Origin of the sequence: Streptomyces sp. NPDC127595 (assembly GCF_042671685.1) — a bacterium.
Lineage (GTDB): Bacteria > Actinomycetota > Actinomycetes > Streptomycetales > Streptomycetaceae > Streptomyces.
Window position 1 is genome coordinate 331,392 of sequence record NZ_JBHXWK010000005.1, and the last position, 57,671, is coordinate 389,062.

Annotated in this window: 49 protein-coding genes and 1 pseudogene (1 of these 50 only partly in view); 25 read left to right on the forward strand and 25 right to left on the reverse strand. The window is 69.1% G+C overall.

Annotated elements, in window-relative coordinates; genetic code table 11:
• Positions 1–95: 95 nt before the first annotated feature.
• The 3 genes from ACFVKT_RS18460 to ACFVKT_RS18470 all read left to right on the forward strand — a co-directional run bounded on the left by ACFVKT_RS18460 (position 96) and on the right by ACFVKT_RS18470 (position 3,732).
• A complete protein-coding gene (locus tag ACFVKT_RS18460) occupies positions 96–1,052 on the forward strand; it encodes a PrsW family intramembrane metalloprotease (protein WP_385732651.1) in 957 nt (318 codons plus the stop codon).
• A 97-nt stretch (positions 1,053–1,149) separates the two neighbouring features.
• Positions 1,150–1,389: a heavy-metal-associated domain-containing protein gene (locus ACFVKT_RS18465; RefSeq protein ID WP_385732654.1), complete on the forward strand. Its 240-nt coding sequence runs from the start codon at positions 1,150–1,152 to the stop codon at positions 1,387–1,389.
• Between the two features lie 96 nt (positions 1,390–1,485).
• Positions 1,486–3,732, forward strand: a complete 2,247-nt coding sequence (locus ACFVKT_RS18470; RefSeq protein ID WP_385732656.1) for a heavy metal translocating P-type ATPase — start codon at positions 1,486–1,488, stop codon at positions 3,730–3,732.
• Between the two features lie 712 nt (positions 3,733–4,444).
• On the opposite strand, the gene ACFVKT_RS18475 is transcribed toward ACFVKT_RS18470, so the two are convergent.
• Both ACFVKT_RS18475 and ACFVKT_RS18480 read right to left on the reverse strand, forming a co-directional pair.
• Positions 4,445–5,734, reverse strand: coding sequence for a citrate synthase (locus ACFVKT_RS18475; RefSeq protein WP_385732658.1), 1,290 nt, complete (start codon positions 5,732–5,734; stop codon positions 4,445–4,447).
• 250 nt (positions 5,735–5,984) lie between these two features.
• Complete coding sequence (locus ACFVKT_RS18480; protein ID WP_385732660.1) at positions 5,985–8,207, reverse strand: ATP-dependent RecD-like DNA helicase; 2,223 nt, start codon at positions 8,205–8,207, stop codon at positions 5,985–5,987.
• A 168-nt stretch (positions 8,208–8,375) separates the two neighbouring features.
• On the opposite strand from ACFVKT_RS18480, the gene ACFVKT_RS18485 reads away from it, so the two are divergent.
• From ACFVKT_RS18485 to rbsD, 5 genes are all read left to right on the forward strand, one after another.
• Positions 8,376–9,416: a LacI family DNA-binding transcriptional regulator gene (locus ACFVKT_RS18485; RefSeq protein WP_385732662.1), complete on the forward strand. Its 1,041-nt coding sequence runs from the start codon at positions 8,376–8,378 to the stop codon at positions 9,414–9,416.
• 56 nt (positions 9,417–9,472) lie between these two features.
• The gene (locus tag ACFVKT_RS18490; RefSeq protein WP_385733172.1) at positions 9,473–10,966 is read left to right on the forward strand and encodes a sugar ABC transporter ATP-binding protein; all 1,494 of its coding nucleotides are present in this window, start codon (positions 9,473–9,475) and stop codon (positions 10,964–10,966) included.
• A complete protein-coding gene (locus ACFVKT_RS18495) occupies positions 10,956–12,902 on the forward strand; it encodes a substrate-binding domain-containing protein (protein WP_385732664.1) in 1,947 nt (648 codons plus the stop codon). Before ACFVKT_RS18490 ends, ACFVKT_RS18495 begins: the two co-directional genes overlap by 11 nt.
• A 63-nt stretch (positions 12,903–12,965) precedes the next feature.
• Entirely contained in the window at positions 12,966–13,961 is a 996-nt protein-coding gene (locus ACFVKT_RS18500) for a ribokinase (protein ID WP_385732666.1), read from the forward strand.
• A complete protein-coding gene (gene rbsD, locus ACFVKT_RS18505; RefSeq protein WP_385732668.1) occupies positions 13,958–14,347 on the forward strand; it encodes a D-ribose pyranase in 390 nt (129 codons plus the stop codon). Before ACFVKT_RS18500 ends, rbsD begins: the two co-directional genes overlap by 4 nt.
• Before the next feature lie 192 nt (positions 14,348–14,539).
• On the opposite strand, the gene ACFVKT_RS18510 is transcribed toward rbsD, so the two are convergent.
• The 4 genes from ACFVKT_RS18510 to ACFVKT_RS18525 form a co-directional block, all read right to left on the reverse strand.
• Positions 14,540–14,899 (reverse strand): DUF4369 domain-containing protein, encoded by a 360-nt coding sequence (locus tag ACFVKT_RS18510; protein ID WP_385732671.1) that lies wholly within the window; start codon positions 14,897–14,899, stop codon positions 14,540–14,542.
• Positions 14,900–15,406: 507 nt separating this feature from the next.
• On the reverse strand, positions 15,407–16,204 hold the full coding sequence (locus tag ACFVKT_RS18515) for a sugar phosphate isomerase/epimerase family protein (protein ID WP_385733174.1): 798 nt from the start codon (positions 16,202–16,204) through the stop codon (positions 15,407–15,409).
• Positions 16,205–16,230: 26 nt separating this feature from the next.
• Positions 16,231–17,385 carry a dihydrodipicolinate synthase family protein gene (locus tag ACFVKT_RS18520; RefSeq protein ID WP_385732673.1) on the reverse strand — a complete coding sequence of 385 codons (1,155 nt, stop codon included), beginning with the start codon at positions 17,383–17,385 and terminating at the stop codon, positions 16,231–16,233.
• On the reverse strand, positions 17,382–18,533 hold the full coding sequence (locus ACFVKT_RS18525) for a Gfo/Idh/MocA family protein (RefSeq protein ID WP_385732675.1): 1,152 nt from the start codon (positions 18,531–18,533) through the stop codon (positions 17,382–17,384). The genes ACFVKT_RS18520 and ACFVKT_RS18525 overlap by 4 nt, the downstream gene beginning before the upstream one ends.
• A gap of 245 nt (positions 18,534–18,778) precedes the next feature.
• Between ACFVKT_RS18525 and ACFVKT_RS18530 the strand changes: the two genes are divergently transcribed.
• Positions 18,779–19,828 carry a LacI family DNA-binding transcriptional regulator gene (locus ACFVKT_RS18530; RefSeq protein ID WP_385732677.1) on the forward strand — a complete coding sequence of 350 codons (1,050 nt, stop codon included), beginning with the start codon at positions 18,779–18,781 and terminating at the stop codon, positions 19,826–19,828.
• 40 nt (positions 19,829–19,868) lie between these two features.
• Here the strand turns inward: ACFVKT_RS18530 and pip are convergent, their stop codons facing one another.
• Complete coding sequence (pip, locus tag ACFVKT_RS18535; protein ID WP_385732680.1) at positions 19,869–20,828, reverse strand: prolyl aminopeptidase; 960 nt, start codon at positions 20,826–20,828, stop codon at positions 19,869–19,871.
• Between the two features lie 463 nt (positions 20,829–21,291).
• Here pip and ACFVKT_RS18540 point away from each other — a divergent pair, with 463 nt between their 5' ends.
• From ACFVKT_RS18540 to ACFVKT_RS18550, 3 genes are all read left to right on the forward strand, one after another.
• Positions 21,292–22,230: a GNAT family N-acetyltransferase gene (locus tag ACFVKT_RS18540; RefSeq protein WP_385732682.1), complete on the forward strand. Its 939-nt coding sequence runs from the start codon at positions 21,292–21,294 to the stop codon at positions 22,228–22,230.
• A 17-nt stretch (positions 22,231–22,247) separates the two neighbouring features.
• Complete coding sequence (locus ACFVKT_RS18545; protein WP_385732684.1) at positions 22,248–23,048, forward strand: sugar phosphate isomerase/epimerase family protein; 801 nt, start codon at positions 22,248–22,250, stop codon at positions 23,046–23,048.
• 96 nt (positions 23,049–23,144) lie between these two features.
• Entirely contained in the window at positions 23,145–23,882 is a 738-nt protein-coding gene (locus ACFVKT_RS18550) for a hypothetical protein (RefSeq protein ID WP_385732686.1), read from the forward strand.
• Between the two features lie 19 nt (positions 23,883–23,901).
• Here ACFVKT_RS18550 and ACFVKT_RS18555 read toward each other — a convergent pair whose 3' ends face one another.
• Positions 23,902–24,486, reverse strand: coding sequence for an RBBP9/YdeN family alpha/beta hydrolase (locus ACFVKT_RS18555; RefSeq protein ID WP_385732689.1), 585 nt, complete (start codon positions 24,484–24,486; stop codon positions 23,902–23,904).
• Positions 24,487–24,536: 50 nt separating this feature from the next.
• Here ACFVKT_RS18555 and ACFVKT_RS18560 point away from each other — a divergent pair, with 50 nt between their 5' ends.
• Positions 24,537–25,475: a LysR family transcriptional regulator gene (locus ACFVKT_RS18560; protein ID WP_385732691.1), complete on the forward strand. Its 939-nt coding sequence runs from the start codon at positions 24,537–24,539 to the stop codon at positions 25,473–25,475.
• A 138-nt stretch (positions 25,476–25,613) separates the two neighbouring features.
• On the opposite strand, the pseudogene ACFVKT_RS18565 reads toward ACFVKT_RS18560, so the two are convergent.
• The 3 genes and pseudogenes from ACFVKT_RS18565 to ACFVKT_RS18575 form a co-directional block, all read right to left on the reverse strand.
• A pseudogene (locus ACFVKT_RS18565) lies at positions 25,614–25,808 on the reverse strand (DUF6086 family protein); the annotation flags it as partial.
• A gap of 13 nt (positions 25,809–25,821) precedes the next feature.
• Complete coding sequence (locus ACFVKT_RS18570; protein WP_385732693.1) at positions 25,822–26,463, reverse strand: GNAT family N-acetyltransferase; 642 nt, start codon at positions 26,461–26,463, stop codon at positions 25,822–25,824.
• A 119-nt stretch (positions 26,464–26,582) separates the two neighbouring features.
• A complete protein-coding gene (locus tag ACFVKT_RS18575; RefSeq protein WP_385732695.1) occupies positions 26,583–27,104 on the reverse strand; it encodes an AAA family ATPase in 522 nt (173 codons plus the stop codon).
• Positions 27,105–27,160: 56 nt separating this feature from the next.
• Here ACFVKT_RS18575 and hemC point away from each other — a divergent pair, with 56 nt between their 5' ends.
• Entirely contained in the window at positions 27,161–28,096 is a 936-nt protein-coding gene (gene hemC, locus ACFVKT_RS18580) for a hydroxymethylbilane synthase (RefSeq protein WP_385732697.1), read from the forward strand.
• A 131-nt stretch (positions 28,097–28,227) separates the two neighbouring features.
• On the opposite strand, the gene ACFVKT_RS18585 is transcribed toward hemC, so the two are convergent.
• Complete coding sequence (locus ACFVKT_RS18585) at positions 28,228–28,611, reverse strand: SH3 domain-containing protein (RefSeq protein WP_385732699.1); 384 nt, start codon at positions 28,609–28,611, stop codon at positions 28,228–28,230.
• Between the two features lie 591 nt (positions 28,612–29,202).
• On the opposite strand from ACFVKT_RS18585, the gene ACFVKT_RS18590 reads away from it, so the two are divergent.
• Complete coding sequence (locus ACFVKT_RS18590) at positions 29,203–30,378, forward strand: glycoside hydrolase family 18 protein (RefSeq protein WP_385732701.1); 1,176 nt, start codon at positions 29,203–29,205, stop codon at positions 30,376–30,378.
• A gap of 163 nt (positions 30,379–30,541) precedes the next feature.
• On the opposite strand, the gene ACFVKT_RS18595 is transcribed toward ACFVKT_RS18590, so the two are convergent.
• Positions 30,542–31,468 carry an EamA family transporter gene (locus tag ACFVKT_RS18595; RefSeq protein WP_385732703.1) on the reverse strand — a complete coding sequence of 309 codons (927 nt, stop codon included), beginning with the start codon at positions 31,466–31,468 and terminating at the stop codon, positions 30,542–30,544.
• 150 nt (positions 31,469–31,618) lie between these two features.
• Between ACFVKT_RS18595 and ACFVKT_RS18600 the strand changes: the two genes are divergently transcribed.
• From ACFVKT_RS18600 to ACFVKT_RS18615, 4 genes are all read left to right on the forward strand, one after another.
• Positions 31,619–32,536 (forward strand): LysR family transcriptional regulator, encoded by a 918-nt coding sequence (locus ACFVKT_RS18600; protein WP_385732706.1) that lies wholly within the window; start codon positions 31,619–31,621, stop codon positions 32,534–32,536.
• 594 nt (positions 32,537–33,130) lie between these two features.
• Positions 33,131–34,960, forward strand: a complete 1,830-nt coding sequence (locus tag ACFVKT_RS18605) for a glycoside hydrolase family 3 protein (protein ID WP_385732708.1) — start codon at positions 33,131–33,133, stop codon at positions 34,958–34,960.
• A gap of 142 nt (positions 34,961–35,102) precedes the next feature.
• The gene (locus ACFVKT_RS18610; protein WP_385732710.1) at positions 35,103–35,618 is read left to right on the forward strand and encodes a DUF6174 domain-containing protein; all 516 of its coding nucleotides are present in this window, start codon (positions 35,103–35,105) and stop codon (positions 35,616–35,618) included.
• Positions 35,619–35,871: 253 nt separating this feature from the next.
• The gene (locus ACFVKT_RS18615; RefSeq protein WP_385733176.1) at positions 35,872–36,507 is read left to right on the forward strand and encodes a hypothetical protein; all 636 of its coding nucleotides are present in this window, start codon (positions 35,872–35,874) and stop codon (positions 36,505–36,507) included.
• A 66-nt stretch (positions 36,508–36,573) separates the two neighbouring features.
• Here ACFVKT_RS18615 and ACFVKT_RS18620 read toward each other — a convergent pair whose 3' ends face one another.
• The 5 genes from ACFVKT_RS18620 to ACFVKT_RS18640 all read right to left on the reverse strand — a co-directional run bounded on the left by ACFVKT_RS18620 (position 36,574) and on the right by ACFVKT_RS18640 (position 44,003).
• Positions 36,574–38,031, reverse strand: coding sequence for a S28 family serine protease (locus ACFVKT_RS18620; protein ID WP_385732712.1), 1,458 nt, complete (start codon positions 38,029–38,031; stop codon positions 36,574–36,576).
• Between the two features lie 164 nt (positions 38,032–38,195).
• Positions 38,196–38,585, reverse strand: coding sequence for a hypothetical protein (locus ACFVKT_RS18625; RefSeq protein ID WP_385733178.1), 390 nt, complete (start codon positions 38,583–38,585; stop codon positions 38,196–38,198).
• 98 nt (positions 38,586–38,683) lie between these two features.
• A complete protein-coding gene (locus ACFVKT_RS18630) occupies positions 38,684–42,415 on the reverse strand; it encodes an ABC transporter ATP-binding protein (RefSeq protein ID WP_385732713.1) in 3,732 nt (1,243 codons plus the stop codon).
• A gap of 85 nt (positions 42,416–42,500) precedes the next feature.
• Positions 42,501–43,541 (reverse strand): esterase-like activity of phytase family protein, encoded by a 1,041-nt coding sequence (locus ACFVKT_RS18635; protein ID WP_385732714.1) that lies wholly within the window; start codon positions 43,539–43,541, stop codon positions 42,501–42,503.
• Positions 43,542–43,622: 81 nt separating this feature from the next.
• Positions 43,623–44,003 carry a MerR family transcriptional regulator gene (locus ACFVKT_RS18640; RefSeq protein ID WP_385732716.1) on the reverse strand — a complete coding sequence of 127 codons (381 nt, stop codon included), beginning with the start codon at positions 44,001–44,003 and terminating at the stop codon, positions 43,623–43,625.
• A 185-nt stretch (positions 44,004–44,188) separates the two neighbouring features.
• On the opposite strand from ACFVKT_RS18640, the gene ACFVKT_RS18645 reads away from it, so the two are divergent.
• Positions 44,189–44,914: an SDR family oxidoreductase gene (locus ACFVKT_RS18645; RefSeq protein ID WP_385732718.1), complete on the forward strand. Its 726-nt coding sequence runs from the start codon at positions 44,189–44,191 to the stop codon at positions 44,912–44,914.
• 3 nt (positions 44,915–44,917) lie between these two features.
• Here ACFVKT_RS18645 and ACFVKT_RS18650 read toward each other — a convergent pair whose 3' ends face one another.
• Positions 44,918–45,769, reverse strand: coding sequence for a serine hydrolase (locus tag ACFVKT_RS18650; RefSeq protein WP_385732720.1), 852 nt, complete (start codon positions 45,767–45,769; stop codon positions 44,918–44,920).
• Between the two features lie 217 nt (positions 45,770–45,986).
• On the opposite strand from ACFVKT_RS18650, the gene ACFVKT_RS18655 reads away from it, so the two are divergent.
• Positions 45,987–46,322 carry a hypothetical protein gene (locus tag ACFVKT_RS18655; RefSeq protein ID WP_385732722.1) on the forward strand — a complete coding sequence of 112 codons (336 nt, stop codon included), beginning with the start codon at positions 45,987–45,989 and terminating at the stop codon, positions 46,320–46,322.
• The gene (locus tag ACFVKT_RS18660) at positions 46,310–46,633 is read left to right on the forward strand and encodes a hypothetical protein (protein WP_385732723.1); all 324 of its coding nucleotides are present in this window, start codon (positions 46,310–46,312) and stop codon (positions 46,631–46,633) included. The genes ACFVKT_RS18655 and ACFVKT_RS18660 overlap by 13 nt, the downstream gene beginning before the upstream one ends.
• Before the next feature lie 608 nt (positions 46,634–47,241).
• Here the strand turns inward: ACFVKT_RS18660 and ACFVKT_RS18665 are convergent.
• The 3 genes from ACFVKT_RS18665 to ACFVKT_RS18675 form a co-directional block, all read right to left on the reverse strand.
• On the reverse strand, positions 47,242–48,231 hold the full coding sequence (locus ACFVKT_RS18665) for a twin-arginine translocation signal domain-containing protein (protein ID WP_385732725.1): 990 nt from the start codon (positions 48,229–48,231) through the stop codon (positions 47,242–47,244).
• Between the two features lie 637 nt (positions 48,232–48,868).
• On the reverse strand, positions 48,869–49,684 hold the full coding sequence (locus tag ACFVKT_RS18670) for a hypothetical protein (RefSeq protein WP_385732727.1): 816 nt from the start codon (positions 49,682–49,684) through the stop codon (positions 48,869–48,871).
• Positions 49,685–50,199: 515 nt separating this feature from the next.
• A complete protein-coding gene (locus ACFVKT_RS18675) occupies positions 50,200–50,376 on the reverse strand; it encodes a hypothetical protein (RefSeq protein WP_385732729.1) in 177 nt (58 codons plus the stop codon).
• Between the two features lie 162 nt (positions 50,377–50,538).
• Here ACFVKT_RS18675 and ACFVKT_RS18680 point away from each other — a divergent pair, with 162 nt between their 5' ends.
• From ACFVKT_RS18680 to ACFVKT_RS18690, 3 genes are all read left to right on the forward strand, one after another.
• Positions 50,539–52,785: an ArnT family glycosyltransferase gene (locus tag ACFVKT_RS18680; protein WP_385732731.1), complete on the forward strand. Its 2,247-nt coding sequence runs from the start codon at positions 50,539–50,541 to the stop codon at positions 52,783–52,785.
• Positions 52,786–53,024: 239 nt separating this feature from the next.
• Positions 53,025–53,828, forward strand: coding sequence for an endonuclease I family protein (locus tag ACFVKT_RS18685; protein ID WP_385732733.1), 804 nt, complete (start codon positions 53,025–53,027; stop codon positions 53,826–53,828).
• A gap of 111 nt (positions 53,829–53,939) precedes the next feature.
• A complete protein-coding gene (locus tag ACFVKT_RS18690) occupies positions 53,940–54,455 on the forward strand; it encodes an ATP-binding protein (RefSeq protein ID WP_385732735.1) in 516 nt (171 codons plus the stop codon).
• 18 nt (positions 54,456–54,473) lie between these two features.
• Here the strand turns inward: ACFVKT_RS18690 and ACFVKT_RS18695 are convergent, their stop codons facing one another.
• The 3 genes from ACFVKT_RS18695 to ACFVKT_RS18705 form a co-directional block, all read right to left on the reverse strand.
• Positions 54,474–56,159, reverse strand: coding sequence for a thiamine pyrophosphate-binding protein (locus ACFVKT_RS18695; RefSeq protein WP_385732737.1), 1,686 nt, complete (start codon positions 56,157–56,159; stop codon positions 54,474–54,476).
• Positions 56,156–57,124: an agmatinase gene (speB, locus tag ACFVKT_RS18700; protein WP_385732740.1), complete on the reverse strand. Its 969-nt coding sequence runs from the start codon at positions 57,122–57,124 to the stop codon at positions 56,156–56,158. The genes ACFVKT_RS18695 and speB overlap by 4 nt, the downstream gene beginning before the upstream one ends.
• A gap of 102 nt (positions 57,125–57,226) precedes the next feature.
• Positions 57,227–57,671, reverse strand: partial view of a sodium:solute symporter gene (locus ACFVKT_RS18705; protein ID WP_385732742.1) — the 3' portion only. The gene runs 1,016 nt beyond the window's last position; the window shows 445 of its 1,461 coding nt (coding positions 1,017–1,461); its start codon lies beyond the right edge, outside the window; it ends in the stop codon at positions 57,227–57,229.

Consider the following 57,671-nt stretch of genomic DNA (forward strand, 5'->3'; position numbering starts at 1 on the left):
TTGTGGTGGGGGGCCCCGCCCGGGCCCGAGGGGGCGGGGGCGGTCGCCGACCACGGGGCGGCACCCCGCGCCTGCCCAAGCCCGAGGGATGAGCCGTGACCCAGAATCAGCCGCCCGGTGCACATCAGGCCCGCATTCCCGGGCCCCAGCAGCCCCCGCCCCCGTCGTCGTATCTCCCGATCCGTGCCGGACTCTGGAAGCGCTGTCTGTGGGGCGGGCTCGCGCTCTGGGTGCTGACCGCGATCGTCACGTACGCGACCAGGAACACCACCCTGCTGCCGACTCTGATCCTGCTCGGCAGCTTTCTGGTTCCTGTCACCTTCGTGCTCTGGGCGTACGAGCGGCACGGCCGTGATCTGGGGGTGAATCTGATCCTCGGGTGTTTCCTGACCGGCGGCACCCTCGGCGTGCTGGGCGCGTCGGTCATGGAGTACTACCTGCTGCACCCCTCCTTGTGGATGTACGTCGGCGTCGGGCTGATCGAGGAGGCGGTGAAGCTCGCGGCGCTGATGTTCATGCTGCGCCGGCACCCCCGGATCCACGGGCTGCGGTCCGGGCTCGTGCTCGGCGCGACCGTCGGGTTCGGTTTCGCGGCCCTGGAGAGCGCGGGGTACGCGTTCAACGCCGCCGTCTCGCTCAAGGGCGTCGACCTGCGCGCACTCCTGGAGACCGAGATCCTGCGCGGGGTGCTCGCCCCCTTCGGGCACGGCCTGTGGACGGCGATCGCGGGCGCGGTGCTGCTCGCCTACCGCCACCCGAACGGGCGCTTCCAGTTCAACCGGCCGGTGCTCGGCACCTACCTCGGCGTCTCGCTGCTGCACGCCCTGTGGGACTCGACGCACGGAATCGCGCTCTGGCTGGTGGCGCGGCTGACCGACACCGGCCTCGACAAGGCGCTGTTCGCGGAGGGTTACATCCCGGGGCCCACCGACGTGCAGAAGCATCTGTTCACGCTGTTCTCGATCGGCGCCATGGTGATCGTCTCGCTCGCCGGCATCGGCTGGGTGCGCTCGCTGGCCCGCCGGGACCCCACTTGGAGAAGTACCCCCTAGGGGTATAGCCTGCGTAGCAGGAGGAAACCCTGGAGCCACAGGACTCCTCCCCCGTCTACGTACGCACGCCCGACCTGCCTCAATGAGGAGTAACGCCATGACCGCGCAGACCGACACCCAGGGTTCCGTCACGACCGTCTACCAGGTGAGCGGAATGAGCTGCGGGCACTGTGAGGGTTCCGTTTCCGGAGAGCTCTCCGGGATCGCCGGCGTCAGCTCGGTCAAGGCCGTGGCCTCCACCGGCGAGGTCACCGTGGTCTCCGCCGCCGCCCTGGACGAGGACGTGGTGCGCGCCGCGGTCGACGAGGCGGGCTTCGAGCTCGTCGGCAAGGCCTGAGCGGACCTCCGCGTTTCACCTAGCTCTCCGCACCGGGCCGTACCGACCAGCTGATACTGGCTCCGTACGGCCCGGTTCTTTCCTTGGAGCCGGACCATGACCACCGCAGCACCCGAGACACCCATAACGGAGACCCCCGCGACCTCGGAGGTCGAGCTCGCCATCGGGGGCATGACCTGCGCCTCCTGCGCGGCCCGTGTCGAGAAGAAGCTCAACCGCATGGACGGCGTCACCGCCACCGTCAACTACGCGACGGAGAAGGCGAAGGTCTCGTACCCGGAGGGGGTGCGGGTCGCCGATCTGATCGCCACCGTGGTGAAGACCGGGTACACGGCCGAGGAGCCCGCGCCGCCGGAGCCCGCGGCGGACGCCGTCGGCGAGCGCGACCCCGAACTGGCCTCCCTGCGCGAGCGGCTCGTCGTCTCCGTCCTCCTCGCCGTCCCCGTCGTCCTTCTGTCGATGATCCCGGCGCTCCAGTTCGACAACTGGCAGTGGCTGGCGCTGACGCTCGCCGCGCCGGTCGTCGTGTGGGGCGGACTCCCGTTCCACCGGGCCGCGTTCACCAATGCGCGGCACGGCGCGGCCACCATGGACACCCTCATCTCGATCGGCACACTGGCCGCGTTCGGCTGGTCCCTGTGGGCGCTGTTCTTCGGGGACGCGGGCATGGAGGGCATGGAGGAGAGCTTCTCGTTCACCGTCTCGCGTACGGAGGGGACCTCGGCGATCTATCTCGAAGTCGCCGCCGGTGTCGTCGCGTTCATCCTGCTCGGCCGCTATCTGGAGGCCCGCTCCAAGCGCCAGGCGGGGGCTGCGCTGCGGGCGTTGATGGAACTGGGCGCGAAGGACGTGTCCGTGCTGCGGGACGGCCGTGAAGTACGTGTCCCGGTGGACCTGTTGGCCGTCGGGGACCGTTTCGTCGTACGGCCCGGCGAGAAGATCGCCACGGACGGCACCGTCGTCGAGGGCGTCTCGGCCGTCGACGCCTCCATGCTGACCGGCGAGTCGGTGCCGGTCGACGTGTCCGCCGGTGACGCGGTGACCGGCGCGACCGTGAACGCCGGGGGCCGGCTGGTCGTCGAGGCGAGCCGGGTCGGCGCGGACACCCAACTCGCGCGGATGGCGCGGCTCGTGGAGGACGCGCAGAACGGCAAGGCCGAGGTGCAGCGGCTCGCCGACCGGATCTCCGGGATCTTCGTTCCGACGGTGCTGCTGATCGCGCTCGGCACCTTCGGTGTCTGGCTGGCGGTCACGGGGGACACGGTCGCCGCATTCACCGCCGCCGTCGCGGTGCTGATCATCGCCTGCCCGTGCGCGCTGGGGCTCGCCACGCCGACCGCCCTGATGGTCGGCACGGGGCGCGGCGCGCAGCTCGGCATCCTCATCAAGGGGCCCGAGGTCCTGGAGTCCACGCGCCGCGTCGACACCGTCGTCCTGGACAAGACCGGGACGGTGACGACGGGACGGATGAAACTTCAAGAGGTCTACGTCGTCGACGGCACCGCCGAGAACGACGTTCTGCGGCTCGCAGGCGCCCTGGAGCACGCCTCCGAGCATCCGATTGCCCAGGCGGTCGCCGCAGGCGCTCAGGAGCGCGTTGGCGCGTTTTCGCCGCCGGAGCACTTCGTGAACGTTCCCGGGCGGGGTGTGCGCGGGCACGTGGAGGGCCACGAGGTCACGGTGGGCCGCTTCGAGGACGTCCTCCCCGCCGAGTTGGCCCGCGCCAAGTCCGCGGCCGAGGCGGAAGGACGTACGGCCGTCGTGGTCACCCGGGACGGTGCGGCGATCGGCGTGCTGACCGTCGCCGACGCGGTCAAGGAGACCAGCTCCGAGGCCGTCCGCGCACTGCGCGCCCTCGGGCTCACGCCGATGCTGCTGACCGGCGACAACCGGGCGGTCGCCGAGTCCGTGGCGCGTGCCGTCGGGATCGACGCAGGGGACGTGATCGCCGAGGTGCTGCCCGAGGACAAGGTCGACGTCGTCAGGCGGCTCCAGGGCGAGGGGCGCAGCGTCGCGATGGTGGGCGACGGGGTGAACGACGCGGCGGCCCTTGCCACCGCCGACCTGGGTCTGGCGATGGGCACCGGCACGGACGCGGCGATCGAGGCGAGCGATCTGACGCTCGTACGCGGGGATCTGCGGGTGGCGGCGGACGCGATCCGGCTGTCGCGGCGGACCCTCGGCATCATCAGGGGAAATCTCGTCTGGGCGTTCGGATACAACGTGGCGGCGCTGCCGCTGGCGGCGATGGGGCTGCTCAACCCCATGATCGCGGGGGCGGCGATGGCCTTCTCGTCGGTGTTCGTGGTGACGAACAGCCTCCGGCTCAAGGCATTCTCATGATGTTCGAGTGAGAGCCCCCCTAGAGTCCGGAGAGAGCCTCACATAAGCTCTTCACAAGGCTCGCGCATCTTCCTTACGCTGGGCCCCGATTCGCATATGGGTCTCTTGCCTATCTTCAGGACATAAGCAAGAGACGCAGGTCACAGTGATGTGAACGTAACCATCGAAGGGGTTCGTGAGTCTAAGTTGGCGATGTCAGAAGCGTCTTGGGGGGCGTGACTGACATCTGGGGATGTCTTGGGGGACGTTCCTGGAACTGCGTTGCCGGGGCACGTACACCGGGGAGCTTGAGCGGCCCTCCCGGAGGTACGCGTCCCGGCCAACCGCACCGACGTGACCGAAGTTTTGCTCGTTTTGCTCGCAACCAGCGCGCAATTAGTTCGTAGCAAGATCACAGCACGTAGCAAGATCACAGCGATTCAGGCGCTGTCCACAGACGCCCGGCCGGATCCCGTGGGGGGAATCCGCACCGGGACAAGGAAAGCGCCCTGACTGCCGGCCCGTGGGGGGACCGGTAGCAGGGCGCTTTCCGTATTTTTTGTGGCTCGGTTCGCCTCCGGGGCGCAGAAGCCTGTGTCGAGAGACCGATCGTGCTCGACCCTCCTTCGTCGGGCCTCCGCGCGTTCGGTCTCTCGACGCAGGCGCGCCCCTTCGGCTCACTCGCCGTAGGGCACTGTGAGTGACCTGGGACTGGCGAGCGACCTGGGCGTGGCTAGCGGCTCTCGACCGGGACGAAGTCGCGCAGGACCTCGCCCGTGTAGATCTGGCGGGGGCGGCCGATGCGGGAGCCGGGCTCCTTGATCATCTCGTGCCACTGGGCGATCCAGCCCGGCAGGCGGCCGAGGGCGAAGAGGACCGTGAACATCTCGGTCGGGAAGCCCATGGCGCGGTAGATCAGGCCGGTGTAGAAGTCCACGTTCGGGTAGAGGTTGCGCGAGACGAAGTAGTCGTCGGAGAGCGCGTGCTCCTCCAGCTTGAGGGCGATGTCCAGCAGCTCGTCGGACTTGCCGAGGGCCGAGAGGACATCGTGCGCGGCGGCCTTGATGATCTTCGCGCGCGGGTCGAAGGACTTGTACACCCGGTGGCCGAAGCCCATCAGGCGGACGCCGTCCTCCTTGTTCTTCACCTTGCGGATGAAGGCGTCGACATCGCCGCCGTTGGCCTGGATGCCTTCCAGCATCTCCAGGACCGACGCGTTGGCGCCGCCGTGCAGCGGGCCCCAGAGGGCGGAGATGCCGGCCGAGATCGAGGCGAACATGTTCGCCTGCGAGGAGCCGACCAGCCGGACCGTGGAGGTCGAACAGTTCTGCTCGTGGTCCGCGTGCAGGATGAGCAGCTTCTCCAGCGCGGAGACGACGACCGGGTCGAGCTCGTACTCCTGCGCCGGGACCGAGAACGTCATGCGGAGGAAGTTCTCGACGTACCCGAGGTCGTTGCGCGGGTAGACGAAGGGGTGGCCGATCGACTTCTTGTAGGCGTACGCCGCGATCGTCGGAAGCTTGGCGAGAAGGCGGATCGTCGAGAGGTGCCGCTGCTTCTCGTCGAAGGGGTTGTGGCTGTCCTGGTAGAACGTCGACAGGGCGCTGACCACCGACGACAGCATCGCCATCGGGTGGGCGTCGCGCGGGAAGCCCTGGAAGAAACGCTTGACGTCCTCGTGCAGCAGGGTGTGCTGCGTGATCTCGTTCCTGAAGGTGGAGAGCTCGTCCACGTTCGGCAGTTCGCCGTTGATCAGCAGCGAGGCCACCTCGAGGAAGGTCGAACGCTCGGCCAACTGCTCGATCGGGTAACCGCGGTACCGGAGGATGCCCTCCTCACCGTCGAGGTAGGTGATCGCGGATTTATATGCGGCGGTGTTCCCGTATCCGCTGTCCAGCGTCACCAGACCGGTCTGTGCGCGCAGCTTCCCGATGTCGAAGCCCTTGTCGCCGACGGTGCTGTCGATCACCGGGTAGGTGTACTCGCCATCGCCGTAACGCACTACTACAGAGTTGTCGCTCACGTCATCCCTCACCGACGTTGTCCCTCTTCTTCGAGGTGCCCTGACTGTCTCTACCATCCCCCATTTGGCCCTGGAGAGTGCACTCGGGGTCGACCATTGGGCCTATTGGCGGCACTGAGTGCCGCCAACCTACTCATCCTGCCCCCCTTCGCCCTGGATCCGGAAGTGCTGTGTGACCTTTGCGACTCGTTTGATCGATCATTTTTCCCGAGGGGGCGTACGGGCGGCTCACGGCAGGCTCCCCGGGGTGTCAGGCCTGCGCCAGACGGAAGTCCAGCGCCGTGCACCGCCGTCCGGCGGACACCGTGCGGACCGCCTGGCCTATCGCCTTGCGGGAGCCGACGAGGACGACCAGCTTCTTCGCGCGGGTGACTGCCGTGTAGAGGAGATTGCGCTGGAGCATCATCCACGCACCCGTGGTCACCGGGATCACCACCGCCGGGTACTCACTGCCCTGCGAGCGGTGGATGGTCACCGCGTACGCGTGGGCCAGCTCGTCGAGTTCGTCGAAGTCGTACGGAACCTCCTCGTCCTCGTCCGTCAGCACCGTCAGACGCTGCTCCTCCACGTCGAGGGAGGTGACGACGCCGACCGTGCCGTTGAAGACGCCGTTCTCACCCTTCTCGTAATTGTTGCGAATCTGGGTGACCTTGTCGCCGACGCGGAAGACCCGGCCGCCGAAGCGCTTTTCGGGGAGGTCGGGGCGGGCGGGTGTGATGGCCTGCTGGAGAAGGCCGTTCAGGGCGCCCGCTCCCGCCGGGCCCCGGTGCATCGGCGCGAGCACCTGCACATCGCGGCGCGGGTCGAGTCCGAACTTGGCCGGAATCCGCCGGGCCGCCACGTCCACCGTGAGCCGTCCGGCCTCCTCGGTGTCGTCCTCAACGAAGAGGAAGAAGTCGTTCATGTTCTCCGTGTGCGGGTGCCGGCCGGAGTTGATGCGGTGCGCGTTCGTCACCACGCCCGACTTCTGGGCCTGCCGGAAGACCTGGGTGAGGCGGACCGCCGGGACCGGGCCGCCGTCGGCGAGCAGATCGCGCAGCACCTCGCCGGCGCCGACGCTGGGGAGCTGGTCCACGTCTCCTACGAAGAGGAGGTGTGCGCCCGGAGGCACGGCCTTGACCAGCTTGTTGGCGAGGAGGAGGTCGAGCATCGAGGCCTCGTCCACGACCACCAGGTCGGCGTCCAGCGGCCGGTCCCTGTCGTACGCCGCGTCACCGCCCGGCTTCAGCTCAAGGAGCCGGTGCACGGTGGAGGCGTCGGCCCCGGTCAGCTCGGCGAGACGCTTGGCGGCGCGGCCCGTGGGGGCGGCCAGGACGACCTTCGCCCGCTTGGCGCGCGCCAGTTCCACGATCGAGCGGACCGTGAACGACTTGCCGCAGCCGGGACCGCCGGTGAGCACGGCGACCTTCTTGGTGAGCGCGAGCCGGACCGCCTCCTCCTGCTCGGGCGCCAACTCCGTGCCCGTACGCCCCTTCAGCCAGGTCAGTGCCTTGTCCCAGGCCACGTCGCGAAAGCCGGGCATCCGGTCCTGGTCGGTGCGCAGGAGGCGCAACAACTGGGCGGACAGGGAGAGTTCGGCGCGGTGGAAGGGGACCAGATAGATGGCCGTCACCGGCTCTCCGCCGTCCGGACCCGGCACCTTCTCCCGTACGACACCGGGGTCCTCGCCCTCCTCGGCCGGTGCCGCCAGCTCCGCGAGGCACTCGATGACAAGGCCCGTGTCCACCTGGAGCAGCTTCACCGCGTCCGCGATCAGCCGCTCCTCGGGGAGGTAGCAGTGGCCCTGGTCGGTGGACTGCGAAAGGGCGTACTGAAGACCGGCCTTGACGCGCTCCGGGCTGTCGTGCGGAATGCCGACCGACTGGGCGATCTTGTCGGCGGTGAGGAAACCGATGCCCCAGACGTCCGAGGCGAGCCGGTAGGGCTGGTTCTTGACCACGGAGATCGACGCGTCGCCGTACTTCTTGTAGATGCGGACCGCGATGGACGTGGACACCTCTACGGTCTGGAGGAAGAGCATGACCTCCTTGATCGCCTTCTGCTCCTCCCAGGCGTCGGCGATCTTCTTGGTGCGCTTGGGGCCGAGCCCGGGGACCTCGATGAGCCGCTTCGGCTCCTCCTCGATGATCCGCAGGGTGTCCAGGCCGAAGTGCTGGGTGATGCGGTCGGCGAAGACCGGGCCGATGCCCTTGACCAGGCCCGAGCCCAGATAACGGCGGATGCCCTGGATGGTGGCTGGGAGAACTGTTGTGTAGTTCTCCACCGTGAACTGCTTGCCGAACTGGGGATGGGAGCCCCAGCGGCCTTCCATGCGGAGCGACTCCCCCGCCTGCGCACCGAGCAGCGAGCCCACGACGGTGAGCAGGTCCCCGCCGCCGCGGCCGGTGTCGACCCGGGCGACCGTGTATCCGTTCTCCTCGTTGGCGTACGTGATCCGTTCGAGCACGCCCTCCAGGACAGCCAGCTGAGACATGATCCGACGCTACCGCGCAGGTCTGACAGCCCGGACCGCGTGTGGACGACTCCGGCGCCCCCTTCGCTTCCGCCCGCTTCATCACGATCCGGTCTCAGGGTCTTGTCATCGCCCGTGTAATCGTTTCCAATCCTCGTGTAATCGATTCCACAAGGAGGTGGAGCGGCGATGGCGAGCATCAAGGACGTTGCCGCCGAGGCCGGCGTATCCGTCGCCACGGTCTCGCGGGTCCTGAACGACCATCCATCGGTGAGCGTGGACGCACGCGTGCGCGTGCTGACCGCCGTGGAGGTTCTGGGCTACCGCCCGAACGCCGTCGCCCGCTCCCTGCGCACCGACCAGACCCGCACCCTCGGCCTGGTCATCAGCGACGTGATGAACCCTTACTTCACCGAGCTGGCCCGCTCCGTCGAGGAGGAGGCCCGCGCCCTCGGCTACAGCGTGATCATCGGAAACGCCGACGAGCGTCCCGACCTCCAGGATCACCACGTACGGACCCTGCTGGACCGCCGTATCGACGGCCTCCTGGTTTCCCCCACCGACGGCGGCTCCCCCGGGATGCTGGACGTCGCGCGCGCGGGGACCCCGATGGTCTTCGTGGACCGCTGGATCCCGGGCCTCGACGTGCCCGTCGTACGGGCGGACGGGCGGACGGCGGTTCGCGATCTCGTCGCCCATCTGCACGGGCTCGGGCACCGCAGGCTCGCCATCATCGCGGGCCCGGCGGCGACCACGACCGGCAGCGAGCGGGTCGAGGCCTTCCGGGAGGCCCTGGCCGAGTACGGGCTGCCCCTCCCCGACACCTACATCGGACATGGTGATTTCCAGGCCGAGAGCGGGCGCCGGGCCACCGAGCGGTTCCTCGAACTCCCCGAGCCGCCCGAGGTCGTCTTCGCCGCCGACAACCTGATGGCGCTCGGCGCGCTGGACGCGGTCCGCGCGCGCGGGATGCGGATTCCGGACGACATCGCGCTCGCCGCGTTCGACGACATCCCGTGGTTCGTGCACACCGATCCGCCGATCACCGCGATCGCCCAGCCGACGGGCGAGCTGGGCCGGGCCGCCGTACGCGCGCTGATCGACCGCATCGAGGGGCGGTCCCCGCAGTCGGTCACCCTCCCCGCCCGTCTCGTCGTACGCCGCTCGTGCGGCGAGGCCCCTGGCACAGAACCTGTCACAGAACCTGTCACAGAGAGGAGCAACCCGTGAGCCGCGACGACGAGTTGCTGCGCCGCGATTCCGGCGAACTGCTGCGTATCGAGGGCATGCGCAAGACCTTCCCCGGCGTCGTCGCGCTCGACAGCGTGGACTTCGATCTGCGCCGCGGTGAGGTGCATGTGCTGCTCGGCGAGAACGGCGCGGGCAAGAGCACCCTCATCAAGATGCTCTCCGGCGCCTACCACCCGGACGCCGGGCGGGTCCTCGTCGACGGCGAGGAGGTCCGTATCCAGGGGGCGCAGGACTCCGAGCGTCTCGGGATCGCGACCATCTACCAGGAGTTCAATCTCGTCCCCGATCTGACGGTCGCCGAGAACATCTTCCTGGGGAGGCAGCCGCGCCGCTTCGGGATGATCGACCGGAAGACGATGGAGGCCGAGGCCGCCCTGCTGCTTGAGCGGGTCGGCGTCATCGTGTCCCCGCGCGCGCGGGTGCGTGAACTCGGCATCGCACGCCTCCAGATGGTCGAGATCGCGAAGGCGCTGAGCCTGAACGCGCGCGTGCTCATCATGGACGAGCCGACCGCCGTGCTCACCTCCGAGGAGGTCGAGAAGCTCTTCGCGATCGTGCGCCTGCTCCGCGAGGACGGCGTCGGGATCGTGTTCATCACCCATCACCTGGAGGAGATCGCCGCCATCGGCGACCGGGTCACGGTCATCCGGGACGGCAGGAGCGTCGGCCAGGTGCCCGCTTCCACGCCCCAGGACGAACTCGTACGGCTGATGGTGGGCCGTTCCATCGAGCAGCAGTACCCGCGCGAACGGGCCGACGCCGGGGCCGCGTTGCTCACCGTCGAGGGGCTCACCCGCGACGGTGTCTTCCACGACATCAGCTTCGAGGTGCGGGCCGGTGAGGTCGTCGGGATCGCGGGGCTCGTGGGGGCCGGACGTACGGAGGTCGTCCGGGCCGTCTTCGGGGCCGATCCGTACGACAAGGGGGCTGTGACGGTCTCCGGTGCCGCGGTCCCCAGGCACGACGTCAGCGCGGCGATGACCGCGGGCATCGGGCTGGTGCCCGAGGACCGCAAGGGCCAAGGCCTGGTGCTCGACCAGTCGGTGGAGGAGAACCTCGGGCTCGTCACCATGCGGGCCGCCACCAGGGGCGGGCTCGTGGACCTCAAGGGGCAGCGCGAGGCCGCCGCGCGGATCGCCGGGCAGCTGGGCGTGCGGATGGCCGGACTCGGCCAGCACGTGCGGACGTTGTCCGGCGGCAACCAGCAGAAGGTCGTCATCGGCAAGTGGCTTCTCGCCGACACCAGGGTGCTGATCCTCGACGAGCCGACGCGCGGTATCGACGTCGGCGCCAAGGTCGAGATCTACCAGCTGATCAACGCGTTGACGGCCGCCGGAGCCGCGGTGCTCATGATCTCCAGCGATCTGCCCGAGGTCCTCGGCATGAGCGACCGGGTGCTGGTGATGGCGCAGGGCCGGATCGCGGGCGAGCTGTCCGCCGACGAGGCGACGCAGGACTCCGTGATGGCACTCGCCGTCAGCACACCAAGCCAAGCAACTACCGCTGTGGAGGGCCACCGTGGCCACTGACACACATGTGAGCACGACGGGCGCGAGTGGCGCCCCGGGAATCCGCCGGCTCCTGCTCGACAACGGCGCGCTCACCGCGCTCATCGTCCTGGTCATCGCCATGTCGGCGCTGTCCGGCGACTTCCTGACCACCGACAACCTGCTCAACGTCGGCGTACAGGCGGCCGTGACCGCCATCCTCGCCTTCGGCGTGACCTTCGTGATCGTCTCGGCGGGCATCGACCTGTCGGTCGGCTCGGTGGCGGCCCTGTCGGCCACGGTCCTTGCCTGGAGCGCCACTTCACACGGTGTACCGGTCGTCCTGGCCGTCCTCCTCGCCGTCGCCACCGGCATCGCGGCCGGCCTGGTCAACGGCTTCCTGATCGCCTACGGCAAGCTGCCGCCGTTCATCGCGACGCTGGCCATGCTGTCGGTGGCCCGCGGCCTGTCCCTGGTGATCTCGCAGGGCTCTCCGATCGCCTTCCCGGACTCGGTCTCGCACCTCGGCGACACCCTGGGCGGCTGGCTGCCGGTGCCGGTCCTCGTCATGATCGTGATGGGGCTCGTCGCGGCCTTCGTGCTCGGCCGGACGTACATCGGCCGGTCCATGTACGCGATCGGCGGCAACGAGGAGGCCGCGCGCCTGTCGGGGCTGCGCGTGTCCCGGCAGAAGCTCGCCATCTACGCCCTGTCCGGTCTCTTCGCGGCCGCCGCGGGCATCGTCCTCGCCTCCCGGCTCTCCTCCGCGCAGCCGCAGGCAGCCGACGGCTACGAACTCGACGCGATCGCCGCGGTCGTCATCGGCGGCGCCTCCCTCGCGGGCGGCACCGGCAAGGCGTCCGGCACCCTGATCGGCGCGCTGATCCTCGCGGTGCTGCGCAACGGCCTCAACCTCCTTTCGGTATCGGCCTTCTGGCAGCAGGTCGTCATCGGTGTCGTCATCGCGCTCGCGGTGCTGCTCGACACCGTGCGCCGCAAGGCGGGTGCCACGCCGGTGTCCGGCGGTGCGGGCGGCGGCAAGGGCAAGCAGGCGACGACGTACGCGCTCGCGGCCGTCGTCACCATCGCGATCGTGGGCGCGACCTCCTTCCTGCACAACGACTCCTCCACGAGCGCGAAGCCCAAGGTCGGCCTGTCGCTCTCCACGCTCAACAACCCGTTCTTCGTGCAGATCCGGGCGGGCGCGCAGGCCGAGGCGAAGAAGCTGGGCCTGGACCTGACGGTCACGGACGCCCAGAACGACGCCTCCCAGCAGGCCAACCAGCTGCAGAACTTCACCAGTTCGAACTACGGCGCGATCATCGTCAACCCGGTGGACTCGGACGCGGCGGCCAACTCCGTGAAGGCCGCGGACAAGGCGAAGATCCCCGTGATCGCCGTCGACCGGGGCGTCAACAAGGCGACCGTGGACACGCTGGTCGCCTCCGACAACATCGCCGGTGGTGAACTCGCCGCCAAGACGATCGCCGAGAAGCTCGGGGGCACCGGCAAGATCGTGATCCTCCAGGGCCAGGCGGGCACTTCGGCGGCGCGCGAGCGTGCCGAGGGCTTCGCCAACGGCCTCAAGGCCTACCCGGGCATCCAGGTCCTCGCCCAGCAGCCGGCCGACTTCGACCGCACCAAGGGTCTCGACGTGATGTCGAACCTGCTCCAGGCGCACCCCGACGTCCAGGGCGTCATCGCCGCCAACGACGAGATGGCGCTCGGCGCGATCAAGGCGCTGGGTTCCAAGGCCGGCACGTCGGTCTCGGTCGTCGGATTCGACGGCACGCCCGACGGTCTGACGGCCGTCAAGCAGGGCAGCCTGTACGCGTCCGTGGCGCAGCAGCCGAGCCAGCTCGGGAAGATCGCCGTGGACAACGCGCTGCAAGCCGCCCAGGGCAAGAAGGTGGAGACGACGGTGAAGGTGCCGGTGAAGGTGGTCACGAAGGAGAACGTGGCCGGGTTCACCGGCTGACAGCGGTCAAGTCACCATCGTCCGGCTGACAGCGGTCAAGTCACCATTGTGGGGAGACACTTCATGTACGACTACGACCTGCTGGTCGTGGGTTCGGCCAACGCCGACCTGGTGATCGGTGTCGAGCGACGGCCCGGGGCCGGGGAGACGGTGCTCGGCTCCGACCTGACCGTCCACCCCGGCGGCAAGGGCGCGAACCAGGCGGTCGCCGCGGCCCGGCTCGGTGCCAGTACGGCCTTGTTGGCCCGTGTCGGAAACGACGCGCACGGTCGGCTGCTGCTGGACTCCCAGCGGGCCGCCGGTGTCGACACCGTGGGCGTCCTGGTCGGCGGAGCACCGACCGGGGTCGCGCTGATCACGGTGGATCCGTCCGGGGACAACAGCATCGTGGTCTCGCCCGGCGCGAACGGACGGCTGACGCCCGGGGACGTCCGCGCGGCCGGGAGCCTCTTCCAGGCCTCCCGGGTGGTCTCGGCGCAGCTGGAGATCCCGTTGGAGACGGTCGTGGAGGTCGTACGGAATCTCGCCGACGACAGCCGCTTCGTACTGAATCCCTCGCCGCCCCGGCCGCTGCCCCGCGAGGTACTGGCGGCCTGCGACCCGCTGATCGTGAACGAGCACGAGGCACGGGTGCTGATCGGCGCGGACACGGGTCCGGAGCCGGAGGACTGGGCGCGGAGCCTGCTCGCGCTCGGCCCGAGCTCCGTGGTCATCACGCTGGGCGAGCAGGGCGCGCTGGTCGCCCAGCGGGCCGGGGCCCGGGTCCGGGTGCCGTCCGTGCGGGTCGAGGCCGTGGACACGACCGGGGCGGGCGACGCGTTCGCCGCGGCGCTGGCCTGGCGGCTGGGGCGTGGCGAGACGCTGGCCGAGGCCGCCGCGTACGCCGCCAGGGTCGGGGCCGTCGCGGTCACGCGCGCCGGGGCGCAGGACTCCTTCCCGACCGCCGAGGAGGTCGCCGCCCTGTGCTGTGCCTGCCCGGGGGACAACCCCCGGACCCCCGGCCGGACGAGCAGGCCGGAAGAGTCGCCCGGAGATCCCTCGCAAGGTGAGCTGCGGTGAAGAAGGCCGGAATTCTGAACCGTCATCTCGCGGGCGCACTGGCCGAGTTGGGTCACGGGGACGGGGTTCTGGTGTGCGACGCGGGGATGCCGATACCGGCGGGGCCGCGGGTCGTGGACCTGGCCTTCCGGGCCGGGGTGCCGTCCTTCGCCGAGGTGCTCGACGGCCTCCTTGACGAGCTGGTGGTGGAGGGCGCAACCGCCGCACGTGAGGTCAGGAAGGCCAACCCGGAGGCCACGGCGTTGCTGGAGGCGCGCTTCCCCGGGCTGTGGACGGTCTCGCACGAGGAGCTGAAGGCGTTGTCGGCGGGTGCGCGGCTGGTCGTACGGACCGGGGAGGCCCGGCCGTACGCGAATGTGCTGCTCCGGTGCGGGGTTTTCTTCTGAGACTGAGATCTGAGATCTGAGAAATGTTTCGAGGGGGGCCCGGTCCGTCGACCGGGCCCCCCTCGGTTTCCCCTCCACATCAGAACCCCCGCGATCCCCCCAGATCCCCCTCCAGAAGTCCTGATGCCAAGTACGACACGCAAGGTGGGGGAAGGGTTGCACTGAGTTCTGAAGATTTTTCCGGCTGCGGTGTCAGCGGACGCTGACGGTCACCGCCTTGGAGACCGTCTTGCCGTCGACGACGCGCAGGGTCTCCGTGCCCTTCGTCTTGAGCTTGTCGGAGATCTTGTAGGTGCCCTTCTTGACGGTGGTGGTCTCCAGGGTGACCCACTTGCCGTTGACCTTCTCCTGGAGCGTCACCTTGCTGCCGTCCTTCAGACCGGTGACACGGCCGCTGATGGTGATCGACTGGCCCGCCTTCGCCTTGGTGGTGCTCGTCGAGACAGTGATGGTGGGAGCCTTCGCGGTCGGTACGGCGGCGTTGGCGGCCGTGGCGCCTCCGGCGACGAGTGCGGCGGTGGCGAGGGAAACAGCGGCGATTCGAATGTTCACAGCGAACTCCTTGGTCAATTGCCTTTTCTCCGGAAGCTCGCCGCAAACCCTGCGGCGAGCTTGACCATACAGACACGGCCCAAGCAATTGCGGTTCCCTTCATTCGCAAGAAAGACCAGGTCAACAGCTAAATCACAGGAAACGTGTCAGATGCATCAACCCTGATCTGCACGTATTTGAAAGGCCTGTGGAATTGACCCGCGATAAATATCTGGCCACCGTCGGCGCCGGGGCCCACCCTTCCCTGAAAGATCGAACTGCTCAATCCGATGCCCTTCATCGAGCGCGGGAACCCGCACCGGGCCTTGGAGCTGGTCCACAGGGCGATCGCGTCCACCGACATCAGCAGCGAGCACACCGCCGGCTTCTAGATCTCGGCCTGGATCCGGGGCTGCCTGTGGACCCAGAGACAACGACAGCCACAGGATCACCCCGCATGCTGGAGCCTGGTGTTCCATCCCCACGGGGGAGGGATGGAACACCAGGGTGTACCCGGGCCTCCGGCCGTCACCCCGCGTGTTCCACGAACCGCGCCGCCGTCTCCGCCAGCACCTCACGCCCGTCCCGCGCCCACAACCCGTCGTTGAACAGCTCGACTTCGACGGGACCGGTGTAGCCCGCCGCCTCGACGTACGAGCGCCACTCCCGCATGTCGATCGAGCCGTCGCCGATCTGCCCACGGCCGTTGAGGACACCCTCGGGCAACGGGGTGATCCAGTCGGCGAGTTGGAAGGTGTGGATACGGCCGGTGGCGCCCGCGCGGGCGATCTGGGCGGGAGCGGTGTCGTCCCACCAGATGTGGTACGTGTCCACCGTGACGCCGACCTGGTCGGCGGGGAAGCGTTCCGCGAGGTCCAGGGCCTGGGCCAGGGTCGACACCACACAACGGTCCGAGGCGAACATGGGGTGCAGCGGCTCGATGGCAAGCCGTACACCCCGCTCCGCGGCGTACGGGCCCAACTCCCCCAGCGCGTCCGCAATCCGCTCCCGCGCGCCACGCAAGTCCTTGCTGCCGGCCGGCAGCCCACCAGAGACGAGAACCAAGGTGTCCGTACCGAGCGCGACGGCCTCGTCGATCGCCGAACGGTTGTCCGCCAGCGCGGCGGCCCGCTCGGCCGGGTCGATCGCCGTGAGGAAGCCGCCGCGGCACAGCGTGGTCACCACCAGACCCGCGTCACGGACCAGCTTGGCGGTCGCGTCGAGCCCGTACGCCTGAACCGGTTCGCGCCACAGACCAACCCCCCGAACACCCAACTCCACACAGGCACGGACCAGTTCGGGCATGGAGAGCTGCTTCACGGTCATCTGGTTGATGGAGAAGCGCGACAGGTTCACTGAGCCACTCCGTACAGGGAGAGCATCGTCCTCATCCTCGTCTCGGCCAGCTCCGGGGCCGGGAACAGGCCCAGCCGGTCGGCCAGCTCGTAGGCGCGGGCGAGATGCGGGAGCGAGCGAGCCGACTGCAGCCCCCCGACCATCGTGAAGTGGGACTGATGACCGGCGAGCCACGCCAGGAAGACCACACCCGTCTTGTAGAAGCGGGTGGGGGCCTGGAAGAGATGCCGGGACAACTCGACGGTCGGGTCGAGGACCGCACGGAAACCCTGCACATCACCGGTGTCCAGGACGCGCACGGCCTCCGCCGCCAACGGCCCCAGCGGGTCGAAGATGCCCAACAGCGCGTGGCTGAAGCCCTGTTCGTCGCCCGCGATCAGCTCGGGGTAGTTGAAGTCGTCGCCGGTGTAACAGCGCACGCCCTGTGGGAGACGGCGGCGGATGTCGATCTCGCGCCGGGCGTCCAGCAACGAGACCTTGATGCCGTCCACCTTGTCCGGGTGGGCCGCGATGACCTGGAGGAACACTTCCGTGGCCGCGTCCAGGTCGCTCGACCCCCAGTAGCCCTCCAGCGCCGGGTCGAACATCGGCCCGAGCCAGTGCAGGATCACAGGTTCGGACGACTGCCGGAGCAGCTGGCCGTACACCTCCAGATAGTCCTCGGGCCCGGAGGCGGCCGCGGCCAGCGCACGTGAGGCCATCAGGATCGCCTGGGCGCCGCACTCCTCGACGAGGGCGAGCTGCTCCTCGTAGGCCTTCCGGATCTCCTCTGGGGAGCCCGCCGTGAGCTGGTCCGTGCCGACGCCGCAAGCGATCCGCCCGCCGACGGCCCTGGCCTCGGCGGCCGACCGGCGGATCAGTTCCGCCGCGCCCGCCCAGTCGAGCCCCATCCCCCGCTGCGCGGTGTCCATCGCCTCGGCGACTCCGAGCCCGTGGGACCACAGATGGCGCCGGAAGGCGAGGGTCGCGTCCCAGTCGACGGCGGCGGGCGAGTCGGGCGACACGTCAGCGTACGGATCGGCGACGACATGCGCCGCCGAGAAGACCGTACGAGAGGTGAAGGGCAGGCCGGGTCGGCGGACCAGGGATTCCGCGCGCGGCGTATAGGCACGCAACTCACCTCCCACACCCGGCAGTTGGATGACGCTCACAACGAGATCTCCGGTACGTCGAGACGGCGGCCCTCGGCCGAGGACTTCAGGCCGAGTTCGGCGAGCTGGACGCCGCGGGCGCCGGCGAGGAGGTCCCAGTGGTAGGGCGCGTCGGCGTACACATGCCGGAGAAACAGCTCCCACTGGGCCTTGAAGCCGTTGTCGAACTCGGTGTTGTCGGGGACCTCCTGCCACTGGTCGCGGAAGGAGTAGGTGGCTGGGATGTCGGGATTCCAGACCGGTTTGGGGGTGGAACTCCGGTGCTGCACACGGCAGTTGCGCAGCCCGGCAACCGCCGACCCCTCCGTCCCGTCCACCTGGAACTCGACGAGCTCGTCGCGGTGGACGCGCACGGCCCAGGAGGAGTTGATCTGCGCGATCGCACCGCCCTCCAGCTCGAAGACGCCGTAAGCCGCGTCGTCCGCCGTGGCGTCGTACGGCTTGTCCCGCTCGTCCCAGCGCTGCGGGATATGGGTGGCGGTGAGGGCCTGGACGGAGGTGACCCGACCGAAGAGCTCATGCAGCACGTACTCCCAGTGCGGGAACATGTCGACGACGATGCCGCCGCCGTCCTCGGCGCGGTAGTTCCAGGAGGGCCGCTGGGCGGACTGCCAGTCGCCCTCGAAGACCCAGTAGCCGAACTCCCCGCGGATGGACAGGATCCGCCCGAAGAAGCCCCCGTCGATGAGGCGCTTCAGCTTGAGCAGACCGGGGAGGAAGAGCTTGTCCTGGACGACACCGTGCTTGATGCCCTTGGCGTGAGCGAGCCTGGCCAGCTCCAGAGCTCCGTCCAGTCCCGTCGCGGTCGGCTTCTCGGTGTAGATGTGCTTGCCCGCCGCGATCGCCGCCCTGAGCGCCTCCTCGCGGGCGGAGGTGACCTGCGCGTCGAAATAGAGATCGATGGTGGGGTCGGCCAGGACGGCGTCCAGGTCGGTGGACCACTCCTCCAGCCCGTGCTGCCCGGCGAGCGCCTTGAGGGCGTGCTCGCGGCGGCCGACGAGCACGGGTTCGGGCCACAGCACGGTGCCGTCGCCCAGGTCGAGGCCGCCCTGTTCGCGCAGGGCGAGGATGGAGCGGACGAGGTGCTGGCGGTAGCCCATGCGCCCCGTCACGCCGTTCATGGCGATACGCACCGTCTTGCGTGTCACGTCATTCCCTTCGTACGCGCGTTCCGCGCCCCGTACGCCCCGTCGAGGAACTGGTGAGCGTGCCAGCAAGCGCTTTCTATACGGAGAGAAGCTAGCCTCTGTCGAGTCCATTGGACAAGACCACAGGGGGACGGGATGTTCGATCGGCCGGACGGCTGGACGCGGGGGGTGTCGTCAGGGTCGGATGTACCCGGATATGGGGGCCCCGAAGACGACAACGAGTTGCGTGACCGGAGGACGACGAGATGACCGTGACCCTGGCGGACGTGGCGGCACGGGCGCAGGTCTCGCCCGCGACCGTGTCCCGGGTGCTGAACGGGAACTATCCCGTCGCGGAGGCCACGCGCGAGCGGGTGCTGCGCGCGGTGAACGAGCTGGACTACGTACTGAACGGCCCCGCGAGTTCGCTGGCCGCGGCGACGTCCGACCTCGTCGGAATCCTCGTCAACGACATCGCCGACCCCTTCTTCGGAATCATGGCGGCCGCGATCCAGTCGGAGATCGGCGGCCCCGGGGGCCGGGCGGGCGGGGAGCGGCTGGGGGTCGTCTGCAACACGGGCGGCTCCCCGGAGCGCGAACTGACGTACCTCACGCTCCTTCAGCGCCAACGCGCCGCCGCTGTCGTCCTCACCGGCGGCGCGATCGAGGACGCCGCGCACGCCACCGCGGTCGCAGCGAAGCTGCGCAGGCTTGCGGAGGCCGGGACCAAGGTCGTGCTCTGCGGGCGCCCGCCCTCGCCCGAGGCCGCCGAGGCGATCGCCCTCACCTTCGACAACCGTGGCGGCGGCCAGGAACTGACCGAGCATCTGATCGGCCTCGGGCACCGAAGGCTCGGCTACATCGCCGGCCCCGAGGAGCGGACGACGACCCGGCACCGACTCGAAGGCCACCGGGACGCACTGGCCGCACACGGAATCAAGGACGACCCGGCGCGCACCGTGCACGGCCGCTACGACCGCCGCTCCGGCTACGAGGCGACCCTCGAACTCCTGCGCCACGACCCGTCGTTGACCGCGGTGGTCGCCGCGAACGACACCGTGGCACTCGGCGCGTGCGCCGCTCTACGGGACTCGGGCCTACGCATTCCGGACGACGTATCCGTAGCGGGCTTCGACGACCTCCCGTTCAGCATCGACGCGGTACCGGCCCTGACGACGGTACGACTGCCCCTCTCCGAGGCGGGGGCACGCGCCGGCCGAATCGCCATGGGCCGCGAGGACCCGCCACCCGGCGGGATCGCCACAGTGCGTGGGGAGTTGATTGTGCGGGGGTCGACGGGCACCCCGCGGGCGTAGCGCACATGGAGCGGTTCCAAGCCCTCCCGTGCCCCGAGAATCACCGGTTCTTGAACTCCTCGATGGCCGTCCGGGCCGCCTCCTGCATCGCGTCGCTTCCGGCGTGTCCGGAGTCCTCGATGATCTGGAGCCTCGCGCCCGGCCATGCCTTGGCGAGTTCCCACGCCGTCTGCACCGGGCTGCCCATGTCGTGTCGGCCATGGATGAGCACTGCCGGGATTCCATTCAACTTGTGGACGTTGCGCAGCAGTTGGTCCTCGTCCAGCCACGCGCCATTGCTGAAGAAGTGGGAACAGATGCGCACGAGAGCGATCTGCGCGTCGACTTCGCGATTGCTGTACATGCCGGGCACGCCGTTGGGCTCGTTCGAGATGACCGCGTCCTCCCAGGCGAGCCAGTCGGCAGCGGCCTTCTCCCGAATCGCTCGGTCGGGGTTTTCCATCAGCCGCGCGTAGGCCGCCAGCAGGTCACCGTCCCGCTCCTCTTCGGGGACGGCGTCGCGGAACCGGTCCCACGCTTCGGGGTAGAACCGCCCGGCACCCCGGTAGAGCCAGTCGAGCTCGGTGCGGCTGGTCGTAGTGACGGCCGGGATGACGATTTCGCTGACACGCTCGGGGTGCTGCTGCGCATAGGCCAGGATGAGCGTCGACCCCCAGGAGCCGCCGTTCAGCAGCCACTTCTCGATGCCGAGGAGCTCGCGAAGACGTTCCATGTCGTCGATCAGGTGCTGGGTGGTGTTCAGGCTCATGTCCACCGCGGGGTCGCCGGCGTGCGGGGTGCTGCGGCCACAGTTGCGCTGGTCGAAGCGGATGACGCGGTAGCGCTCGGGATCCCAGGCCGTCGTGGGCCGCCGGGGCGCGCCGGATCCCGGCCCGCCGTGGACGTTCAGCGCAGGCTTGCCCTGAGGATTTCCACACTGTTCGTAGTAGATGCGGTTGCCGTCTCCGGCGTCGAGGAATCCGCTGTCGTAGGGATGGGTCGGAGGAAAAGGATCAACCATGACCGTCGATCCTACGGAGTGACCCGAAGACCGACCGATCTCACCGAACCACGCGCCTCATCGGCCAGGCCCGAAGCAGCAGAAAGAACCCGCAGCCGAGTACGGCTATCGGCATGGCTCGATACAACACAAGCCCCCCACGCACCCGCAGCCGCCGAAGCACGGAAGGGGCCGTGTCGGTACATCAAATGCCCGCATCCGGACGGATCCCATCCCGACGCCACCTTCCATCCCGACAGTCGATCCGTCCGGATGCGGGCGGATGTACCGGCGCGGCCCCGACCCACCCCCGGCCGGGTGGCGTGACACGCCCCCCGGCCGGGTGGCGTGACACGCGCGTCTGCCGGAGTCGCGAGGGTGACAGGACAGAGCGAGCCTGTGGACGACGGCCGGGCCCACCCTTACGCTCAAAGGGCATCTCTGACTGAGTCAAGCATCCAGAGCCGACACCCCGGGACCGATCATGACCGTCCAGGACATCCGCTCCTTCAACCGCTTCTACACGAACGTCATCGGCGCCCTCGACTACGGCCGCCACCTCTACGCCCCGTACACGCTCACGGAGTCCCGGGTCCTGTACGAACTCGCCCACTCCCCTCGTACGGACGTCGCCGACCTCCGCACCGAACTCTCCCTGGACGCGGGGTACTTGAGCCGCATCCTCAACAAGTTCGAGCAGGACGGACTGGTCGACCGAGCGCCGTCCGAGAAGGACCCGCGGCGCCGTCGCGTCACGCTCACCGCGCGAGGCCGGGAGGCGGCCGGCCTGCTGGACGAGCGGGCGCGCGAGACGGTCGGTTCGCTGCTCGCCACGGTGCCCCCGGCCGACCGGCCCCGGCTGGCGGAGGCGATGCGCACGGTACGGACACTCCTGGGCGCCGGAAGGGACCGGGCTCCCCGCCGCGAGGACGTGGCACTGCGCGAGCCGGGACCCGGCGACCTCGGCTGGATCGTGCAGCGCAACGCCGCGCTGTACGCGGCGGAGTACGGGTGGAACACCGACTACGAGGGCCTGGTGGCGAGGATCGTCGCCGACTTCGCCGAGGACCACGATCCGCACCTGGAGCGGGTGTGGATCGCCGAGCTCGACGGCCGGCCGGTGGGCTGCGTGATGTGTGTACGGGACGACGCGCCCGCGACGGCCCGCCTGCGCCTGCTCCTCGTGGAACCGGACGCACGCGGCCTCGGCGTAGGCGACCAACTCGTCACGGCGGTCGAGGACTTCGCACGCGGCGTCGGCTACCACCACCTCGTCCTGTGGACCAACGACGTCCTCGCCGCCGCCCGCCGCCTCTACCAGCGCCACGGTTTCGTCCTCGTCTCCGAGAAACCGCACCGCTCCTTCGGCGCGGATCTGGTCGGCCAGGACTGGCGCCTGGACCTGCACGGCAACGCTGAGTGACGAGTAAAGTCGCCCTCATGAAGCTGGCCTTCTCGACCCTCGGCGTCCCCGCACTCCCCGTCTCCGACGTCGTACGCCTGGCCGTCACGCACGGCTACCACGGCGTCGAACTGCGCGCGCATCCGGAGGAGCCCGTGCACCCCGGTATCGGTCCGGCCGAACGGGCGGACGTCGCCGCGGAGTTCAAGGCGTCCGGCATCGAGATCCTCGGCCTGGCGGGATACGCGCGCGTCGCCGCGCCGGGCGACGACACCGCCGTACTCGCAGAGATCCATGAACTCCTCGACCTGGCAAGGGACTTGGGCGCGCCCTTCATCCGTGTCTTCCCGGGCGCGGGGCCCGACCAGAGCCCCGAGGCGGCGGACGCGACGGCCGCCCGACGCCTGGGCACGGCAGCCGAGTACGCCGCCGAGGTGGGCGTACGGATCCTGCTGGAGACCCACGACTCGCACCGCACCGGCGCGGCCGCGATCCGTATCCTCGGCCCGGTCGGCCACCGGCAGGTGGGCTCGCTGTGGGACGTCATGCACACCTGGCTCGGCGGCGAGCAGCCGCCGTCGACCTACGCGGCACTGGCCCCCCACCTCGGCTACGTCCAGGTCAAGGACATCGCGTCCGCCGAGAACACCACCCCACTCCCCCTCGGAGCGGGGGTGCTCCCCCTCACCGAGTGCGTGGAACTGCTCTCCCGCGAGGGCTGGGACGGCTGGCTGTGCTGGGAGTACGAGAAGCGGTGGTACGAGGAGGCCGCGCCGTTCCCGGCCCTGCTGGGCCCGGGCCGGGAGCACCTGGCACGACTGCTGAACGAGTCGGCTTAGCCCCGGGCCGACGGCGAAATCGACTGGTCGCCAGTGGGGCGACGGGATAGCCTCCGCCCGGTGAATCCACCCGTGAGCCCGCTTCCCTCTCACCCAGTGACCGCTCAGCCGCGCCTCACCTACGACGCGTTCGTCGAACGAGCCGCTGCCGACTCTGCCGTCGTGGGCCTGGTCCTCAAGGGCTCCCGTGCCCACGAGGGCATGACCACCGAGCATTCCGACCACGACCTGTACGTCGTCCTCGCCGATGGCGCGACAACGGATCTCACCCGGTTCACGGGCCACCGCACTCCCGAACTCGACCTCGTCATCGTCTCTCTCGCCGAGTTCCGCGCGGCCGGAATGCCCGGCTTCGAGCGCTACGCCCTGGCCCGCGCCCGGGTCGTGTTCGACCGGCTGGACGGAGTCATCGCCCGGATCCTGGACGCCAAGGCGCGCCTCGGCACCGACGAGGGATTCCGGTACGCCGCCGAGCAGCTCGACGCCTACGCCAACTCCCTCTACCGCTCGGTCAAGAACGAGCGGGACGGACACGCACTCGCGGCCCGCCTCGATGCCGCCGACAGCATCGGCTACCTGCTGGAGCTGCTCTTCGCCCTCGACCGCCGCCCGCGCCCCTACAACAAGTACCTGGAGTGGGAACTCGCCCGCTACCCGTTGCCCGACTGGGACACCGGCCTGCTGCTCGACGCCGCGGACCGTGTCTCAAGAACGGGCGACGTTCCCTTGCAGCGACGCCTCTTCGCCCGTGTCGAAGCAGCGGCCAGGCGCGCGGGACACGGCCCCGTGCTGGACGCTTGGGGTGAGGATCTCGACCTGATGCGACCGCAATAGGCTGCCTGCGGACGCGGCCCTATGCCGGACGGGCCGTGAACTTCACGGAGCCGTCGAGGCACCAGTCCAGCACGGCCGGCCAGGACCCGTACCCCGCCTCCAAATCCAAGTGCCCCGCACCCGGGATGATCTCGGTGGGGATGCCCAGGGGGTCCCCGTAGGCGGCGAGGGCGCCCTCCGTGCAGTACGGATCGTCGTTGCCCGCGACCAGGCGGGTCGGGCCCGGCAGGGTGAGCGGGAAGGCGGGCGGGGCGAACGCCGCGACCTCCGGGAAGCTCAGGAGTGTGGACGCGGACGGCGGCCCCACGAGCAGCACCCGGTCGACGTCGAGGCCCGCGACACCGTGGGCGACCGCGTGCAGCCACAGCAGAACGGACAGGCTGTGGGCGATCACGACGCGTTCGGCGCCGCGCGGCAGACCGCCGAGGTGCCGGGACAACTCCGCCAGCCACACGTCCAGTTCCGGGTCGTCGGGGTCGGGCAGTTGGGGGTAGTCGACGAGATGCCCCAGGTCGGTGAGCCGGTCGGCCAGCCAGTGCTGCCAGTGGCCGGGCGGCCGGTGGTTCTGCCAGCCGTGCAGGATGAGGTAGCTCCGGGAGGTCATGGGCTGATGGTTTCCGATCACCCGTACGACGGTCCAGTTAATCTTTCGGAGTGGAACAGGTAAGCGAGACCTTCACCATGGACCTCCGCCGGCTGACGGTCCTGCGCGAACTCCAGCGGCGCGGCAGCCTCGCCCGGGCCGCGGAAGCCCTGCATCTCACTCCGTCGGCGGTCTCCCAGCAGATCGCCGCCCTCGCCCGCGAGGCGGGCGTCCCGCTGACCGAGCGCGACGGCCGGGGCGTACGGCTGACCGGTCAGGCCCGGGTACTGCTCGCGCACGCCGATCTCATCGCCGCCCAACTGGAGCGGGCGCGGGCCGACTTGGCCGCCTACGGGCAGGGCGGCGGACGCGCGTCCGTCACCGTCGGCGCCCTCTCCAGCGGCATCCTCGGCCTCCTCCCCGGCGCGCTCGCCGCCCTGGCCGAGCGCCTGCCCCACGTCCGTATCGACGTCGTCGAGTCCCAGCCGCCCGACCTGTTCACCGCCCTCGACGCGGGCCAGGTCGACATCGCCGTCGCCGTGGACTTCCCGGCCACACCCCCGCACACCGACCGCCGCTACACCCGCACCGACCTGCTGACCGACGTCCTCGACCTCGCCGTACCGTCCGGCCACCGCCTCGCGGACCGCGGCCGGGTCGCCCTCCGCGAGCTCGCCACCGATCCCTGGATCGTCGGCGACGCCGACAGCTGCTGCGGCGCGGTCACCCGCACGGTCTGCGCGGCGGCCGGTTTCACCCCCGACATCCGCCACGCCGTCAACGACTGGGCCGCACTCGCCGCACTCGTCGAGGCAGGCCAGGGGGTAGCCCTGATCCCCCGCATGGTCCACCCCCTGTACGCCCACCGCCGCCTCACCCTCCTCACACCCGACGGCACCCCGCCCACCCGCAACGTCTTCATGGCCGTACGAACAGGCTCGGAGTCCGACCCGGTACTGACCGCCGTACAGGACCAATTGCGCGCTACGGCAGCCGAGTTGGTCAGCTGAGTACACGAGCCCACAAGGTCTTGCCGTACTCCCGGTCCCGGACCTCCCAGGCGTCGGACAGGGCCTCCACGAGGGGGAGCCCTCGGCCCGAAGTCGCTTCCGGATCAGGTGAGTTGACGGCGGGGCCCACCTGCTGGCGTGACTCGTTTCCCTGTGTCGCGCCAGCAGGGCGTTGGCGAAGACTTCGAGGGCGGCAGGTTCGATCCGGCACTCGTCGTTCTCCATGAGGCCGATGCCCGAGGGCAGGCCGAGTTCCGCCTCGAACACGGCAACCTGGCGAAGGAACAGCCGGGCCGCCCCGTTGGACGGATTCCAGAGGGTTTCGTCGCCCAGGTCGAAGAACGGCTCATCGCGCCCCCGGGATCCCCGCCCGCCGTTCCTTCAACCGCCCCTCCAACCGCTTCCCGCACTCCGGCCACTCCGCCGCCGTAATCGAATAGATCGCGGAGTCGCGGAGGCGGCCGTCCTCGCCCGGTGCCCAGGAGCGGGACCAGTTGCGCAGGACGCCCTCGAAGCGGGCGCCCGTTCGCTCGATGGCCGCACGGGAACGGCCGTTGCGCGCGTCCGTCTTGAGGTCGACGCGCGCCACGCCCCACTCCTCGAAGGCGTGGCGGAAGAGGAGGAACTTGGCCTCGGTGTTCAGCCCGGTCCCCTGTGCGGAGGACGCGAGCCAGGTGAACCCGACCTCGACGGCGTCGAGTTGATCGTCCGTGCGCCAGCTCCGCGGCTCCCAGAAGGAGGTCGCGCCGACGGCCCGCCCGGAGGCCCGGTCGACCTGCGCGTACGGCGCGAGCTTCCCCGTCGCGGCGCGGTCGAGCTGGGCGTCGATGTACGCGCCCACCTCGTCGGCGCTCGGCACCCACGTGAACGCGTACGAGCCGCGGTCCTCCTCCGCCGCCACCGCGAGGTCGGCCGCATGACGTCGGTCAAGCGGCTCCAGTCGCACCAGCGCACCTTCGAGAACCGGCCCCACCAGCGTGAACCCCAACGCCCGACACCCCTTCGCAACTCCGCCGACAGCCCCTGGATGGAAGCCCGGCGAAGTCTTCCGTACGCGCCGGAACCCGTCGAACGAGATTCCCGGCACCCGGACTCAGCGGCACCAGCTCACTCGTTCCCCCGCCCGGCGATGACGAGTTCCGCGACCCGCGAAGGCGGAATCCCGGTCGTGTCGACCGTCTCCGCCTCCTCGCTGAGCCAGGGCAGGGCGCGTCGGTAGTCGGCGAGGTGGTCGAGGCGCCACTGGCGGGCGCCGATGCTGTCGGGGTCCGTGTCGGTCTCGATGCGGTGGACGAGAGTGTCGTGGTCGGTGTGAAGGAGGTAGTGGCGTACCGGGATGCCCGCCTTGGCGAGGCCCGCGCGGATCTCCTGCCAGTACCGCTCGTCGAGGACCGTCTGCGGGACGACGAGCGTTCCGCCCGTGTGGTCCAGGACCTGGCGTGCCGTCTCGACCACCAGCCCGCGCCAGGGCGGGAAGTCCTGGAAGTCCCGGGGCTTCCCCAGGACGTGCCAGAGCATGTAGCCCACCTGTTCGGGGTCGAAGAGCCTGGACTCCGGTATGCGGGAGACGAGTTCCTTCGCGGTGGTGGTCTTGCCCGCGCCGAAGGTGCCGTTCAGCCAGAGGATCATGGCGTACGACCCTACGCGGGCGTCGGTCCCCCCGGCGGGCCGCTATCGTGAACGGCATGTCCGCTCCGGAAATCCTCCGTGTCGTCTCCCGTGACTCGCCGATGGCGCTGGCCCAAGTGGAGCGTGTTCGCGCCGAGTTGGCCGTGCTGCACCCCGGTATCCGTACCGAGGTGGTCCCTGTGAAGACGACCGGGGACAAGTGGATGGGGGATCTGGCGCAGGTCGAGGGCAAGGGGGCGTTCACCAAGGAGGTCGACGCCGCGCTGCTGGCGGGCGAGGCGGATCTCGCGGTGCACTGCGTCAAGGACATCCCGGCGGACCGGCCGCTGCCGGCCGGGACGATGTTCGCCGCGTTCCTCGCGCGGGACGACATCCGTGACGCGCTGATCCACCCCGGCGGGCTCACCCTCGACGAACTGCCGCCGGGCACCCGGATCGGCACCTCCTCCGTGCGCCGCGTCGCGCAGCTCGCCGCCTCTCATCCGCACCTGGACTGCGTGCCGTTCCGGGGGAACGCCAACCGGCGTCTGGAGAAGCTGGCGGCCGGTGACGCGGACGCGCTGCTGCTCGCGGTGTCCGGCCTGGAGCGCATCGGGCGAGCGGACGTGATCACCGAGATCCTGTCGCCGGAGACACTGATGCCACCGATCGGCGCGGGCATCCTGGCCCTGCAGTGCCGCGAGGGCGACACCGCCGTGATCGACGCCGTCAGCGGCCTCGGCGATCCGGCCACGCACCGTGAGGCGACCGCCGAGCGCATGTTCCTGCACGTCCTCCAGGGCCACTGCAACTCACCGATCGCCGGCTACGCGAAGTCCGAGCGCGGCGGCGAACTGTCCCTGCGTGCCTGCGTGTTCACCCCGGACGGCAAGACCGTGCTCAACGCCCACGAGTGGGCGGGCCGCCTCGACCCCGCGACCCTGGGGACCTCCGTCGCCGTCGCCCTGCTGCGCCAGGGCGCCCGCGAACTCATCGACGGCATCCCTCACTGATTCCTAATGCTGTTTGTCAAGCTGCGTGAGCGGTGGGCGGCAGCGGACGGGCCGCCGGCCGCCGGAGGGATTTCCGGCGGCCGGCGGCCCGTTGAAGGGCTGGGGAACGGTTTCCTCGGCGCGGGTCCCTGTCACTCGCAGGGATAGCTGGTGATGCGGACGGTGTACGCCGAGGAGACCCAGCGGTTGGTGCCCACGTTGCGGAAGCCGTTGGTGGTGGACGCCGACGCGAGGATCGTGGAGCCGTTGGGATAGGACCCGACGGGCTGGTAGCCGGTGCCGGGACCGCTGCGGATCACCAGACCGCCGTTGGCGTTGACCCTGTAGTAGCACTGGGTGGCGAGCGCACCGGCCGGCGCGAGCTCCACGGCCGCGCCCGTCGTGCGGGCGGGTGCGGCGGCTTGGGCCGTGAAACCGCCGCCGAGGAACGCGGCGGCGGACAGGGCCGCCACGGCCGCCGTGCGGGCGGCGGAGCGACGCGGTGACATGGTGCGGCGTGCTGCTGTGACGGACATAAAAGCGATTCCCCTTGCGTCGTCGGTTCTGGGTGCGGAACACGTACGTAGGAGCAGGCCTGGGCCGGCCGAGGGGTGTCACCGCTCAAAGACACCGGAGCCGCGGACGATGTTAGCGCCGTCGGGGCGAAATCAGCCGCCTGGCAAACGAGAACTCCCCAACCGGAACGGGTGAAGTGGCCCGTTCCGGTTGGGGAGTTCGTAAGACGCTGAATCAGCGTAATTGAGACGTCAGACATCTCGATCAACAGCCCGGTGGCCTCGCTCGTTTCGCTTCACGGACCGTCACCCGATCGGTGGCCACATCGAAGAAGCTCACTGAGCTGAGCCGTCCTGGCCTCCGAGGCCGGAATGGCCTATTTCCTCACCGACAGGCACGCGAATACCTGAATCGGGAGGCGAACTCAATGCGGCAGGCACACTCGTACGCTTCCCGTTTGTCAGCCCTTCCCGGCGAAAAGGCCTGCCCATCCGCTCGGCCCGATACCGTGATCGCTATCAGTCATCAACTCTTCCCGGAGGTAATGAATGTTGCGATTCCGCCGTATGCGGGCCTTATTGCTGACATGCCTGGCGTCGGCTGCGTGCCTGGTGGGGGTCGATACAGCCGCCGCAACAGCACCCGCCACAGCACCTGTCACAGCACCCGCCACAGCCCCCGCAAAGCAACGTCCGGTAATCGGCGCGTACTACGCGGGATGGAACAGCGAGTCGTATCCCGTATCGCAGATTCCCGCCGACCAAATAACCCATCTATTCTACGCATTCTCCACGATCGACCAAGGAAAGTGCACGATTCAACCGTCCGCCGCACAGGATTTCGCGGAGCTGGCGGAGCTGAAGCGTGAACACCCCCAGCTCCGCACGCTGATCTCCATCGGCGGCTGGGGCGCGGCCGGGTTCTCCGACGCCGCGCTCACCGCCGCTTCCCGGCAGACGTTCGTGAGTTCCTGCCTGGACCTGTTCTTCTCCACCTACCGGGGCAGCTTCGACGGGGTCGACCTCGACTGGGAGTTCCCGGTCTACGGCGGCCCGACGGAGATCACCGACCGGCCCGAGGACCGCAGGAACATGACCCTGCTGACGCAGGAGTTCCGCACCCAGATCGACAAGCGGGGCCAGGAGGACGGCAAGCGGTACGAAGTGACAGCCGCGCTTCCCACCGGACGACTGCAGACCGACGGGGCCTACGACCCGGCGAAGAGCTTCGAACTCGGCAAGCTGGCCAAGATCCTGGACTTCATCAACCTCATGACCTACGACATGGGCACCGGCTTCTCACCCGTGTCCACCTTCAACGCCCCGATGCGGCCGGTGTCCGCCGACCCGACGGCGCAGCCGGACAAGACCTGGAACAACGTGACCGGCGCGGTGGCCTACTACCGCCTGCACGGCGTCCCCGCCAACCGTCTCGTGCTCGGCACCCCGTTCTACGGCCGCGGCTTCGTGGTGAACGAGGAGGGCGAGAACCACGGTCTGTACCAGCCCTACGAGTCCACGTTCTGGGTCAGCGGCTGGCACTCGATCGAGCCGCTGCTCGACGACCCGGCCTGGCAGCGGTACTGGAGTCCGCAGGCGCAGTCCCCGTGGCTGTACAACGCCGCCGAACGGAAGTTCGTGAGCTACGAGGATCCGACGTCGATCGGCATCAGGGCCCGATATGCCAAGCAGAGCGGCCTGTTGGGCACCTTCATGTGGGAACTGTCCGACGACGACGCCGAACACAGCATGCTGACGGCGATGTCGGCGCCGTTCCGGCTGAAGTAACTCGAGGACAAGCACGAGCAAGTGGGAGCGGGAAACCCCGCGGATCTTCATGTCTCCTGTCCCGGACGGGCACGACGGGAGACCGATGACCCGGCGGATCCGCTCCCACTTCGGCGTCACGCCGAGCCTGCGCGCGCCCCTCGCCCCATGAGCGTGCTGGTGGTCATGGCGACACATCGACTCGCGCACGAGAAGGGGAAGCCCCCGTCGCCGGCGGCTCCACCCCACGCGCCCCGGCCTGTCTCACCATCGAGGTCAGCCCCACTCCGCCCACCAGCAGCGCCGCCGCCACCCACCGCAAGGGGCTGATCGACTCACCCAGGAAGAGCGCTGCCGACGACATCCCGAAGACCGGGACCAGGAGGGAGAACGGCGCCACTGTGGAGGCGGGGTGGCGGTGCAGCAGCCAGCCCCACGCGCCGAAGCCGAAGACCGTCGAGATCCAGGCGACGTAGACCACTACGCCGGCACCCTGCCAGTCCAGGTCGCGCAGCGCGGCGAGGTCGCGGGACGGACCCTCGGTGAGGAGGGAGAGGCCGAGCAGCGGCAGTACGGGGACCGTGCTCACCCACACCATGAAGTTCAGTGAGTCCGGCGGGGAGGCCTTGCGGGTGAGGACGTTGGACACGCCCCAGCAGGCCGCGGCCGCGATGACCAGGGCGAAGGCGCCGACGGGTCCGGCCGCGCCCTCGTCCACGGCGGCCAGGCCCACCCCGCACAGGGCCACCACCATGCCCAACAACCGTATGCCGGTGAGGCGTTCGCCGAGGAACGCGATGGCGATCAGGGCCGTGAACACCGCCTGGATCTGGAGTACGAGGGAGGACAGGCCCGCCGGCATTCCCGCGTCCATGCCGATGAAGAGAAGCCCGAACTTCGCGACCCCCAGGACCAGGCCCACCGCCACGATCCACTTCCACGCCACCTTCGGGCGTCCCACGAAGAAGACCGCGGGCAGGGCGGCCACCAGGAAGCGCACGGCAGAGAGGAGGAGAGGCGGGAAGTGGTCGAGGCCGACCTCGATGACCGTGAAGTTCACGCCCCAGACGGCGGCGACGAGGACGGCGAGGGAAATGTGGGTGGGTCGCATGAGTCGAGCATCGGGGTTCCGTACCGTGTAGCACCAGCACCGATTTCTGCATGGTTGGATGTAGCGATGCTTATGTGATGCGGGTACGCCGCCTGGGATGTGGACACATCGTCTGGGGGTGGCCACGTCACCGCCGCCCCGGGAGGCCCTGTGCTCGATCTCCAACGGCTGCGCGCCCTGCACGCCGTGTCCGTCCACGGCACCGTCGGCGCCGCCGCTGCCGCGCTCGGGTACACGCCCTCGGCCGTGTCCCAGCAGATCGCGAAGCTGGAGCGGGAGACCAGGACCGTCCTCCTCGAACGCCAGGGGCGCGGCGTACGGCTCACCGAGCAGGCCGAACAACTCGCTTCCACCGCACGGGAGTTGATGGCCATCGTGGAGCGGGCGGAGACCGAGCTGGAGGAGCGACGGGGGCTGCCGGCCGGACGGCTCGGCGTGGCGGCGTTCGCCTCGGCGGCGCGGGGGCTGCTGCCCGGCGTACTCGCGGATCTCGCGCGGCGGCATCCCGCGCTGGACACCCGGCTGACCGAGATCGATCCACATCTCTCCGTCGATCTGGTCGCGAAGGGCGCGGTGGACATGGCCGTGGCCCACGACTGGGACATCGCGCGGCTGCCCGCCCCCGAGGGGGTGGAGCAGGCGGTGATCGGGGACGACCTGTGCGATCTGCTGGTGCCGGCCGGGCATCCGTTCGCCGGGCGGACCTCCGTCCGGCGGGAGGATCTCAAGGGTGAGCGGTGGATCTGTCAGCCGCCGGGGCGGGTGTGCCACGACTGGCTCGTACGGACGCTGCGGGCGGCGGGGTGCGAGCCGGACATCGTCCATCAGGCGGACGAGAACCCGACGCTGGTCGCGCTGGTCGCGGCGGGGCTGGGGGTCGCGCTCATCCCCCGGCTGGGGCGGGGGCCGCTTCCCGACGGGGTCGTGGAAGTGCCGCTCGAGCCCATGCCCGTACGGCGGCTGTACGCGCTGTGGCGTACGGGGGCGGCACGGCGGCCCGCTATCGCGGAGATGGTGCGGACGTTGCAGGCGCACTGGCCGGCGGCGTCGGAGCACGTTTCTCGCTGAGCTCTGCTGCCGGGTGCCTGGTGTGGGGGCTGGGGCTGGGGGGCGGGGGGCGCTTACCGGTTGCCCGGCGTTGGGGCTGGGGTCGAGGTGGGTCGCGCAGCCCGGCGCTTTGCGGGGTGCCGCTCCTTTGGGACGGGCGCCGCCCCTAGCGGCACGCATGCCCACAGCTACGGCGACTGATCGGGCACGCACGCCCACAGCGAGGGCGGCTGCAGCGGCGCGCGCGCCCGCAGCTGCGACGGTTGGCGGCGACCCACCTCCCCCACCCGAACCCCCCGCCCCAACTTCCGGCCGTTCCGTATTCCGGGGAACCCGGACCCCCTCCCCTCCGTCCAATCCGCACGCTGTCGGATGAGTCTCCGCAGAGCGGTGTCGGCGTCGCTGCTGGCTGCGAAAGCTGACTTACCCTCTCCGCCGCCTGCGGCCGGCAGCATGCCGTCACCGGCGTGCCCCCCTCCAACTGCGCCGGTGGCGGCCCCACCGCGCGCCCACCACAACCCCGCCGCGCGTTAATGTGCGCACCCTTGACTGGAAGAAACTTCCCGGATATTCGTGACTCCTCGGAAGTTTCCTTCATGAGGGAAGGAGCGCCACGTGCGCGACTCCAGCACGGGAAGCACGGCACGACCGTCCAGACGTACCGTTCTCGCCGCCACGGCGGGCGTCACCGCCGCCCTCGCCGGCGGCACGAGCGCGTACGCCGGCACCGGCTCACACGACGACACCGAACTGCGCGCCCTCATCTCCGGTATGACGCTGGAGGAGAAGGTCGGCCAGCTCTTCGTGATGCGGGTGTACGGGCACTCGGCGACCGCGCCCGACCAGGCCGACATCGACGCCAACCTCAAGGAGATCGGCGTCAGGACGGCGGCCGAGCTGATCGCCAGGTACCGGGTCGGCGGGATCATCTACTTCGCGTGGGCGCACAACACCCGCGATCCGCACCAGATCGCGGCCCTGTCGAACGGCATCCAGCAGGCCTCACTCGCACAGCCCCGCGGGCTGCCCGTCCTCATCTCCACCGACCAGGAGCACGGGATAGTGGCACGGGTGGGCAAGCCCGCGACGCTGCTCCCGGGTGCGATGGCCCTTGGCGCGGGCGGCTCGCGGGGGGACGCCCGTACGGCCGGCCGGATCGCCGGCGTCGAACTGCACGCGCTCGGCATCCGCCAGGACTACGCCCCGGTCGCCGACGTGAACGTGAACCCGGCCAACCCGGTGATCGGCGTACGTTCCTTCGGCGCCGGCCCGGACGCCGTGGCGGAGCTGGTCGCCGCGCAGGTGAAGGGGTATCAGGGCGCCGGGGTCGCGGCCACGGCCAAGCACTTCCCGGGGCACGGGGACACCGCCGTCGACAGCCACTACGGCTTCCCGGTCATCACGCACAGCCGTGAGGTGTGGGAGACCTTGGACGCCACGCCGTTCCGGGCAGCGATCCGCGCCGGCATCGACTCGATCATGACCGCGCACATCATGGTCCCGGCACTGGACGACTCCGGTGACCCGGCCACCCTCTCGCCGACGATCCTCACCGGCATCCTGCGCGGGGAACTCGGCTACGACGGTCTCGTGGTGACCGACTCGCTCGGCATGGAGGGCGTCCGCACGAAGTACGGCGACGACCGCGTCCCCGTACTGGCCCTCAAGGCCGGTGTCGACCAGCTCCTCAACCCGCCCTCCCTCGACATCGCCTGGAACGCCGTCCTGAATGCCGTGCGGGGCGGCGAGCTGACCGAGGCGCGCCTCGACGAGTCGATCCTGCGCGTCCTGCGTCTCAAGTCGAAGCTGGGCCTGCTCAAGAACCCGTACGTCACCGACGCCGGCGTGGACCGGTCCGTCGGGACGACGGCGCACCTCAGAACTGCGGACCGGATCGCCGAACGGACCACCACCCTGCTCGTCAACAAGGAGGACCTGCTGCCGCTCTCCCGGCGGCGCTCCCCCAAGGTGCTGGTCGTCGGCGCCGACCCGGCCTCCCCGTCCGGCACCGACGGACCGCCCACCAAGGTCCTCGCCGGCGCCCTCACCGAACTGGGCTTCTCGGCGACGGCGTTGTCCACCGGTACCGCACCCTCGGCCGCGACGATCGCCCGCGCGGTCGCCGCGGCCGGCGACGCGGACGCCGTGGTCGTCGGGACGTACAACGTGACGGCGACCAGCTCCCAGAAGACCCTGGTCACCCAACTCCTCGCCACCGGCGTCCCGGTGATCGCGGTCGCCATCCGCAACCCGTACGACGTGGCCCAACTCCCGGATGTTCCGGCCTACTTGGCGGCGTACTCCTGGACCGACGTCGAACTGCACGCGGCGGCACGGGTGATCGCGGGCCGTGCCGAGCCACGGGGTGAACTCCCGGTGCCGGTGCAGCGGGCGGACGATCCGACGCGGGTGCTGTATCCGATCGGGCACGGGCTGAGGTACTAGCGCATCCGTCTCCCACAACAGATCCTGCCCGTACCAGAGTTGACGCCAGACCGACCGCTGCTTCCTGCGAAGCAGCGGTCTCGTCAACTGGAACGAACCCGCGATCGATCCGAACGCTCCAGGGACGGACGGCGTCAGAGTCATGACCGCCGAGGAAGGGATCGCCATGACTCTCGTACGCAACCGGGCCCGTTCCGCGCTCTCCGCTGCCGCGATGATCGCGGGGGTGGCAGGGCTGACCACCGCCTGTACTGGCGGGACGTCTCCGGACACGTCCGCCGGAATGTCGCCCGGTGGCGCGACGGCGCGGAGCTACACCTCGTGGAACGAGCCTGCCTCGTACGTCTACACGCTGACGGCGCATGAACAGGCCCTGCCGGGAAGCTTCCGGGTGACGGTTCGGGACGGCAAGGTGGCCGAGGCGGTCGGCCTCGACGACAACGGCCGGGAAGTGGTGAAGCAGGGGCTTGACCGGATCCCCAGGATCGGCGACCTCTTGGACAGGTGGGAGAACGCCCGGAACAAGCACGCGCACACGGCGGAATTGGAGCACGCCGCCGACGGGCACCCGTCGCGGATCACCCTGGACCAGGACGATAACGCCATCGATGACGAAGCCGAGTATGTCATCAGCTCCTACGAGCCCGCCGCCGGCTGAGGACGTCACCCGACGCGGGTGACGACAGACCCTGGTCGGACAGGGGATGTCGTACGAGCGAGTCATCCGACGTACGGCCACGTACGCCGCACACCCGGCGGACCACCCCCAAGTGACGCAAAGCACCCCGTACGCCTGGCGTGGCCCGCCGTCGCGGGTCACGCTGGGCTGGGGTACCGGGGGGATTGCCATGCGAACCATGCGGACTGTGCGTGCCGTGCTGGGCAGATTGCCGAGGCAGGTGCTGACGTGCATGCCGACGCGGGTGCTGACGTGCGTGCCGGCCTCCGTGCTGGTGGCGTCGGCACTCGTCGGCTGTGACGCGCTGTCGACCTCGTCAGGGCCGTCCGAGCCGTCCGCGTCCGGATCCTCCGGGGGTACGGCGTCGACAAGCCCCGCGGGCTACGGCGCGGTGTTCCTCGCCGTCGACGAGTGCAGCTCGTTCGGGACGACCAGTTTCACCGAGGTGCTCTGCACCAGCGAACGGGCAGCCGCGCGGGTCGTCGCCCGCTATGACGGCAAGGTGGCGGACGGCCCCTCCTGCCCCGCGAACACGGACTTCGTCCTGCACATCAGCGAGATGCGGCCCTCTTCCGACGAGGACGGCGACGGCGTGATCCCGCAGGGGTACGCCTGTATGCGCAAACTCCAGCCCCCGCACCCCGGTGACCCGGGCGGCGGCGGAGGCCCCCGCACCGTCGTCGGCGACTGCGTCTACAGCTCCGGCAGCGGCCAGGTCCGCGAGACCGCGTGCGACGGCAAGGGCAAGAAGCCCCCGGAGTACAAGGTGATGTCGGCGGTCGAGGACCGCTCCCAGTGCCCGGCCTCCACGGAGCTGTACGTCCAGCTCGGCGGCACCAGGCCGGTGGGCTGCGCCCACCCGGTATAGCGAACGGGCGGGCGCAGCAAGGACGTTGCCTGCCGGGCAGGTCAATAGGCAAGCGCAGTCCGGGAGTTACGGCCGCAACGCGGGCTCGCGCTCCACGTCACGCGTGTCCAGCTTCGCGTCGAACCTCGCGAGCGGCTTGGCCGCCGACGGGTCCGCCTGGACGGTGGCCGAGGCGACGCCCGCCCACTTCAGGATGCTGGCCGTGGCGACGGCCTTCTCGTCCGCGACGAGGCCCGCGACGTTGGCGCCGTGGTTCAGGCCGGGCGCCGTGAAGACGTAGCTGTCGTGCGCGCCCTTGCCGAGGCGGAAGCGCTCGGCACCCCACGGGTCGTTCTGGCCGTACACGTACAGCATGTGGTTGGCGTTGTTCTTGACCCAGGAGTCCACGTCACGCATCGCCGACGGCTGGAACTTCATGGAGATGTCCCGCGGCACGAAGTTCCGCGGCGGCTGGTAGCCGTAGCGGATCAGGCTCGACTCGATGTGCGGGAACTCGATGGTGGGCGCACCGAGCTGCGTACCCGCCTGGTAGTAGTACGGCGTGTACGGCTCCAGGCCCTGGTCCGTGTAGAAGGAGAACCCGGAGATCGTGTCGATGGAGGTCCAGATCTCCTCGTCCGTGGCGTTCACCGCGTCGGCCGGGATCGTGTCGCAGTCGGCGAGCAAGCTGTACTGCCAGAAGCCCCACACGTAGTCGAGGACGACCGCCTCGTACGCCCTGTCGAGGCTGCCGATCGTGGTGAAGGTGTACCCGTTCTCGGCGGCGTACGCCGCGTACGTCTTCTCCAGCGGCTCCCGGCGTACCAGCGCCTCGCGCTGCACGGCGTTCAGCCTGTCGCGGCACTCCTTGGTGCCGACGTTCTCGAAGAAGGTGTCGTACGCCGAGTCCTCGTTGTTCACCACGTCGTTGGGCGCGACGTACGCGACGACGCCGTCCATGTCGCGCGGGTAGAAGCGCTCGTAGTACGTGGCGGTCATGCCGCCCTTCGAGCCGCCCGTGGAGATCCACTTCTTGTCGTAGATCGGCTTGAGGGCCTTGAAGATGCGGTGCTGGTCGCTGGCCGCCTGCCAGATGTCGAGCTTGGACCAGTCGGCCGGGTCGGGCCGGGACGGAGTGAAGAAGCGGTACTCCATCGAGACCTGGTTGCCGTCCACGATCTGGGTCGGCTCGCGACGGCTGGGCGTCGTGGAGACGAAGTAGCCGCCGGTGTAGAAGACCGTCGGGCGCGCGGTGTCCTTGTGCAGCACGGTGATGCGCTGCTGGAACGTGCCCTTGGACGGGTGCCGGTGGTCGATCGGCTGGGTGTAGTTCAGTACGAAGAAGCGGTAGCCGGTGTACGGCTTCTCCTGGACGAGGCTCATCCCGGGTATCGCGAGAAGCCGGTCCAATATGTCCGCACTGGTCGTGCTGGTCGTGCTGGTGCCGGTGGTGGCCTCCGGCTGAGCGGCGGTGGCCGCTCCGGCCGTGCTCAACGTGCCTATGAGCACTGTGAGCGCCAGCAGCCATCTGAGCGCCTTGCGCATGCACCCTCCCCTGGAGTAACGCAGATGTCCGCCGGAACCTAGCGGAGCAACTCGCGTGACACCAGGGGCAATTGCGCAAACCCTGTGGGTATGCGGTGAATCGGCCGAGAATCTGGATCATTCAGCGGAGGATCCGGGACCCCTCAACGGAGCCCCCGGGGCGCTCAGCAGAGAATCCACCCCGAACTCACCGACCCCCCGCCGACGGAGCCCTTGATCCACAGGCAGCGCCGCCCCGCGTGGACCGTCACCGGACCCGCGTGGTGCGAGAAGAGCCCGTCGTCGACCACCGGCCGGCCCCCGCGCGCCTGCACGCTGACGGACATCTTCGTGCGGGGCCCCGGCGCCTTGGGGAAGGTCATGGCACAGATATAGCCGCCGCGCTTGTACACCTGCACGGATCCGGTCGAGAAGGGCAGCGTGCGGACCTTGCGCCCCGCGCAGGACGAGGTCGCGGCCTGCGCACTGCCGGGGCTCACCAGCGCGAGCAGCCCGGACGCGGTCAGCACGGCCACGCCGAGCGCCATCCGCCGGCGTACCGCGGCACTGTCCACCACTGTCGTCCCTCCCGTACCGCAAGCCTATGCGCGTACTGGTGTACGGACGCGCGGCACCTGTCGAATGGTTGCGCTTCGAATGGATACGCGAGGGGTCAGGCCGGGTGGCCGACGGGCTCCCCCGGCTCGGGCGCCCCGACGAAGGTCCGCCACAACTCGGCGTACTGGCCGCCCAGCGCGAGCAGCTCCTCGTGGGTGCCCTCCTCGGCGACCCGGCCGTGGTCCATGAGCACGACCCGGTCCGCGCGCGCGGCCGTCGTCAGCCGGTGGGCGACCACGAGGGTCGTACGGCGGCCCGCGATCCGGTCGGTGGCCTGGTTGACCAGTGCCTCCGAGGCCAGGTCCAGGGCAGCGGTGGCCTCGTCGAGGAGCAGGATGTCCGGGTCGACGAGTTCGGCGCGTGCCAGCGCGATGAGCTGGCGCTGTCCGGCGGACAGGTTGCGGCCGCGCTCGGCGACCTCGTGGAGGTAGCCGCCGTCGAGCGTGGCGATCATGTCGTGCGCGCCGACCGCGCGGGCGGCGGCCTCCACCTGGGCGTCGGTCGCGTCGGGACGCCCGTACGCGATGGCGTCCCGGACCGTCCCCTGGAAGAGGTAGGCCTCCTGGGGGACGACGCCGAGCCGGTGCCGGTACGAGGTCAGGTCCAGTGACCGCAGATCCGTGCCGTCGACGGTCACCCGCCCGCCGGTCGGGTCGTAGAAGCGCGCGACCAGCTTCACGAGCGTCGACTTGCCCGCGCCGGTCTCCCCGACGAAGGCGACGGTCTGCCCGGCGGGAATGGTCAACGACACCTGGCTCAGGGCCTCTTCGTCGTCCCCGTACGCGAAGTCGACGTCCTCGAAGGCGATTTCGCCCCGCAGGGAGGACCGCAGGGAGGGCACCTTCAGCGGCTTGTCCGCGGCCTTCGTCGAGGTCGGTTCCCGGAGCAGCTCCTGGATCCTGCCCAGCGACACGGTCGCCTGCTGGTAGCCGTCGAAGACCTGCGAGAGCTGCTGCACGGGCGCGAAGAACAGGTCGATGTAGAGGAGGTACGCCACCAGCGCGCCGGTGGTGAGCGTCCCGGCGTCGACGCGCTGAGCGCCCACCACGAGCACCGCAGCCCCGGCCACCGACGACAGGAGCTGTACGAAGGGGAAGTACACGGAGATCAGCCACTGCCCGCGCCTGCGCGCCTGGCGGTAGCTGTCGCTGCCCTCGGTGAACCGCCGCACGCCCGAGCTCTCGCGCCGGAACGCCTGGAGGATCCGCAGCCCGGAGACCGACTCCTGAAGCTCGGCGTTGACCAACGACACGCGCTCGCGGGCGAGTTCGTACGCCTTCACGCTCGCCCGGCGGAAGAAGAACGTGCCGACGATCAGCGGTGGCAGCGTCACGAAGACGACCAGCGCGAGCTGTACGTCGATCACCAGGAGCGCGGCCAGGATGCCGAAGAAGGTGACGACGGAGACGAAGGCGGTGACAAGACCGGTCTGCAGGAACGTGGAGAGCGCGTCCACGTCCGTCGTCATCCGGGTCATGATCCGTCCGGTCAACTCCCGCTCGTAGTAGTCGAGTCCGAGGCGTTGAAGCTGCGCGAAGATCTTCAGCCGGAGCGAGTACAGGACCCGCTCCCCCGTCCGTCCGGTCATCCGCGTCTCGCCGGTCTGCGCGGCCCACTGGACGAGCACCGTGATCAGCGCAAGCCCGGACGCCGCCCACACCGCGCCGAGCGCGACCTCGGAGACACCCTGGTCGATGCCGTGCCGGATCAGCACGGGCAGCAGCAGACTCATGCCGGCGTCGACGGCGACGAGCCCGAGGCTGATCAGCAGCGGTGCCCCGAAGCCGCGCAGCAAGCGCCGCAGTCCGTAGGACTCCTCGGGCGTGACCGCCCGTGCCTCGTCGATGCCCGGGGTGTCCGTGGCCGGGGGCAACGCCTCGACCTGGGTGAGGAGTTCGGGGGTGGCCGGCATCCCGGCGAGCGCGTTGTCCTTGGGCTCACGGTCGCCGGTCCACAGCCGCGGAGTGACCCCGCGCTCGGCATCGAACTCGGCGTCCAGCTCGTCGCGTACGGAGGTGTCCTCCCGCGGCGCCACGGGCAGGGCGTGTCCCGGGGAGACGCCGCCCAGCTCGTCCGGATCCGTCAGCAGCCGCCGGTACAGCGGGGAGCGGCGCTGGAGTTCGTCGTGCGTGCCGATGTCGGCCAGCCGCCCGTCCTCGAGTACGGCGATGCGGTCGGCGAGGTTGAGGGTGGAACGGCGGTGCGCGATGAGGAGGGTGGTGCGGCCCTCCATGACATGGCTGAGCGCCTCATGGATCTCGTGCTCCACCCGGGCGTCCACGGCCGAGGTGGCGTCGTCGAGGACGAGCAGACGCGGGTCGGTGAGGATGGCGCGGGCGAGCGCCACGCGCTGACGCTGGCCGCCGGAGAGGGTGAGGCCGTGCTCGCCGACGGTGGTGTCGTAACCGTTCGGCAGCTCGCCGATGAAGCGATGCGCCTGGGCGGCACGGGAGGCGGTCTCGATCTCCTCGTCACTCGCGTCCGGGCGGCCGTACGCGATGTTGGCGCGGACGGTGTCGGAGAAGAGGAAGGAGTCCTCGGGCACGAGCCCGATCGCGGCCCGCAGCGACTCGGTGGTGAGCTCGCGGACATCGTGGCCGCCGACGAGAACGGCGCCGCGCGTCACGTCGTAGAACCGCGGCAGCAGCAGCGAGACGGTCGACTTGCCGGAGCCGGAGGAGCCGACGACGGCGAGGGTCTCGCCCGGGCGGATCTCGAAGCTCAGTCCGTCGAGAACCGGCCGCCCCTCCTCGTACCCGAACGACACGTCGTCGAACTCGACGGTCGCGGGCGCGTCGGCAGGCAAGGTCTTCGTCCCGTCCTTGATCGACGGCTCGGTGTCGATGAGTTCGAGCACGCGCTCGGCGCCGGCCCGGGCCTGCTGCCCGACGGTCAGCACCACGGCGAGCATCCGCACGGGCCCGACGAGCTGCGAGAGGTACGAGGAGAACGCGACGAACGTACCCAGCGTGACCTGCCCGCGTACCGCGAGCCAGCCGCCCAGGGCGAGCATCGCGACCTGTCCGAGGGCGGGGACGGCCTGGAGGGCGGGGGTGTACTTGGAATTCAGCCGGATCGTCCGCAGCCGCCCCGCGAAGAGCCTGCGCCCGGCCTCCCGGAGCTTCCCGGTCTCCTGCTCCTCCTGCCCGAAGCCCTTCACCACGCGTACGCCGCTGACGGCGCCGTCGACCACACCCGCCACGGCGGCCGCCTGGGCCTGCGCGTACCAGGTAGCCGGGTGCAGCCGGGAGCGGCTCCGCTTGGCGACGACCCACAGCGCGGGCGCGACGGCGAGCGCGACGAGGGTGAGCGGAAGGGAGAGCCAGGCCATGATCCCGAGCGAGATCAGGAAGAGGAGGACGTTGCCGATGGTCATCGGCAGCATGAAGAGAAGACCCTGGATCAGCTGGAGGTCACTGGTGGCGCGCCCGACGACCTGCCCGGTGGACAGCTCGTCCTGGCGGCGCCCGTCGAGCCGGGTGATCGTCCCGTACATCGCGGTACGGAGGTCGTGCTGGACGTCGAGGGCGAGGCGGCCGCCGTAATAGCGGCGGATGTAGGTGAAGACGTACACGAGGGAGGCGGCGGCGATCAGCGCGCCCGCCCAGGGGGCCATGTCCCGGGTGTGGTTTCCGACCACGTCGTCGATGATCACCTTGGTGATCAGCGGGACGAGAGCCAGTACGGCCATACCGGCCAAGGAGGACCCGAGCGCCAGCACGACTTCCCGCGGGTGCCGCCATGCGTACCCGGCGAGTCGCCGTGCCCATCCCCCTTGCGCTGCCACGTGGGTGCCTTCCGTAGATCTCAGTCCGCCGGAAGGCACCAACGCTCGGAGAAGCGGATTTCATCCTTCCGCAACAATTGGAGCTCTACGGCAGGCGGACCTGGAGGGAGTAGAAGCGGGTGATCTGGAGCGGGTTCTGGTTGTCGTCGCTGACCAGGAGGAGGTTCAGGCGGCCCTTGGCGGAGCCGGTGATCGTCAGCCCCTCGATGTTGTCGAGGAGCGGATTGGGCTGCGGCTGCTTGGCCGTGGCGCCCAGTGAAGGACAGTTCACCAGGTCGGCGAGAAGGGTCTTCTTGACCAGCCTTACGCCGTCCTGGCCGGTCAGCGCCGCCACGTCACTGGTGTCGCTGGCGCGCCGCGGGTCCGCCAGGTAGAGCCGGACGGTGTTGCCGACCCCCGCCGTGAAGCCACGCTCCAGGACGAGGAGGCGGCCGTCGGGGGTGGCGGTGGCCTCGGAGACACCGAGACCGGTGTCGGTGCGGTAGCCGTACTGGTCGGCGAGCCGGAAGGCCCCCTTGTGACGGTCCCAGGTCTGGAAGCGGACGATGCCGGTGGTGTCGCCGGACAGCGAGCCCTCCATCGCGGCGAGCAGCGTGCGCCCGCCGGGCAGCAGGGTCAGCCCCTCGAAGGTCTGGTTCGTGGTGGCCCGGCCCGCGGGGGCGACCTTGAGGGCGTCCGGCACGGGGAGGCGGTCGAGGATCTCGCCGTCGCGGGAGTAGCGGCGTACGGAGGGCTCGGTCTCGGAGGAGATCAGCCGGGTCCCGTCGCGGTCGACGACCAGGCCCTCGGAGTCGAGCGCGGCACCGTTCTCGCCGGCGAGCGGGACGACGCTGGTCGGCGCCAGGGTCTTCAGCGTCTTCGCGTCGAGGGTGAAGAGGGCCGACCGGTCGGACACGGCGGCGATCTCGCCCTTCCCGTCCACGGCGAGCGCGGAGAGGTTCCCGACGAAGGTGCCTTCGTACGTCGTCTTGTCGAGGGCGTCGGAGAAGCCGGCGATCGAGACGGAGGGCGAGCAGGCGTTGGCGCTTGAAGTGCCGGTGACGGCGGTGGCGGGCCCGGCGGCGGTCAGGGTGGTAGCCGCCGCCAGGCCGGCGGTGACGGTGGCGAGTACGGTTCGCAGGCGCATGGGCGCCACGGTAGGCGGCGGCTGGTTTAGGGCAGGCGTCCTGGTCGTGAATTCCGGGGAGTTGGGAGCCGGGGGAGGCTTTCAGTCGCGGGCTTCCTTGGGGCACAGTCGGCCCTGGCTATGAGCCGTGGTGGCCATGCCGATGATCTCGTCGAGCCGGTTCCGGGTCTTCGCCAGACCCCTGACCTGCTCGTCGATGCGGCCGCGTTCGGCCACGAGCCGGTCGAGCAGCTCCGGCGTCACCTCACGGGTGAACACACACGGCATCAGGTCCGCGATCGTCCGGCTCGCAAGCCCGGCGGCATACAACTGCTGGATCAGCTGTACGCGCTCGACGGCGTCCTCCGAGTAGTGGCGCTGCCCGCTGGGGCTGCGCTCGGAGGTGAGCAGGTGCTGCTCCTCGTAGTAGCGCAGGGCGCGCACGCTCACGCCCGCCCTGGTGGCCACTTCGCCGATGCGCATGCCGTCTTCCCTCTTCCCTGGGTCCCGTCGTCTCTGAGTCCCGCCGTCTCTGATTCCCGTCATTCTCTGAGTCCCGGGCCGCTTCTTCCCTGGTGTTCCGGATCACAGCCCTTGCCTCTGACGTCAACGTCAGGTTTTAGCGTAGCGGCACAGGAACCCACCCGGTTCCCTCCAGGAGGACACCCATGAAAATCGCAGGCTCCGTCGCCCTCGTCACCGGCGCCAACCGCGGCATCGGCCGACACTTCGTCCAGCAGCTGCTGGAGCGGGGCGCGGCCAAGGTGTACGCGACCGCGCGCCGGCCCGAGCTCGTCGACATCCCCGGTGTGGAGGTGCTGCGGCTCGACATCACCGACCCGAAGTCGGTCGCCGCCGCGGCAGCCGCCGCCCCCGATGTCACCTTCCTGATCAACAACGCCGGCATCTTCACCTCCCAGAACCTCATCGCCGGGGACCTGGACAGGATCCGGCTGGAGATGGACACGCACTTCTTCGGCACGCTCGACGTGGTCCGGGCGTTCGCCCCCGTCCTGGCCGCGAACGAGGGCGGCGCGATCCTGAACGTCCTGTCGGCGATGTCGTGGCTGGCCTACGACGGTGCCAACGCATACAGCGCGGCGAAGGCGGCCGAGTGGAGTCTCACCAACGGCGTCCGCCTCGAACTCGCGGCCCAGGGAACCCTCGTCACGGGCGTGCACCTGGCCAGCACGGACACCGACATGATGGCCGCCTTCGACATCGAGAAGAACGATCCCGCCGACGTCGTACGCACCGCCCTTGACGGCATCGAGGCGGGCCGCATCGAGGTCGTCGCGGACGACGCGACGGCCGCGCTCAAGGCGGCGTTGTCCGCCGACCCCAGCGTGCTGTATCCGCAGGTGGTGTCCGGGTCCGGGACATCGGCTTCCTAGGCGTCAGCTCGCCGCCAGGTCCTTGTGGATGACCTTGGCCACCGCCTGGATGGTGTTGATGCCGTACTGCATGGTGCTGTTGCCGTGCGTCAGGACGGTGATCGTGTAGTCGTGGCCGCCGCCCTTGAAGGTGCCGACGCTGTGCACGCGCCAGCCGTGCGTGGACCGCGACAGCCAGCCGTTCTTGACGTGCACGGCGACGCCGGAGGGCGCCCCCGCCGGCGTACCCCAGCGCTGCGACGAGATGACCTGGCCCATCAGCTTGAGGATGTACGTGCGGGCGTTGTCGCTCAGCACCGAGTTCTTCGCGGTGGTGAGCGCGAGCAGCTTCTGCTCGTCTCGCACGGTGATCTGGGTCAACCCCCAGTAGCCGTCCGCGCCCGGCTTGGTCTGGGTCATCCCGGCGGCGGCGAGGAAGCCCTTGATCTTCGTCAGGCCGAGCTGCTTCCACAGGGTGCTGGTCGCGGTGTTGTCCGACTTGGTGATCATCGCCTTGGCGAGGTCGGCCTCACGCTGCGTGAGATAGCGGTCGTGCTTCTTGGCGTCCCAGAGCAGCGTGGCGAGGACGGTGACCTTGACGACGCTGGCCGAGTCGTAGGCGGTGCTGTTCCGCAGGGTGCAGGTCGTCTTGGTCGTACGGTCGTACAGCCCGACCGCGATGGTCCCCGTGCGGTTCGCGAGCGCCGCGGTGATGTCCCTCTGCAGCTTGGTGGCCAACGCCGCCTTCGCGGACGTACAGCTGACCTGCGGCGTGGCCGCGACGGCGGGCGCGGCCGCCGCCACGAACGGTATGAGCATCCCGGCGCCGACACCCGCGCCGAGCACACGCGTACGCCGCGATATTCGGTGAGTCATTGAGGCTTCCCATCCCCTAGAAGCGATACGAGCGCGCCCCCGGCACGCTCGCATCTCTTGACTCACAGGATGGGGGGAATGGTTGTACGACGGTTCACTCGAAGGTGTGAGGTGGCCAACATCGCGCCGGTGATCGGTGATCCGGGGGTGTGAGAGGGCCCACAGAGGACTCTCACGAGTGACCCGCCCCCCGTATACGCAGACGCATACTCGGCCCATGTCTGATGCCATGATCCGTGTTCCTGCCGAGGTACGGGACCGCCTTGCGGTCATCGCCGAGTCCCGTGGTACGTCGATCCGATCCCTGCTTCAGGAGTTCGCCGACAGCACGCTCACCGATGAGGAGCGGCGCGAGCGCGCAGAGCGGACACGCGCCTATCTGGCCGAGCACTTCGGAGTCGAGGTCACGGACGAGGAGAGCGCGGAGATGGGCCGCAAGCTGCGTGGCGCCCTCTCGGGTCAGCAGGGCACTGCCGCGGGATCCAGCACCATCTCGCCCTGGACGCCCCCACGTTGCTCGCACTGTCGGGGAATCGCCAGGTGTCCGCATTGATTCACCGGGCGTATTTCGAACCGGAGACGCGACTGTGGGCACCGGTCCTGTCGGTCCTTGAAGCCGATGCGGAACATCTGGGGATTGCCGAGCACGTCGGCCAGCTCGACGTCATCCACACCCTCGACCTCGACTATCCGGCGATGCTCGGCGTCGCCCAGTTGCGCAGAGACGGAGTTCCGCCCGGGATCGCCGCCGCCGTCCACGCCGTACGCCATCTCCCTGAGTGGGGTGCGGACGCACTGGTCGCCACGGTCACGCCGAAGGCTTACGAGGGGCGCGGGGTGCCCGTTTTCGACCTCACCCGCTGACGGGGCTTTACAGGGGCGGCGCGATCCATCCGAGGGGGGTCGACTCAGACTCCCGAAGCCGGGTCGCCGAGTTCGCCTGCGGCGTTCCGGTCCACGCCATCGATGCCGTAAGGACCGTCGCAAGTAGGCGCGGGAACGTGGAGCCACTACGCACGAAGGCAACCAAGCTCGCCGACCGCGGCTGGCTGCGCAAAACGGCCTGATGGGCGGTTCATCGCGCGCCGGTAGTCGCACGAGACGAGTGTCGGCGGCTACGTAACTGGTGGATCCCCGGCGGGAGTTGTCTTTGATGCGAAGAGAAACAGCGGCTTCACCCCGGCTGCCGCGACTGCCATCGCGCCGACGACGGGAGCTTTCCTCAAAAATGACGCGGATCGCAAACTCATACCATTCCCCTTGATGGTCGACCGATAGACGAGAAGGCAGCGCTGGCCTTCATCATCAAACTATGATCTTGCAGCGGCGAGAGCACGAGTAGTCTTCACTTACTTACAACGCCTGGCCTGAATCTGAGTTGGCGGTGGGCGACAAGAAAGCGGGCCAGATTGAGAATCGTTTCGCCAGGCAGGCGAACTGCTCATCGGGGTGGCCCATTCTGCTGTGTTCCGTCAAATTGCCAGCGGATCGGGGACCCAGAAGTTGTACATGCCGGCGTCGTCGTCATCAATCTCGTTGACAAGCGCAAAACTGGTGACATGGGTGTCCCGTGCATCGCTCCAGGAAAGATGACACCAGGCGATGCCCTCGGCCTCGTCGGACGACGGGTTAATCTTACTTCCCCAGTACCCGCACGTCTGGCCATCGACTGGGTCGGACATGTCGAACGCGTATATATGCTTACGGCCGGTGTTCAACTGTACATGATCGGAGACCATGTACAGATTGCGGCCGTCCCGGCCGAATCCGCCGCCCTGGAAGCTGTGGAAGGTGCCGGGAAGGGCAATTGACTTCACCAGTCGACCTGATGCTGGGTTGTAGCCATAAAAATGCGAAACATGGTCCGGAGTCTTCCCGGAGTGACCTTCGCGCGAGCTGTAAAGAAGGCCGTCGTAGGGGTTGTACGCGAACCAGGGGGCATTGTGTTCCTGGGGACCCCAATTGGTGCCACTGGAATTCACGAGCGGAATTATCGAAAACGTCGAAATATTGCCCGGAGCTGGGTCGATAGCCCAAATCCGGGCCGCACTTTGGAGGCCAGCTTCATACCCTACCTTTACCTGAACAGGAACGTAGACCAACCCCCGGTAGGGGTTGTAGGTGGGTGCGCCGAGGTGGTCGACCCAGGACTGGGTGAGGGCGATGCTGGCCACTTCGCGCCAGTCAAGGGTCAGCTTGTACAGGCGCTTCTGCCCGTTGACGTCCTTATTCGTTGTGACGTACCAGAATGTGCCGTCCGTACACATCCCCTGGGACTCGTTCGACCAACCACGTTCCATCTTGACGGTCTTGGCGTGTTCCCACTCGGCAATACGAGGGTTGGAGCTGCGAGGGCCGAAGGCTGCTGCGTGAGCAGACTGCGAGGTCAGCGCCCCTCCGGCAGCAGCGGCCACGGCCGCTCCAGCTGCCCCTTTGATGAATTTACGTCGATTCGTCTTCATATTCATACCTCCTAGATAGAACTATTCTGTCTTTTGCGAGTTTGGCCCGCGTATCACACAGCATCCTTTTGCCTGAAAGGATCAGTAGCAACTACTCAGATACCCGGGACCCGCCAGGGTCCACTGTCCAGGCAGGCAGCGTCCTTCTTGCATGTGAGCGACGGGCCATCAGCATCTGTCTCTGGCATCCTGCGCCAGTAGTTGATCGTTAGTGGATGCGGGAATTCTGCTGCCGGTACGTCAGTTTCCTGCCTGGGCCCGAAGCTGGAACCGTTGTTGCTGTCGGATGACTGGCGGGCGGTGTTAGAGCGGTGGACGCGGCGGGCGTCTTCGCCCCAGGCACTGGCGCTGCGCCGGATCGCGCCGGCGTGCGCAGGGCCGGATATCATGCCGATCACCGCTGGTCGCCCGTGAGTTGCGGGTAGCTGCCGACACTGTCCATAAGTGGCAGCGCGGGGTCCTGGCGGAGCGGCTCGACGGCCTAAATGGACGAGCCCGGGCCCGGACCGGCCGGTCCAGATGGTGGTGCGGCACGTCGTATTGCATGACGAGTTGGACACGAGTCTTATCCAGGACCACACCCACGCCCCCGGAACGGGAAGCGACACTTTCAGTCCCCACAACTTGTTAACGCGACTCAGCCCGTACTGATAACCGTGACGCCTTCGAGACGGGCCGTGATGGTGGACGACCCGTAACCGATCACCTCAGATCCGTCTCCGTTATCGTTTCCGAGGCGGTAGTTGGCAATTGCGGTCGGAGACTGCGTAGTCAGGTTGGCGTCGTTTGCTGGATCGTGGAACTTGATGCCGTGCAGTCCATTGGCGTGCCCGTAGGCGCCGACCACAGTAACGGCGTGCCCACCTGTCCGGTCACCGTCGCTGTCGTACCAGCCGATGGAGGCAATCATGAGATCCTCGGCACCACGGGAGAGCTGGACTATGCGCTGCGAAACGTTATCTTCTTCATCTAGCGACTCCCAGGACACGTCGAAGTCGTTCTCGTAGCCCTTGGACTCGATCAAATCATTGATCGCGTCGAGATTATCGTTGCGGTTGGTGCCTTTAAGCGGATCGGTATCCGCGAGCCCGCCCATGCGGCTGAGCTTGGCGGTCACCTCGTTATAGTGATACGGCTCACTCGATGTCGGATCGTAGCTTCCGTCGAGGAGGTTAGGATATCCCGTCTTATCAAACCAGAACATCGTGTTTAATGTGGCGGTGGGCAGGCAGTAGTTCTGGCCATTTCCAGGAAGCCCTGCTCGCTTCTGGTCGATGTCAGGCATGCCGCAAACATCATAACTCCACACAACGGAACTAACATAGATGCCCTCGTAGCAGGTGTCCGTCGTGGCTGCAACAGCATTGACAGGTACGATGAACAGCGCCGCGGTGACGACCATGACGGCAATTTCCCTTCGCGCCATGTTCCTGCCGAGTTCGAATCGACTCACCGTTGTCACTTCTTTCTGAAAGTGGCCATAATGGGGAAATTCTCTGGCGTCCTGATGGAGGACATATGACGACGTCGAACCTGTGGCTCTGTTCATGCCCCCGGAGTCCAGCTCTGCCTGCCCGCGGGACAGCCACTGGGCTGTCCCGCACTGATTCTGGAGTCGGGGCGAACGTCAGGTGCTGCTACCCAGACGACACCCCCGGGGGGGGACACGTTGGGCTGCGAAGCAACTATGACAAGGCGTCAATTGCTGCGCATGAGTAATCGATACCTACTGAGCTTGAACTCGGGTTGTCGTTGAGGACGTGGGTGGGCAGGCATGGCCACGTGCGGGGCGCAGGTGAGGTGGACGGCGACCCGGCACGGACGGATCCGGCCCAGCGCACCGGAGTACGGCAGTACTGCCGTACTGCTTCGACGAACTACCGATCGCTTTGGAAGTCCTGGCAGAAGTAGCAGCCATCAGCCGCAGTCTTCGGGCAGGGCCGTGAGATGTTCCGCCCGCACCGGCCGTCAGCCACCGCGTGAAGGACGGCGGCCGATCCTCTCGGCGAGCCACTCGACGCCTGACAGGCCGGCGTCACGGCTGGCCTCGACGGCTTCGCCCTTGAGGTTGAATCGCACCTCGTACTTCTCCTCGTACTCGCGGCGAAGGGTCTCGTCCGCGATACGCGAGTAGTGCTCCTGCATCTCCCAGGAGGTACGGCTCAGGATCTCGCGGATGCTGCGGCCGGATACGCACCCGCGCCCTTTGCACATTCATACGCATTCATGGGCCCCCCTTCACCCACCCACAGCAAAGTCCCAGGTTCGGCACAGCTGTCGCCCACGCGCGTCGCGGAAGATCCACCCGTGACATCTGCCACCGATCCACTCCCCCACGCCCCTGTGGCCGCTCCCGGCTCGCCCGCCCCCACTCCGCCCGCACCACCCGGGCCACCGGAGAAGGCGCCGCGCTGGTCACTCCCCGCACTGATCGCGGTCCTGCTGCTGGCCGGGATCCTGTACTCCTGGAATCTGTCCTCGTCCGGCCTGAACACCTTCTACAGTGCCGCTGTGTTCAGCGGTACGCAGAGCTGGAAGGCCTGGTTCTTCGGGTCGCTGGACGCGGGCAACTTCCTCACCGTCGACAAGCCACCCTTCGTACTGATGGTCATGGGCCTGTCCTGCCGCGTCCTCGGCTTCGGCACGTGGCAGATGATGGCGCCCCTGATCGCGTCCGCGCTCGGCACCATCTGGATCCTGCACTCCTCCGTGAAACGCGTCTTCGGGCACGGTGCGGCCCTCGTCGCCGCACTGGTCCTCGCGCTGACCCCGATCACGGTGGCCATCAACCGCGACAACAACCCCGACACCCTGCTCGTCTTCCTCATGGTGGCGGGCGCGGCGCTGGCGCTGCGTGCGACGCGGGACGACAGGCTGCTGCCGCTGCTCGGCTCGGCGGTCTGCTTCGGGCTCGCCTTCAACACCAAGATGCTCCAGGCCTACATCGCCCTGCCCGCCGTCTTCGCCGTGTACCTGTACGCGTCGAAGCTCGGCTGGAAGAAGAAGGCCGTGAACCTGGCGCTTGCCGCCGTGGCCCTGGCCGTCTCCAGCTTCTGGTGGCCGACGGCCGTCTCCCTGGTGCCCGCCTCCGACCGGCCGTACATCGGCGGCTCGACGGACGGCACCGCCTGGGACCTGATCATGGGCTACAACGGCTTCGGCCGCGTCTTCGGCGGCGACGGCAACGGCGCGGGTGGAGGCGGTGGCGGCGGCAGTTTCGCCGGGACCGCCGGCATCGGCCGGATGTTCAACGACATTCTGGGCGGCCAGATCTCCTGGCTGCTGCCCTTCGCGGGCATCGCGCTGGTCGGCGGCCTGGTGCTGTGCGGCCGTGCGCCGCGCACGGACCTGACGCGCGCAGCGCTGGTGCTGTGGGGCGGCTGGACCGTGCTCCACTTCCTCACCTTCAGCATGGCCGAAGGCACCATGCACCCGTACTACACGACCGCCCTCGCGCCCGGCATCGCGGCACTGTGCGGAGGCGGCGGAGCGCTGTTGCTGCGCGCGTTGCGCACCGACAAGAAGTGGGCGTGGGTGCTGCCCGCCGGCCTCGCGGTCACCACCGTCTGGTCCGTCGTACTGCTGCGCCGGGCCACCGACTGGAACACCTGGCTCTGGCCGGCGATCACGGTCGTGATGGTGCTGGCGATCGCGGGCCTGCTCGTCTTCCGCTCCGGTAACCGGGCACGGCTGCTGGCGGTCTCCGTCGCCGCGGCGATCGTGGCGTCGGTCGCCGGACCCGCCGCGTACGCCGCCTCTGTGCCCTCGGGCACGGGCGGCGGCATGGGTGGTACCAACCCGACGGCCGGTCCCGCGACGGGCGGCGGCGGATTCGGTGGCGGGGGCGGCCGTCCGGGCGGCGGTGCCGCCATGGCCGGCGGCCAGGCCGGAGCCCGTGGCGGTCAGGCCGGCGGCGCCGGGGGTCAGGCCGGTGGCGGTGGTACGCCGCCGAGTGGCATGCCCAGTGGTGCACCGGGCGGCGGGTTCCCCGGGGGCCAGCAGGGCGGTGCGCGACCGGGCGGCGGCGGTTCGGGTACGCCTCCGAACGGCGCGGGCGGGACCGGCGCGGCCGGTGGCGCCGGTGGCCAGCGCGGCGCCACGGGTGGCGGCATGGGCGGTGGCATGGGTGGCGGACGCGAGGGCGGAACCACGGACACCGCACTGATCACCTACCTGGAGAAGAACCGTGACGGCGCCAAGTGGCTGCTCGCGGTGTCCGGTTCGCAGGCCGCCTCGCAGCTCATCGTGAGCACCGAGCAGCCCGTCATCTCCATGTGGGGCTTCACCGGCACCGACCAGGCGATGACGCTCGACAAGCTCAAGGAACTGGTGAAGAACGGCGAGCTGCACTACATCCAGCTCGGCGGCGGCGGTTTCGGCGGTAACAGCACACTCAGCTCGGAGGTCACCGCCTGGGTGGAGAAGAACGGTACGGCGGTGAAGGCGAGCGAGTACAGCAGCACCGCCTCTTCCTCCGATTCCGATTCCGAGGCCGCGACCGGAACCCAGAACACCCAGTCGCTCTACCGGCTCGACCCGTCGGACGTCAACTAGGGGAAACCCTCGGCCAGTTGGGGTAAACCCTCGACGAAAGCAACCCCTGACCCTTTCCACGGTCAGGGGTTGCTCTCTATTCCGTAACGTCACACAAACGCCTCTCACTGGTTACACGGCCGACCCCCAAGACATGCCACGCTCCCGATTACCGAAAAAGTCAACACGCGTAGATCGCAGCCTCGTTCAGCCGGGCGCCGCGATCGCGAGCGTGCCGATTACGGGAAAGGGCACCCCCCATGTCCGTTGCGCAGATAGGTAGATGGAAGGCGCTTGCGGTGGCCACGTCCGCCGTTCTCGTCGGCGTCACCCTCCCGACCGTGGCCGCGTCCCCCGCCGCAGCCACAACCACCGCTTACGACACCACGTACTACAAGAACGCGATCGGCAAGACCGGCACGAGCCTCAAGTCCTCGCTGCACACGATCATCGCCCCCCAGACCAAGATCTCGTACGACGCGGTCTGGAACGCGCTCAAGGTCACCGACCAGGACCCGAACAACAGCAACAACGTGATCCTGCTGTACAGCGGCACGTCGCGCGCCAAGTCGCTCAACGGCGGCGACGTCGGCGACTGGAACCGTGAGCACGTGTGGGCCAAGTCCCACGGCGACTTCGGCGAGGCGACCGGTCCCGGCACCGACCTGCACCACCTGCGTCCCGCCGACGTCCAGGTCAACAGCATCCGCGGCAACAAGGACTTCGACAACGGCGGCAGCGCCGTCAGCGGTGCGACCGGCAGCTACACGGACACCGACTCGTTCGAGCCGCGCGCCGCCGACAAGGGCGACGTCGCCCGCATGATCCTCTACATGGCCGTCCGTTACGAGGGCGACGACGGCTGGCCCAACCTCGAGCCCAACCAGCTCGTGAACAACGGCAGCAACCCGTACATCGGAAAGCTCTCCGTGCTCAAGGCGTGGAACGAGGCGGACCCGCCCAGCGCCTTCGAGGAGAAGCGCAACCAGCTCATCTACGACAACTACCAGCACAACCGCAACCCGTTCATCGACCACCCCGAGTGGGTCGAGGCGATCTGGTAGCACGGTGATCCGGTAGCACGGTGATCCTGTAGCACGGTCCGACCGGTTGAACTCCCCGTATCCAGCGGGGAGTTCAACCTCCGTAACCTGCTCGGCCAGGAGGGGAACCCGATGCCCGAAGCCGCCGCCACACACACCACGGTCACCAAGACTGCGGTCACCGACACCGCGGTCAGCAACACCACGGTCAGCAACACTGCGGTCACCGACACCACGGTCACCAGCAGCACTGTCACCGACGCCACCTGGCAGCTCCCCCGCACCCCGCGCAGCGCCCCGCACGCCCAGCGGCTGCTCCGCACCCAGCTCAGCGACTGGCAGATCGACGGCGAAGTGGCCGAAACGGCCGAGCTGTTGCTCTCGGAGCTGATCACCAACTCCCTCAAGCACGCGTGCACCCCGCCCGGCCGCGAACTCGGTCTGCGCCTGGCGACGTACGACGGACTCCTGCGCGTGGAGGTCGCCGACGCGGACGACCGCCGGCCCGTTCCCCGCCGGGCGGCCCCGGGCGACGAAGGCGGCCGAGGACTCGCCCTCATCCAGGCGCTGGCGGAACGCTGGGGCTTCTGCCCCCGGCAGCCCGGCACCGGAAAGGCGACCTGGGCGGAGCTGACGCTGCCCCGGTGAGCCGCCGGCTCCTCGCGGTCAGTCCAGATGTGTCGGCGCGAACATCCGCAGGACCGCCGGAAGCAGCACCACCGAAGGACCGGGCGTCGCCAGGGCCTTCGCCAGGTCCGTCTCCAGCGCCTCGGAGGTCGTGCGCACGCCCGGCACCCCGAAGGACTCGGCGAGGGCCACGTAGTCCGGGCGGGTCAGCTCCGTCGCCGTGGGCTGACCGAAGGCGTCCGTCATGTACTCGCGGAGGATGCCGTAGCCGCCGTCGTCGACGATCAGCCAGGTGACGTTCAGGTCGTACTGCCTGGCCGTGGCGAGTTCGGCGATCGAATACAACGCGCCGCCGTCGCCGGAGACCGCGAGGACCGGGCGGGTCGGGTCGGCGGTCGCCGCGCCCAGTGCGGCGGGGAAGCCGTAGCCGAGGCCGCCCGCGCCCTGGGCGGAGTGCATGGCGTTCGCGCCACGCGGGTCGAAGGCGGACCAGGCCCAGTAGGCGAGGATCGTCATGTCCCAGAAGGACGGTGACCCGGCCGGTAGTGCCCGGCGGACGGCCGCCAACACGTCCTGTTCCAGGGTGAGTTCCTGGGCCGCGATGCGCTCCCCGACCCGGGCGAGCACCGTACGTACCCGCTCCGCCGCCGTGTCGTCCGCGCGGTCGGACACCGTCTCCAGAAGCGCCGACAGTGCGAGCCGTGCGTCCGCGTGGATGCCGAGCGCCGGGTGGTTGGACTCCAGTTTGCCGAGGTCCGCCTCGATCTGGATGACCCGGCCCCGGGGCTTGAACGTGTGGTAGTTCGAGGACAGTTCACCCAGGCCCGAGCCGATCACCAACAGGACGTCCGCGTCCTCCAGGAAGTCGGTCGTGTGGCGGTCCTCCAGCCAGGACTGGAGTGAGAGCGGGTGTTCCCAGGGGAAGGCGCCCTTGCCACCGAAGGTGGTGACGACGGGGGCGTCCAGCTTCTCGGCGAGCCGGCGGAGCTTGCCGGACGCGTCCGACCGTACGACTCCGCCGCCCGCGATGATCGCGGGGCGGGCGGCATGCGAGAGCAAGTGGGCCGCCACCGCGGTGAGTTCGGGGCGCGGGACGACGTCCTCGGGGGTCGCGTCCATCGCCGTCACCACCGGCAGGGCCGTCTCGGCGAGGAGGACGTCCTGCGGGATCTCCACCCACACCGGGCCGTGCGGAACCGTCAGCGCCGACTCCCAGGCCGCCGCGATCGCCGACGGGATCTGCGACTGGCTGCGGACCGTGTGGACCGACTTCACCACTCCCCTGAACGACGCCTGTTGGTCCGGGAGTTCGTGCAGATAGCCGTGGCGCCCGCCGCCGAGCCCGGCGGTGGGGACCTGGCTGCCGATGGCGAGCACGGGCGAGGAAGCCGCGGCCGCCTCCTGGAGCGCGGCCAGCGAGGTCAGCGCGCCCGGACCGGTCGACAGCAGCAGGGGGGCCGCCTCGCCGGTGATACGGCCGTACGCGTCCGCCGCGAACCCCGCGTTGTTCTCGACGCGCAGGCCCACGTACTGGAGGGAGGATCGGCGCAGGGCGTCGAACATGCCAAGGGCGTGCTGTCCGGGCAGGCCGAAGACGGTCGTCGCGCCGAGACCGGTGAGGGTCTCCACGACCAGGTCCCCGCCGTTGCGCCCGGCGGGCGGGTTCAGGGCGGCTGCGGTCTGGGCGGCCGTGGGGCGGAGCTCCAGGTCGTGGTCGTGAGTCACTTCGCGCGTGCCTCTGCAATCTGGCGGGACATGATCGTGGTGAGTTCGTAGGCCGTGTGGGACGCCGCCACCGCGGTGATCTCGGCGTGATCGTACGCGGGCGCGACCTCGACCACGTCGGCCGAGACCAGGTTGCAGGAGGACAACCCGCGCAGGATCTCCAGGAGTTCGCGGGAGGTCATGCCGCCCGCCTCCGGCGTCCCGGTGCCGGGCGCGTGCGCAGGGTCGAGGCAGTCGATGTCGATGGAGATGTAGAGGGGGCGGTCGCCGATGCGCTGGCGGAGCTGGTCGGCGACCTCGTCGGCGCCCCGGCGGTAGATGTCCGCCGAGGTGACGATGCCGAAGCCCATCTTCTCGTCGTCGGTGAGGTCCTGCTTGCCGTACAGCGGGCCGCGGGTGCCGACGTGCGAGAGCGCCTCGGTGTCGAGGATGCCCTCCTCCACCGCCCGGCGGAACGGCGTGCCGTGCGTGTACTCGGCGCCGAAGTACGTGTCCCAGGTGTCGAGATGGGCGTCGAAGTGGAGCAGCGCGACGGGGCCGTGCTTCTTGGCGACGGAGCGCAGGAGCGGCAGCGCGATGGTGTGGTCGCCGCCCAGCGTCATCAACCGGGCGCCGGTGCCGAGCAGTTCGTCGGCCGCCGCCTCCACCGTCTCCACGGCCTCGTTGATGTTGAACGGGTTCGCCGCGATGTCACCGGCGTCCGCGACCTGCGCGAGGGCGAAGGGCGAGGCGTCCTGGGCGGGGTTGTAGGGGCGCAGCAGCCGGGACGCCTCGCGGATCGCGTTGCCGCCGAAGCGGGCGCCCGGCCGGTACGAGACGCCCGAGTCGAACGGCACCCCGACCACGGCGACATCGGCGGCGCCGACCTCGTCGAGGCGCGGAAGCCGGGCGAAGGTCGCGGGGCCCGCGTACCGCGGGATGCGGGACGAGTCGACGGGACCGCGAGGCGTCTCGTTGCCGGTCATGACGGAATGCCTTCTTTCCTACGCAAGATCACGTACATACAACTAAACACAACTAAAAATAGCTAAACACACCTAAGTACAACTACGTACAGTGGTGCGACTCTACTGGTGAGCCGGAACCGGCTCGGACACGGGTTCGGCGGACCGGCCCGCGAGGCGCTCGCGCCAGGCGGCCAGTACGGCGGCGTCGGTCGCGGGTGTGGCCAGCGAGACGATCACGTACACGGCGAGCGAGGAGAGCAGCCCGTAGTAGATGGGCTCGTTCGCGAGGATGCCGTACGTCGCCATCAGGCCGATGACCGCGACGCCGCCGACCACGACGGCGGCGAGCGCGCCCTGCGCGGTGCCGCGCTTCCACAGCAGTCCGCCGAGGATCGGCACGAGGAGCCCGCCGACCAGCAGGTTGTACGCGACGGTCAGCGCCTCGACGACGTTGTTGAGCGCGATCGCCGTACAGATCACCGCGATGCCCATGATCAGGATGAAGGCGCGGTTGCCCTTGACCTCGTCGCGCTCCTCGCCGTCCCGTTTCACCGCGCCGCGCAGC

What these genes read in the sequence shown, in the direction of transcription:
- ACFVKT_RS18620 (WP_385732712.1), bottom strand. Translation starts at nt 38,031, where the DNA reads ATGCGCAAGGCGCTCAGATGGCTGCTGGCGCTCACAGTGCTCATAGGC.
- ACFVKT_RS18690 (WP_385732735.1), top strand. Translation starts at nt 53,940, where the DNA reads ATGCCCGAAGCCGCCGCCACACACACCACGGTCACCAAGACTGCGGTC.
- speB (WP_385732740.1), bottom strand. Translation starts at nt 57,124, where the DNA reads ATGACCGGCAACGAGACGCCTCGCGGTCCCGTCGACTCGTCCCGCATC.
- ACFVKT_RS18595 (WP_385732703.1), bottom strand. Translation starts at nt 31,468, where the DNA reads ATGCGACCCACCCACATTTCCCTCGCCGTCCTCGTCGCCGCCGTCTGG.
- ACFVKT_RS18470 (WP_385732656.1), top strand. Translation starts at nt 1,486, where the DNA reads ATGACCACCGCAGCACCCGAGACACCCATAACGGAGACCCCCGCGACC.
- ACFVKT_RS18640 (WP_385732716.1), bottom strand. Translation starts at nt 44,003, where the DNA reads ATGCGCATCGGCGAAGTGGCCACCAGGGCGGGCGTGAGCGTGCGCGCC.
- ACFVKT_RS18610 (WP_385732710.1), top strand. Translation starts at nt 35,103, where the DNA reads ATGACCGCCGAGGAAGGGATCGCCATGACTCTCGTACGCAACCGGGCC.
- hemC (WP_385732697.1), top strand. Translation starts at nt 27,161, where the DNA reads ATGTCCGCTCCGGAAATCCTCCGTGTCGTCTCCCGTGACTCGCCGATG.
- ACFVKT_RS18675 (WP_385732729.1), bottom strand. Translation starts at nt 50,376, where the DNA reads ATGCAGGAGCACTACTCGCGTATCGCGGACGAGACCCTTCGCCGCGAG.
- ACFVKT_RS18575 (WP_385732695.1), bottom strand. Translation starts at nt 27,104, where the DNA reads ATGATCCTCTGGCTGAACGGCACCTTCGGCGCGGGCAAGACCACCACC.
- ACFVKT_RS18685 (WP_385732733.1), top strand. Translation starts at nt 53,025, where the DNA reads ATGTCCGTTGCGCAGATAGGTAGATGGAAGGCGCTTGCGGTGGCCACG.
- ACFVKT_RS18645 (WP_385732718.1), top strand. Translation starts at nt 44,189, where the DNA reads ATGAAAATCGCAGGCTCCGTCGCCCTCGTCACCGGCGCCAACCGCGGC.
- ACFVKT_RS18655 (WP_385732722.1), top strand. Translation starts at nt 45,987, where the DNA reads ATGTCTGATGCCATGATCCGTGTTCCTGCCGAGGTACGGGACCGCCTT.
- ACFVKT_RS18615 (WP_385733176.1), top strand. Translation starts at nt 35,872, where the DNA reads ATGCCGACGCGGGTGCTGACGTGCGTGCCGGCCTCCGTGCTGGTGGCG.
- ACFVKT_RS18515 (WP_385733174.1), bottom strand. Translation starts at nt 16,204, where the DNA reads ATGACCGTGAAGCAGCTCTCCATGCCCGAACTGGTCCGTGCCTGTGTG.
- ACFVKT_RS18540 (WP_385732682.1), top strand. Translation starts at nt 21,292, where the DNA reads ATGACCGTCCAGGACATCCGCTCCTTCAACCGCTTCTACACGAACGTC.
- pip (WP_385732680.1), bottom strand. Translation starts at nt 20,828, where the DNA reads ATGGTTGATCCTTTTCCTCCGACCCATCCCTACGACAGCGGATTCCTC.
- ACFVKT_RS18485 (WP_385732662.1), top strand. Translation starts at nt 8,376, where the DNA reads ATGGCGAGCATCAAGGACGTTGCCGCCGAGGCCGGCGTATCCGTCGCC.
- ACFVKT_RS18465 (WP_385732654.1), top strand. Translation starts at nt 1,150, where the DNA reads ATGACCGCGCAGACCGACACCCAGGGTTCCGTCACGACCGTCTACCAG.
- ACFVKT_RS18650 (WP_385732720.1), bottom strand. Translation starts at nt 45,769, where the DNA reads ATGACTCACCGAATATCGCGGCGTACGCGTGTGCTCGGCGCGGGTGTC.
- ACFVKT_RS18490 (WP_385733172.1), top strand. Translation starts at nt 9,473, where the DNA reads ATGCGCAAGACCTTCCCCGGCGTCGTCGCGCTCGACAGCGTGGACTTC.
- ACFVKT_RS18635 (WP_385732714.1), bottom strand. Translation starts at nt 43,541, where the DNA reads ATGCGCCTGCGAACCGTACTCGCCACCGTCACCGCCGGCCTGGCGGCG.
- ACFVKT_RS18545 (WP_385732684.1), top strand. Translation starts at nt 22,248, where the DNA reads ATGAAGCTGGCCTTCTCGACCCTCGGCGTCCCCGCACTCCCCGTCTCC.
- ACFVKT_RS18585 (WP_385732699.1), bottom strand. Translation starts at nt 28,611, where the DNA reads ATGTCCGTCACAGCAGCACGCCGCACCATGTCACCGCGTCGCTCCGCC.
- ACFVKT_RS18500 (WP_385732666.1), top strand. Translation starts at nt 12,966, where the DNA reads ATGTACGACTACGACCTGCTGGTCGTGGGTTCGGCCAACGCCGACCTG.
- ACFVKT_RS18530 (WP_385732677.1), top strand. Translation starts at nt 18,779, where the DNA reads ATGACCGTGACCCTGGCGGACGTGGCGGCACGGGCGCAGGTCTCGCCC.
- ACFVKT_RS18555 (WP_385732689.1), bottom strand. Translation starts at nt 24,486, where the DNA reads ATGACCTCCCGGAGCTACCTCATCCTGCACGGCTGGCAGAACCACCGG.
- ACFVKT_RS18480 (WP_385732660.1), bottom strand. Translation starts at nt 8,207, where the DNA reads ATGTCTCAGCTGGCTGTCCTGGAGGGCGTGCTCGAACGGATCACGTAC.
- ACFVKT_RS18665 (WP_385732725.1), bottom strand. Translation starts at nt 48,231, where the DNA reads ATGAAGACGAATCGACGTAAATTCATCAAAGGGGCAGCTGGAGCGGCC.